Origin of the sequence: Mesorhizobium sp. M0019, assembly GCF_040323975.1 — a bacterium.
In the GTDB taxonomy this organism is placed as follows: Bacteria; Pseudomonadota; Alphaproteobacteria; order Rhizobiales; family Rhizobiaceae; genus Mesorhizobium.
This window is the reverse complement of the sequence record NZ_JAMYVK010000048.1, coordinates 1-55025: the sequence shown is the minus strand read 5'-3', so window position 1 is coordinate 55025 and position 55025 is coordinate 1. Positions and strand designations below refer to the sequence as shown.

General features: G+C 62.7%; 57 protein-coding genes (1 of these 57 running past the window's edge). 16 read left to right on the top strand and 41 right to left on the bottom strand.

The annotated features are described in order from the left end of the window. On the bottom strand, positions 1-118 hold the 5' end (the start) of the coding sequence (locus NKK47_RS27500) for a LysR substrate-binding domain-containing protein (RefSeq protein ID WP_352578955.1). It extends 737 nt beyond the left edge of the window; the window shows 118 of its 855 coding nt (coding positions 1-118); its start codon is at positions 116-118; the stop codon falls past the left edge of the window. Positions 119-232: 114 nt separating this feature from the next. Here NKK47_RS27500 and NKK47_RS27495 point away from each other — a divergent pair, with 114 nt between their 5' ends. Continuing rightward, the gene (locus tag NKK47_RS27495; protein ID WP_023677725.1) at positions 233-640 is read left to right on the top strand and encodes a tautomerase family protein; all 408 of its coding nucleotides are present in this window, start codon (positions 233-235) and stop codon (positions 638-640) included. 131 nt (positions 641-771) lie between these two features. After that, positions 772-2994 (top strand): AMP-binding protein, encoded by a 2223-nt coding sequence (locus tag NKK47_RS27490; protein ID WP_352578954.1) that lies wholly within the window; start codon positions 772-774, stop codon positions 2992-2994. Positions 2995-3115: 121 nt separating this feature from the next. On the opposite strand, the gene NKK47_RS27485 is transcribed toward NKK47_RS27490, so the two are convergent. The 3 genes from NKK47_RS27485 to NKK47_RS27475 all read right to left on the bottom strand — a co-directional run bounded on the left by NKK47_RS27485 (position 3116) and on the right by NKK47_RS27475 (position 5145). Then, positions 3116-3379 carry a hypothetical protein gene (locus NKK47_RS27485; RefSeq protein WP_352578953.1) on the bottom strand — a complete coding sequence of 88 codons (264 nt, stop codon included), beginning with the start codon at positions 3377-3379 and terminating at the stop codon, positions 3116-3118. A 248-nt stretch (positions 3380-3627) separates the two neighbouring features. After that, a complete protein-coding gene (locus tag NKK47_RS27480) occupies positions 3628-4443 on the bottom strand; it encodes a CDP-alcohol phosphatidyltransferase family protein (RefSeq protein ID WP_023677728.1) in 816 nt (271 codons plus the stop codon). A gap of 3 nt (positions 4444-4446) precedes the next feature. Next, positions 4447-5145 carry a phosphatidylserine decarboxylase gene (locus tag NKK47_RS27475; protein WP_023677729.1) on the bottom strand — a complete coding sequence of 233 codons (699 nt, stop codon included), beginning with the start codon at positions 5143-5145 and terminating at the stop codon, positions 4447-4449. A gap of 263 nt (positions 5146-5408) precedes the next feature. Here NKK47_RS27475 and NKK47_RS27470 point away from each other — a divergent pair, with 263 nt between their 5' ends. Beyond that, positions 5409-6275: an SMP-30/gluconolactonase/LRE family protein gene (locus tag NKK47_RS27470; RefSeq protein WP_352454390.1), complete on the top strand. Its 867-nt coding sequence runs from the start codon at positions 5409-5411 to the stop codon at positions 6273-6275. Between the two features lie 5 nt (positions 6276-6280). Here NKK47_RS27470 and NKK47_RS27465 read toward each other — a convergent pair whose 3' ends face one another. The 4 genes from NKK47_RS27465 to NKK47_RS27450 form a co-directional block, all read right to left on the bottom strand. Next, positions 6281-6628, bottom strand: a complete 348-nt coding sequence (locus NKK47_RS27465) for an antibiotic biosynthesis monooxygenase (protein ID WP_352578957.1) — start codon at positions 6626-6628, stop codon at positions 6281-6283. Positions 6629-6717: 89 nt separating this feature from the next. Further along, on the bottom strand, positions 6718-8604 hold the full coding sequence (locus NKK47_RS27460; protein ID WP_352578952.1) for an ABCB family ABC transporter ATP-binding protein/permease: 1887 nt from the start codon (positions 8602-8604) through the stop codon (positions 6718-6720). A gap of 20 nt (positions 8605-8624) precedes the next feature. Next, entirely contained in the window at positions 8625-8999 is a 375-nt protein-coding gene (locus NKK47_RS27455; protein ID WP_023677733.1) for an ArsR/SmtB family transcription factor, read from the bottom strand. Positions 9000-9059: 60 nt separating this feature from the next. After that, positions 9060-10565, bottom strand: coding sequence for a LysM peptidoglycan-binding domain-containing protein (locus tag NKK47_RS27450; protein WP_352578951.1), 1506 nt, complete (start codon positions 10563-10565; stop codon positions 9060-9062). A 114-nt stretch (positions 10566-10679) separates the two neighbouring features. Here NKK47_RS27450 and NKK47_RS27445 point away from each other — a divergent pair, with 114 nt between their 5' ends. Next, positions 10680-11291, top strand: a complete 612-nt coding sequence (locus NKK47_RS27445) for an LOG family protein (protein ID WP_352454388.1) — start codon at positions 10680-10682, stop codon at positions 11289-11291. Between the two features lie 94 nt (positions 11292-11385). Here the strand turns inward: NKK47_RS27445 and NKK47_RS27440 are convergent, their stop codons facing one another. Continuing rightward, positions 11386-12291 (bottom strand): LysR family transcriptional regulator, encoded by a 906-nt coding sequence (locus tag NKK47_RS27440; protein WP_352578950.1) that lies wholly within the window; start codon positions 12289-12291, stop codon positions 11386-11388. A 100-nt stretch (positions 12292-12391) separates the two neighbouring features. On the opposite strand from NKK47_RS27440, the gene NKK47_RS27435 reads away from it, so the two are divergent. Beyond that, the gene (locus NKK47_RS27435; protein ID WP_352578949.1) at positions 12392-12682 is read left to right on the top strand and encodes a muconolactone Delta-isomerase family protein; all 291 of its coding nucleotides are present in this window, start codon (positions 12392-12394) and stop codon (positions 12680-12682) included. 55 nt (positions 12683-12737) lie between these two features. On the opposite strand, the gene rarD is transcribed toward NKK47_RS27435, so the two are convergent. The 7 genes from rarD to cysS form a co-directional block, all read right to left on the bottom strand. Continuing rightward, complete coding sequence (gene rarD / locus NKK47_RS27430; protein WP_352578948.1) at positions 12738-13670, bottom strand: EamA family transporter RarD; 933 nt, start codon at positions 13668-13670, stop codon at positions 12738-12740. An 83-nt stretch (positions 13671-13753) separates the two neighbouring features. Continuing rightward, entirely contained in the window at positions 13754-15376 is a 1623-nt protein-coding gene (gene cimA / locus NKK47_RS27425) for a citramalate synthase (RefSeq protein ID WP_352578947.1), read from the bottom strand. Beyond that, complete coding sequence (pip, locus tag NKK47_RS27420) at positions 15373-16329, bottom strand: prolyl aminopeptidase (RefSeq protein ID WP_352578946.1); 957 nt, start codon at positions 16327-16329, stop codon at positions 15373-15375. Before pip ends, cimA begins: the two co-directional genes overlap by 4 nt. Next, complete coding sequence (locus NKK47_RS27415; protein WP_352448982.1) at positions 16326-16802, bottom strand: GFA family protein; 477 nt, start codon at positions 16800-16802, stop codon at positions 16326-16328. Before NKK47_RS27415 ends, pip begins: the two co-directional genes overlap by 4 nt. Then, entirely contained in the window at positions 16799-17290 is a 492-nt protein-coding gene (locus NKK47_RS27410; RefSeq protein ID WP_352578945.1) for a GFA family protein, read from the bottom strand. The genes NKK47_RS27415 and NKK47_RS27410 overlap by 4 nt, the downstream gene beginning before the upstream one ends. A gap of 6 nt (positions 17291-17296) precedes the next feature. Next, complete coding sequence (locus NKK47_RS27405) at positions 17297-17683, bottom strand: VOC family protein (protein WP_352578944.1); 387 nt, start codon at positions 17681-17683, stop codon at positions 17297-17299. Continuing rightward, positions 17680-19149 (bottom strand): cysteine--tRNA ligase, encoded by a 1470-nt coding sequence (gene cysS, locus NKK47_RS27400; protein WP_352578943.1) that lies wholly within the window; start codon positions 19147-19149, stop codon positions 17680-17682. The genes NKK47_RS27405 and cysS overlap by 4 nt, the downstream gene beginning before the upstream one ends. A 414-nt stretch (positions 19150-19563) precedes the next feature. Here cysS and NKK47_RS27395 point away from each other — a divergent pair, with 414 nt between their 5' ends. Continuing rightward, positions 19564-19713, top strand: a complete 150-nt coding sequence (locus NKK47_RS27395; protein WP_023677745.1) for a hypothetical protein — start codon at positions 19564-19566, stop codon at positions 19711-19713. Between the two features lie 55 nt (positions 19714-19768). Here NKK47_RS27395 and NKK47_RS27390 read toward each other — a convergent pair whose 3' ends face one another. Beyond that, positions 19769-20530 carry an SOS response-associated peptidase gene (locus NKK47_RS27390; protein ID WP_352578942.1) on the bottom strand — a complete coding sequence of 254 codons (762 nt, stop codon included), beginning with the start codon at positions 20528-20530 and terminating at the stop codon, positions 19769-19771. 123 nt (positions 20531-20653) lie between these two features. Between NKK47_RS27390 and NKK47_RS27385 the strand changes: the two genes are divergently transcribed. The 4 genes from NKK47_RS27385 to NKK47_RS27370 all read left to right on the top strand — a co-directional run bounded on the left by NKK47_RS27385 (position 20654) and on the right by NKK47_RS27370 (position 23021). Next, a complete protein-coding gene (locus NKK47_RS27385) occupies positions 20654-21079 on the top strand; it encodes an NUDIX hydrolase (RefSeq protein WP_352448986.1) in 426 nt (141 codons plus the stop codon). A gap of 48 nt (positions 21080-21127) precedes the next feature. After that, complete coding sequence (locus tag NKK47_RS27380; RefSeq protein ID WP_023677748.1) at positions 21128-21505, top strand: TIGR02301 family protein; 378 nt, start codon at positions 21128-21130, stop codon at positions 21503-21505. A gap of 373 nt (positions 21506-21878) precedes the next feature. Continuing rightward, positions 21879-22136, top strand: coding sequence for a hypothetical protein (locus NKK47_RS27375; protein ID WP_023677749.1), 258 nt, complete (start codon positions 21879-21881; stop codon positions 22134-22136). Positions 22137-22217: 81 nt separating this feature from the next. After that, complete coding sequence (locus tag NKK47_RS27370; protein WP_352578941.1) at positions 22218-23021, top strand: hypothetical protein; 804 nt, start codon at positions 22218-22220, stop codon at positions 23019-23021. 34 nt (positions 23022-23055) lie between these two features. Here NKK47_RS27370 and NKK47_RS27365 read toward each other — a convergent pair whose 3' ends face one another. Beyond that, positions 23056-24387, bottom strand: a complete 1332-nt coding sequence (locus tag NKK47_RS27365) for a dihydroorotase (RefSeq protein WP_352578940.1) — start codon at positions 24385-24387, stop codon at positions 23056-23058. A gap of 83 nt (positions 24388-24470) precedes the next feature. Here NKK47_RS27365 and ygfZ point away from each other — a divergent pair, with 83 nt between their 5' ends. From ygfZ to NKK47_RS27350, 3 genes are all read left to right on the top strand, one after another. Then, positions 24471-25334: a CAF17-like 4Fe-4S cluster assembly/insertion protein YgfZ gene (ygfZ, locus tag NKK47_RS27360; RefSeq protein WP_352578939.1), complete on the top strand. Its 864-nt coding sequence runs from the start codon at positions 24471-24473 to the stop codon at positions 25332-25334. Continuing rightward, the gene (locus NKK47_RS27355) at positions 25334-25966 is read left to right on the top strand and encodes a YfbR-like 5'-deoxynucleotidase (RefSeq protein WP_352448990.1); all 633 of its coding nucleotides are present in this window, start codon (positions 25334-25336) and stop codon (positions 25964-25966) included. The genes ygfZ and NKK47_RS27355 overlap by 1 nt, the downstream gene beginning before the upstream one ends. 64 nt (positions 25967-26030) lie before the next feature. Beyond that, positions 26031-28169, top strand: coding sequence for a putative bifunctional diguanylate cyclase/phosphodiesterase (locus NKK47_RS27350; RefSeq protein ID WP_352578938.1), 2139 nt, complete (start codon positions 26031-26033; stop codon positions 28167-28169). Between the two features lie 129 nt (positions 28170-28298). On the opposite strand, the gene NKK47_RS27345 is transcribed toward NKK47_RS27350, so the two are convergent. The 19 genes from NKK47_RS27345 to rpoZ all read right to left on the bottom strand — a co-directional run bounded on the left by NKK47_RS27345 (position 28299) and on the right by rpoZ (position 48144). Then, positions 28299-28571: a DUF3303 domain-containing protein gene (locus tag NKK47_RS27345; protein ID WP_023719871.1), complete on the bottom strand. Its 273-nt coding sequence runs from the start codon at positions 28569-28571 to the stop codon at positions 28299-28301. A gap of 22 nt (positions 28572-28593) precedes the next feature. Continuing rightward, positions 28594-30057 carry a RimK family ATP-grasp domain-containing protein gene (locus tag NKK47_RS27340; protein WP_352448993.1) on the bottom strand — a complete coding sequence of 488 codons (1464 nt, stop codon included), beginning with the start codon at positions 30055-30057 and terminating at the stop codon, positions 28594-28596. Then, positions 30054-31160, bottom strand: a complete 1107-nt coding sequence (locus NKK47_RS27335; protein ID WP_023677756.1) for a peptidase C39 family protein — start codon at positions 31158-31160, stop codon at positions 30054-30056. Before NKK47_RS27335 ends, NKK47_RS27340 begins: the two co-directional genes overlap by 4 nt. A 209-nt stretch (positions 31161-31369) precedes the next feature. After that, positions 31370-32164, bottom strand: a complete 795-nt coding sequence (locus NKK47_RS27330) for an anti-sigma factor family protein (protein ID WP_352578937.1) — start codon at positions 32162-32164, stop codon at positions 31370-31372. Next, positions 32161-32679 (bottom strand): sigma-70 family RNA polymerase sigma factor, encoded by a 519-nt coding sequence (locus NKK47_RS27325; protein ID WP_352578936.1) that lies wholly within the window; start codon positions 32677-32679, stop codon positions 32161-32163. Before NKK47_RS27325 ends, NKK47_RS27330 begins: the two co-directional genes overlap by 4 nt. Before the next feature lie 1418 nt (positions 32680-34097). Next, a complete protein-coding gene (locus tag NKK47_RS27320) occupies positions 34098-36797 on the bottom strand; it encodes a DUF2339 domain-containing protein (protein WP_352578935.1) in 2700 nt (899 codons plus the stop codon). A gap of 84 nt (positions 36798-36881) precedes the next feature. Beyond that, positions 36882-37157, bottom strand: a complete 276-nt coding sequence (locus NKK47_RS27315; RefSeq protein ID WP_023677761.1) for a PaaI family thioesterase — start codon at positions 37155-37157, stop codon at positions 36882-36884. Further along, the gene (gene recO / locus NKK47_RS27310; protein WP_352578934.1) at positions 37154-37942 is read right to left on the bottom strand and encodes a DNA repair protein RecO; all 789 of its coding nucleotides are present in this window, start codon (positions 37940-37942) and stop codon (positions 37154-37156) included. Before recO ends, NKK47_RS27315 begins: the two co-directional genes overlap by 4 nt. A 117-nt stretch (positions 37943-38059) precedes the next feature. Next, positions 38060-39148, bottom strand: coding sequence for a porin (locus NKK47_RS27305; protein WP_352578933.1), 1089 nt, complete (start codon positions 39146-39148; stop codon positions 38060-38062). Between the two features lie 361 nt (positions 39149-39509). After that, entirely contained in the window at positions 39510-40214 is a 705-nt protein-coding gene (locus tag NKK47_RS27300; RefSeq protein WP_352578932.1) for an antitoxin Xre/MbcA/ParS-like domain-containing protein, read from the bottom strand. A gap of 369 nt (positions 40215-40583) precedes the next feature. Beyond that, positions 40584-41510, bottom strand: a complete 927-nt coding sequence (gene era, locus NKK47_RS27295) for a GTPase Era (protein WP_023677765.1) — start codon at positions 41508-41510, stop codon at positions 40584-40586. Continuing rightward, entirely contained in the window at positions 41507-42232 is a 726-nt protein-coding gene (gene rnc, locus NKK47_RS27290; protein WP_023677766.1) for a ribonuclease III, read from the bottom strand. Before rnc ends, era begins: the two co-directional genes overlap by 4 nt. A 4-nt stretch (positions 42233-42236) precedes the next feature. Further along, entirely contained in the window at positions 42237-42986 is a 750-nt protein-coding gene (lepB, locus tag NKK47_RS27285) for a signal peptidase I (RefSeq protein WP_023677767.1), read from the bottom strand. 77 nt (positions 42987-43063) lie between these two features. Next, on the bottom strand, positions 43064-43477 hold the full coding sequence (acpS, locus tag NKK47_RS27280) for a holo-ACP synthase (RefSeq protein ID WP_023677768.1): 414 nt from the start codon (positions 43475-43477) through the stop codon (positions 43064-43066). Continuing rightward, positions 43474-44055 carry a DUF2062 domain-containing protein gene (locus NKK47_RS27275; RefSeq protein WP_023677769.1) on the bottom strand — a complete coding sequence of 194 codons (582 nt, stop codon included), beginning with the start codon at positions 44053-44055 and terminating at the stop codon, positions 43474-43476. Before NKK47_RS27275 ends, acpS begins: the two co-directional genes overlap by 4 nt. A gap of 230 nt (positions 44056-44285) precedes the next feature. After that, a complete protein-coding gene (locus NKK47_RS27270; protein ID WP_023677770.1) occupies positions 44286-44666 on the bottom strand; it encodes a VOC family protein in 381 nt (126 codons plus the stop codon). Between the two features lie 13 nt (positions 44667-44679). Beyond that, a complete protein-coding gene (pyrE, locus tag NKK47_RS27265) occupies positions 44680-45258 on the bottom strand; it encodes an orotate phosphoribosyltransferase (RefSeq protein ID WP_023677771.1) in 579 nt (192 codons plus the stop codon). Positions 45259-45402: 144 nt separating this feature from the next. Continuing rightward, a complete protein-coding gene (locus NKK47_RS27260) occupies positions 45403-47631 on the bottom strand; it encodes a RelA/SpoT family protein (protein ID WP_352578931.1) in 2229 nt (742 codons plus the stop codon). Between the two features lie 111 nt (positions 47632-47742). Further along, positions 47743-48144, bottom strand: coding sequence for a DNA-directed RNA polymerase subunit omega (gene rpoZ / locus NKK47_RS27255; RefSeq protein WP_023677773.1), 402 nt, complete (start codon positions 48142-48144; stop codon positions 47743-47745). Positions 48145-48422: 278 nt separating this feature from the next. On the opposite strand from rpoZ, the gene NKK47_RS27250 reads away from it, so the two are divergent. Both NKK47_RS27250 and NKK47_RS27245 read left to right on the top strand, forming a co-directional pair. Beyond that, the gene (locus NKK47_RS27250; RefSeq protein WP_023677774.1) at positions 48423-49004 is read left to right on the top strand and encodes a LabA-like NYN domain-containing protein; all 582 of its coding nucleotides are present in this window, start codon (positions 48423-48425) and stop codon (positions 49002-49004) included. Next, the gene (locus NKK47_RS27245; protein ID WP_245274739.1) at positions 49001-49678 is read left to right on the top strand and encodes a uracil-DNA glycosylase; all 678 of its coding nucleotides are present in this window, start codon (positions 49001-49003) and stop codon (positions 49676-49678) included. The genes NKK47_RS27250 and NKK47_RS27245 overlap by 4 nt, the downstream gene beginning before the upstream one ends. A 30-nt stretch (positions 49679-49708) precedes the next feature. Here NKK47_RS27245 and NKK47_RS27240 read toward each other — a convergent pair whose 3' ends face one another. The 4 genes from NKK47_RS27240 to dapA all read right to left on the bottom strand — a co-directional run bounded on the left by NKK47_RS27240 (position 49709) and on the right by dapA (position 52558). Beyond that, positions 49709-50230 (bottom strand): hypothetical protein, encoded by a 522-nt coding sequence (locus tag NKK47_RS27240; protein ID WP_352454369.1) that lies wholly within the window; start codon positions 50228-50230, stop codon positions 49709-49711. A 106-nt stretch (positions 50231-50336) separates the two neighbouring features. Then, positions 50337-51065, bottom strand: a complete 729-nt coding sequence (locus tag NKK47_RS27235; RefSeq protein ID WP_352578930.1) for a GH25 family lysozyme — start codon at positions 51063-51065, stop codon at positions 50337-50339. Between the two features lie 106 nt (positions 51066-51171). Next, positions 51172-51651 (bottom strand): SsrA-binding protein SmpB, encoded by a 480-nt coding sequence (gene smpB / locus NKK47_RS27230; RefSeq protein ID WP_023768487.1) that lies wholly within the window; start codon positions 51649-51651, stop codon positions 51172-51174. Positions 51652-51676: 25 nt separating this feature from the next. Next, positions 51677-52558: a 4-hydroxy-tetrahydrodipicolinate synthase gene (gene dapA / locus NKK47_RS27225; protein WP_352490891.1), complete on the bottom strand. Its 882-nt coding sequence runs from the start codon at positions 52556-52558 to the stop codon at positions 51677-51679. 326 nt (positions 52559-52884) lie between these two features. On the opposite strand from dapA, the gene NKK47_RS27220 reads away from it, so the two are divergent. Then, positions 52885-54924: a lytic transglycosylase domain-containing protein gene (locus tag NKK47_RS27220; RefSeq protein WP_352578956.1), complete on the top strand. Its 2040-nt coding sequence runs from the start codon at positions 52885-52887 to the stop codon at positions 54922-54924. Positions 54925-55025: the final 101 nt, after the last annotated feature.

The following is a 55025-nucleotide window of genomic DNA, read 5'->3' as shown; positions in this document are numbered from 1 at the left end:
GCATCTGCGCGGTCACTGCGGACGGCGAGCGACCGACGATCGACGCGGCCCGCGCCAGGGAACCGCCATCGACGAAAGCGAGGAAAGTCTTGAGGAGGTCGGGATCGAACATCTGCATAATTCGATACTATCAAAGTGTTTATCAAAAACAATTCGATTTTTTTGATCAAAGGACGATGGCATGATTTTCTCGACGGCGAAGAGGCGCCGCTTGAAACCGAGGAGAAGAAATATGCCGATCATCAATGTCAGCGTTACCGGCAAGCCCGATGCCGCTTTGTCCGCCGCCATTGCCAAGGAAGTGACCGAACTGACGGCCACGCATCTGCGCAAGGACGCGACGATCACAGCTGTTGCCATTTCCTATCACGACCCCGAGCACTGGTTCGCCGGCGGCAAGTCGCTGGCCGAACATGGCACCAACACGGCCTGGCTCGACATCAAGGTTGTCGACGGCACCAACACCAAGCTCGAACTGGAGGCGTATCTGCAGGCAATTTTCGCGGCATTCGGCCGGCTGCTGGGTAAGGTGCATGAGGAAAGCTACGCCCTCGTGCATGAAGTGCCTGCGGCCGCGTATGGCTTTGGCGGCAAGACGCAGGAATTCCGCTTCATCAGCGGAAGGATGAAAGCGGCGTAGCTGCGATAGGCAGCCGAGCCGAATCAAGAAGGAAAAATGGAGCCGCATTGACGTTGATCCAACTTCGGCTAGGTTCTCACCCGAAGCGGCCATTGAAGAGCCGTGACGTGAGATCGTTGGGAGATGCGGCGATGATCCTGACACTGGCGCTGCTTGCGGGTCTTGTCGCGGCCTGGCTGCTGATCGGCGTGGTGGAGAAGTTCCGCCTCGGCCTGCGTTTGAGCCAGGCGCTGCTCTACGTGCCGTTCAAGCTCGCCTACCGGATCAGCGACGAGCGCATCAAGATTGCGCGCAGGTCGGTGGCCCCGGTCATCTATGTCATCTGGCATCAGTCACGCATCGAGCCGGCGCTGATGCTGTCGCTGCTGCCGGAGGACACGCTGCACATCCTCGACCAGGCTTCGGCCAGATCGCCGTGGCTGGAGCCGTGGCGCGAGCTCGGCCGCACCATCGCCTTCAACGCCGAGCATGTCTTCGTCAGCCGCAGATTGGTGCGGGTGCTGAAGGGCAAGGGCCGGCTCGCCGTTTACCTGCCGGATGCGGTCGAGCCAGACGTCAAGTCGTTTCGGTTGTTTCGCGCCATCACCCGTATCGCCATGCAGGCCGACGCCCGTATCGTGCCGGTCTTCGTTGCCGGCGCACGCAGCCTGCCGGCCTCTCTGACGCCGGCGGACAAGGCGCCGCGCCATTGGTTTCCGCAGCTGTCGATCAGCGCACTGGAGCCGATGACCATCGCCGAGCTGGTGGCGCGGAACCCAGATCAGGCCTCCAACACCAATGCGCTGTTTGATCGCTTCGCCGAGGCCAGGCTTTTCGGCAGTGATCTCGACCGAGGGCTGTTCCTCGCCATGCGCGATGCGGCCGACCGTGTTGGCGCTTCGCACCCAATAATCGAGGACGTCATTGGCGGTGCCCTGAGCTACCGGAAAGTGTTCATCGGCGCCAGGGTTTTGGGCCGACGGTTCGAGGCAATAACAGCGCCGGGCGAAGCGGTTGGGCTGCTCCTGCCCAACGCCAATGGCGTCGTGCTGTCGTTCGTCGGACTTTTGTCGGCTGCGCGGGTGGCAGCAATGATCAACTATACCGCCGGCCCGGCCAGCGTCACCGCCGCCATCCGCACGGCGATGATCCGAACCGTGGTCTCCTCACGCGCCTTTGTCGAAAAGGCCAACCTCGCCGACATCGTCGAGGCGGTGGAAAAGGGCGGGGCGAAACTGCTGTGGCTGGAGGATGTCCGCGCAAGCGTGACCGTGCTGGACAAGGCCGCAGCCGGCTTGCTGTGGCGCTGGCCGTTGCAGCGCCAGGATGCAGCCAAGCCGGCGGTGATCCTGTTCACCTCCGGCTCGGAAGGCACGCCCAAGGCCGTGGTGCTGTCGCACCGGAACCTTCTTGCCAATGCGATGCAGGCGGAAGCTCGCATCACCATCTCGCCGGCCGATATCCTGCTCAACGTGCTGCCGGTGTTCCACTCGTTCGGGCTGACCGGCGGCACCATCCTGCCGCTGGTCACCGGAGTAAAGCTGTTCCTCTACCCGTCACCGCTCCACTACAAACTTATTCCGGAGGTGGCGCGCAAGGTCCGGCCGACGGTGATGTTCGGCACCGACACGTTCCTCGCCAACTATGCCCGCACCGCCAAGGACGGCGATTTTTCCAGCCTGCGCTTCGTCGTGGCCGGTGCCGAGGTGGTGAAGCCGGAGACTCGCCGGGTTTACCGCGAGCGCTTCCAGGCCGAGATCATCGAAGGTTTTGGCTTGACCGAGGCCGCACCAGTGGTTGCCGTCAACACCGCCATCCACGGCCGCGATGGAACGGTCGGGCGGCTGCTGCCGGCCATGCGCATGAAACTCGAACCGGTCGAAGGCATCAGCGACGCCGGCCGGCTGTGGCTCGACGGGCCGAACCTGATGATGGGCTACATGACCGGCGACCGGCCTGGCGAGTTGCAGCCGCTCGAAGGCTGGCACGACACCGGCGATATCGTTTCGGTCGATCGCGAAGGCTTCATCACCATTCGCGGCCGCGCCAAGCGCTTCGCCAAGATAGCCGGCGAGATGGTATCGCTTGGTGCGGTCGAGATGCTGGTGCAGTCGCTGTGGCCGGAAGAGCATCACGCCGTGGTAGCGGTGCCGGACAAGCGGCGCGGCGAGCGCCTCGTTCTGGTCACCACCGCCGACAATGCCGATCCCCACGAATTGCGCGAATTCGGCAAAAAAGCCGGCGCGGCCGAACTGATGGTGCCGAACGACATCGTCAAGGTCGAGGAGATCCCTGTACTGGGCTCCGGCAAGACCGACTATGTCTCGACTAGAAAGCTGGCACTCGAGAGGCTGGGACTGAGCGCAGCCGCCTAAGGTTTGCTGTCGAGAACTCTAAAGCGCGTCGCGTTCGACCGGCCTTGTGCGACGCGCTTTAGATTCTTGCTTTTATGCATGCGGTTATCGCAAAACCGCTGCACACTTTTGCGCGAATGCATTAGAAGACCACCACCGACAACAGCAGAATGGCGCCGACGGCCATCATCAGCAGGCCCGGCCAGTTCTGCGACAGGCCGAGAAAACGGAGCCCGCGCCGCCGCGGCTCCAGGGTCGGACCTGGTGTTGCGAGATTAGGCGTCGGACTGTCCGGCGCGGTGGAGACAGCGGCCGGTTCACTAAGCCGCCCGCGCATGATGGCTGCTACCGCCATATAGACGAGGCCGGCGACAGTCAGTAACACGCCGATGAGGATGACAGCCATTTCTCCTCGTTTCCGTGGTTCTGCGCCCGATGCGGCAGCTTGCGCGACGTAGATGACATACCACGAGCAGCCGCTCAGACGGACCTACCAAACACAAACGGTCTAGCCGCCCAGCAAGTTCCGAAAATGGGGTTTTTGAGGTGCATTCCACAGCGCCGCGCGCTGTGTGAGCCGGTCCTGAGTCTAAACGGACGACCCTTTTCGGAATCATGCACTGCCAGGCGCAACGCGAACTCGCACCAAATCTGTCAACCAATATCCGAGGACGGCACCTTCTCGCCTTCGCGCTTGGCGCGTCTCGAATAGGCGCGCACGCTGAACGGCAAGAAGACCAGATAGCCGGCAACCGAGGCCGTCAGCGTATACCAGGGATAGGTCATCAAAAGCAGGACGTAGAGGACGACTGCGAGGATGATCGGCAGCACCCTGTCGCCCGGTATCCTGACGCTCTTGCCGGAATAGACGGGCAGTCTGCTGACCAGCAGGAACGCCACCAATATTGTAAAGCCGGTGGCAATGAAGGCTGCCAGGCGGCTGGGTTCAAGCCCAAGCCTGAGGAAGAACAGATAGAGCGGCAGCATCACCAGCACCGCACCCGCCGGCGCCGGCACGCCGACGAAATATTCGGTCTGCCACTGCGGACGGTCGAGCTCTTCGTCGAGCACGTTGAAACGGGCAAGCCTCATCCCACAGGCGATGGTGAACAGCAGCGCGGCGATCCAGCCCGGCGAACCTGCCCTGTCGAGCAGAAAGGCATAGAGCACCAGCGCCGGTGCCACGCCGAAATTGACGATATCGGCCAGCGAATCCATCTGGGCGCCGAATTTGGAAGTCGCCTTCAGCATTCGCGCCAGACGGCCGTCGATACCATCGAGGAAGGCGGCGAGCAGCACCATCACCACCGCTGGCTCGAAGCGGCCCTCGAAGCCGAAGCGAATACCGGACAGGCCGGCGCAGATGGCGAGCACCGTGACCAGATTGGGCAGCACCATGCGCATCGGGATTTCGCGAATGCGCGGGCCACCGCCGCCATGCGCCTCGAATTTCTTGAACGGCGGGGCCACCGGTCAGGAGATCCGCACGAGCGGCGTTGCGGCAACGCCGCCGAATTCCGCCAGCACCGTCTCACCGCCAACCGCGGTCTGGCCGACGGCGACACGCGGCGTCGCGGTCGAGGGCAGGAATACATCGACGCGCGAGCCAAAGCGGATCAGCCCGAAGCGCTCGCCGGTGCCGATGGCGCCGCCGGGCTCGGCCCAGCAGACGATGCGCCGCGCCACCAGGCCGGCAATCTGTACCGCGGCCACCGTTCCATTGGGGCTTTCGATGACCAGCCCGTTGCGCTCGTTCTCGGTGCTTGCCTTGTCGAGTTCGGCGTTGAGGAATTTTCCTGGCCGATGCTCGATCCTGGAAATGCGGCCGCGCACCGGGGAGCGGTTCACGTGGCAGGAAAAGACGTTCATGAACACCGAGATGCGGGTCATTTCACCGCCGCCGAGGCCAAGCTCGCGCGGCGGCACGGCCGGGCCAACCGCCGAGACGATGCCGTCGGCCGGGCTGACAACCAGCCGGTCATCGATCGGCGTGACACGCTCGGGATCGCGGAAGAAATAGGCGCACCAGGCCGTCAGGATGAGACCGATCCAGAACAGGGTCGAGGAGAAGTAGCCAAGAAAGAGCGTCGCCGCGCCGAACGCAGCGATAAAGGGATAACCCTCGCGATGGATCGGAACGAACGCATTCTTGATCGTGTCAACGAGGCTCATGGATGAGGGCAACCTTGGTTCCAATTCCGGCCTCAATAGCGGAAACACCCCGCAGTCGCAACGCGACAATGAGAGCGCTTGGGGGGTGGCGGTCGCCGCCGTTTCAGGATGTCGTTAGCAGCATCCGGACTGCCGAAGTGATCAACCGGAAATGTTCATTGCGATTGTCGGAACGCAGCACTCTCGCCCGTCCTTGGCAAGACAGCGCCTCTCATCGGCCTTTCGGCCATGACGATTTGCGCAAACCCGGAGGTTCTCGGCCCATGCAGAAATCAGCAGCTAGGCAAGTGCAAGTGGTGATGAACGGCTTGGCCTTCGGCGAGTCACCGCGCTGGCACGATGGCCGGCTGTGGTTCTGCAACTGGGGCACAGGCCAGATCATCGCCGTTGACGCCCTAGGCAACAGCGAGATCGTGCTCACCGTGCCGGCCACCCTGCCCTATTCCATTGACTGGCTTCCGGACGGGCGCCTGCTTGTCGTGTCCGGCCGCGAAGGGCTGATCCTCAGGCAGGAGGCAGACGGGACATTGGTCACCCATGCCGATCTGAGACAACTATCAAAGGGCCCGTGGAACGAGATCGTCGTCGATGGACGCGGCAACATCTATGTCAATGGCGGTGGGCCCGCTCCGGGTCCCGGCCAGCATTTCGGCCCCGGCGCCATCGTGCTGGTCGCGCCTGACGGCTCGGTTCAGCAGGTGGCTGAGAACCTCGCCTTCGCCAATGGCATGGCGGTGACGCCTGACAACAAGACGCTGGTCGTTGCCGAGTCCCACGCAAACCGGCTGACCGCCTTCGACATCGCTGCCGATGGTGGCCTTTCCAACCGCAGGATCTGGGCCAATCTCGGCAACGGTTTTCCCGACGGCATCTGCCTCGATGCCGAAGGTGCGGCCTGGTACGCCGACGTTCCGAACCGGCATTGCGTGCGGGTGCGCGAGGGCGGCGCGATGCTCGAAAGCGTCGACGTCGATCGCGGCTGTTTTGCCTGCATGCTCGGCGGCAGCGAGGGAAAAACGCTGTTCATCGTGGCCGCCGAATGGCGCGGCTTCGAACATATGATCAGCGATGCCCGTACCGGCCAAGTGCTCAGCGTCGACGCTACTGCGCCGGGCGCCGGCTGGCCGTAGAGAGCTTACATCCCGGGAATCCGCTGATAGTTGGCAATATCGGCCTTGACGCCAAGTCGCGCGATGATCTCCTGAGGATTGAAGCCGCTGCGCTCATGCGCGGCCTTGATGATCGGCACGACCTTGTCGACGGCGGCCTGCCCTTCCCATTCGACAATGGTCACGAGGTTGAACTCGCCCGGCCCCGAGAATTGCTCAAGCAGGAAATCCTGGACGAACCCTTGCTGCTGGCGCAGCAAATCATGCGTCATCCGGACCTTGGCAAGAATCTCCTCGCGGGCGTTGGCCGGAACGACAAACTTGTCCACCCGGAATACACTGCCGCCACTAACTGCCTGATTTATCCCATTCATATCGATTGCCTCCGTTTTTGAACGACGCATCTTGCTGCGATCCAAAACGGCCTACGATCTCAACTTAAGTTGAGGTCAAGCACGAATTTTCAGCTCACCTCCGAGGTGCGGCGGCGGACGACGACGCCGAACTCGTCGCTTTCGCGGGCGATGCGCAGCCGCTCCTCGGCCTCGCTTGCCTCGCGCTGGCGGTCCCACATCGATGCATAAAGGCCGCGCTTGGCTATCAAGGCGACATGGGTGCCGCGCTCGGCGATCTGGCCATCCTGCAGGACGATGATCTCGTCGGCCGAAATCACTGTGGACAGCCGATGGGCGATGACGAGGGTGGTGCGGCCCTGGCTGACCAGGTCGAGTGCCGCCTGGATCTCCTGCTCGGTGTGGCTGTCCAGCGCCGAGGTCGCCTCGTCGAGCATCAGGATCGGCGGTGCCTTCAAAATGGTGCGGGCAATCGCCACCCGCTGCTTCTCGCCACCGGACAGTTTTAATCCGCGCTCGCCGACCTTTGAGCGATAGCCGTCGGGCAGCCGCTCGATGAACGGTCCGATCTGGGCCAGTTCTGCCGCCTTGCGCACATCCTCCTCGCTGGCGCCGACGCGGCCGTAGCGGATGTTGTAGGCGATGGTGTCGTTAAACAGCACCGTGTCCTGCGGCACCATGCCGATGGCAGCGCGCAAGCTCTCCTGCGTCACGTCGCGAATGTCCTGGCCGTCGATCAGAATCTTGCCGCGCTGGATGTCGTAGAAGCGAAACAAAAGCCGCGAAATGGTCGACTTGCCGGCTCCCGAGGGGCCGACGATGGCCACCGTCTTGCCGGCTGGCACCTCGAAGCTGATGCCCTTCAGGATCTTGCGGTTGGGGTCGTAGGAAAAATGTACGTCGCGGAACTCGACCCTGCCGGCATCGACGACCAGCGGCTTGGCGCCCGGCCGATCGACGATCTCACGCTTGACGTCGAGCAGATCGAACATGTTTTCGATGTCGGTCAGGCCCTGGCGAATTTCGCGGTAGATCATGCCGATGAAATTCAGCGGCACCGAAAGCTGCATGAGCATGGCGTTGACGAAGACGAAATCGCCGACGCTCTGTGTGCCCGCCTTCACCTCGAGCGCCGACATCACCATGACGACGGTCATGCCGATACCGAAGATCACACCTTGGCCGAAGTTCAGCCAGCCAAGCGAAGTCCAGGTCCTGGTCGCCGCCAACTCATAGCGCGCCGTGGACCGGTCGAACCGCTCGGCCTCCATGGCTTCGTTATTGAAATATTTGACTGTTTCGTAGTTGAGCAGCGAGTCGATCGCCTTCGTGCTGGCTTCATTGTCGCTTTCGTTCATCTCACGGCGGATCGAAATACGCCAATCGCTCGCCCTGACGGTGAACCAGACATAGAGCCAGACCGTGACCGCGATCACCAAGACGTATAGCCAGCCATAGGTAACGGCGAAGATGCCGGCGGTGAGCGCGAATTCGACGATTGTCGGCGCCGTCGCCAGCATGGTGAAGCGGACGATCGTCTCGATGCCCTTGGTGCCGCGCTCGATGACGCGCGACAGTCCGCCGGTGCGCCGTTCGAGGTGGAAGCGCAGCGACAGTTCGTGCATGTGCACGAAGGTGCGGAAGGCGAGCCGGCGCACCGCATGCTGGCCGACCCGTGCAAACAGGGCGTCGCGTAACTGGTTGAAGCCGAGCTGCACCAGCCGCACGGCATTGTAGGCGACGACCAGCATGACCGGCGCCAGCAGCAGAGCCGGCAGCGGCGGCGGCGATTTGCTATCGCCGGCCAGTGCGTCGGTCGCCCATTTGAAGAAATAGGGTCCGGCCACCAGGGTCAGCTTGGCGACAACCAGCAGTACGGTTGCCCACACCACGCGCGCCCTCAGGTCGGCGCGGTCGGCCGGCCACATATAGGGCCAGAGATTGCGCAACGTTCTGAAGGTCGAGCCGGAATCTGCGGAAACGGTTTTCTCGGCCATTCTTGTTTACCTTTATGATTTTAGCGGCCGGAGCAGCAGGAATCGACCAGCGCGGCCAGCGATGCCGAAACATCGGCGAGCGCGGCGCGGTCGAGCTCATAGCGCGAGCGCTGGCGGTCAGGCTCGAAGCGGATCAGCCCGGCCTCGACCAGGATCTTCAAATGCTGGGAAACGGTGGACTGCGCCAGGTCGAGATGCTCGACGACCTCGCGACAGCAGCAGGAACGGCTTGCGGAAAGGTGTTTGAGAATTTCGATCCGCGCTGGATGCGAAAGGGCCGCGAGCCGGACAGCGACAGCGCGGCTATCCGGCGTGCAGTTGGCCGGCGTGCAGTTGGCTGGCGCGCGTTCATCTGCCGCGCGGCTTCGGTCCGTTACGAGGGGGGATTCGGTCATCGTCCATCGGCGATAAACGATGACTGGCCCTGCCGCAAGCTATCCTGATGGGCAGAACGGCTACTCGGTCTTGACTGGCGCCGTCGTCATCTGGTCGCCCATTGCCTTGAGATCGGCGGGCTCGCCTTCCTTCGATTTCTGCGGCACCTTGAACACCTGCCCCGGCCAGATGCGGTTCGGATTGCTGATCTGGTCCTGGTTGGCGAGATAGATGGTCGAGTAGCGCATGCCCTGGCCATAGACCCGCCGCGAAATCCGCCACAGCGTGTCATGGCGGCGGATGATGACTGCGCCATCGGCATGTTCGAGCTTTGGCGCCACGGTCTCGGGAGTTTCGCCCGGAGGCGTTGCGACAGCCATTTCGGCCGGGGCCTCGGTTGTAGGAGTGGGGGCAGTTGCGGGCGTTTCGGCGGCTGTTGCCGGTGCGGCTTCGGTTGCCGGAGCATTCGGCTCGGCTTGTTTTACCCCGGCAGGCTTCTGCTCGGCCGGCGCCACGGCCGCAACCGCCTCACCAGGCTCGCGCTCGAACGGCACAGCCGCACGGGCCACCACAGTCACGCCGTCGGCGTCGAGCGCATCGACGTGGATGGTGTAGGTGCCGACCGGGATGTCGCGTGTCGCTTCGACCAGGAAGTGGCGGTCGGGCGAGGTCTTCGCGTCACCGAGCAGGATATCGTTGGCATAGGCACGCACCTTGCGGCCGGGATCGGCGAGGCCGGCAACGAAAATCTTGTTGCCGTCGATTTCGACAGCTTCGACGACGATCTTCGGCTCCACCGCGGGAGTAGCGGGCGCTGCCGGTGTGGCGGGTGCTGCCGGAGCCGGCGCGGCTTCAACAGCGGCCGGCGCGGCAGGAGCAGGCGCTGCTGGGACATCAGCCGCCGGGGCGGCTGGCGCCGGCGCTGCGGCAGCCGGCAATTCGGTGCCGGTGGCGGGTGGCTGAACGGCCGCCTGTTCGCCGACAGTCGGCGAGGCGTCAGATTTCGCCTGAGGGGCCGGAACAGTGAGCAGTTCGGACGGCTTGCCCGGCTCCTCGACCATTGCCAGCACTTGGCCGGTGGAATTCTGGGGGATCGAAACGACGGCGGTCTGCGCCGAGGCGGTCACGACATTGCCAGCCGTAGAGCGCAGCGTGATCGTATAGTCGCCGGGCTTCAGCGGATCGTCGAGAATAATGGCAAAGGCGCCGTCAGGGCCGGCGACCGTCGAGCCGAGCACAGCCGAACCGTTAAGAATCTCTACCTTGGCGTTGGGCGCCGCATTGCCGGCGACGACGATCGAGCCGTTGCTTTCGACGCGCACGATGTCGAAGGTCGGCACGATTGCACCTGCTGTGGCCGGCGCGGCGGGCGCTGCGGCATCGGTGGACGCGGCGGGCGCAGGCGGCAGGCGGCCCTCGGTCGCCGGAGCGGCCGGTTTCGAAGCCGGCGGCGTCAGCGCCGCGACCTCCGCAGGCCGGGTAGAATTGAGATACGGGTCGAGCGCGCCCGATACATAGGCGGTTCCCGCCGCGGCGACAGAGCCGCCAGCCGCGAACAAAAACGCCTTCAATGGATTAATTGCCATGTTTCCCTGCCCCTTAGCCACCTAATTTCGGTCTAGCCTGTTTTACCAAAGCCGACAAGAAAAAGCCCGCCCCAGGGCTTGACCATGCCAATAGTCCCTATCACCAATCATAACATGAACACGATTCGATCTGTCTGCGTCTATTGCGGCTCGTCCCCGGGCCGAGATGAAACCTATATCAAGGCCGGACACCTGCTTGGCCGCTCGATCGCCAAGTCCGGCCTGCGTCTGATTTATGGCGGCGGCACTAAAGGTATCATGGGTGCCGTCGCTGAAGGGGCATTAAAGGCCGGTGGCAAGGTAACCGGCATAATTCCGCGTTTTCTGATCAACAGGGAGGCGACCGAAACCGCGCTTAACCGGCTCGACGAGCTCGTCGTCACCGACAACATGCACCAGCGCAAGCACAGGATGTTCGAGAAATCCGACGCCTTTGTGGCGTTGCCCGGCGGCATCGGCACCGTCGAGGAGATCGTCGAGATCATGACTTGGGCACAGCTCGGCCATCACCGCAAGCCGATCGTCTTCGGCAACGTCGGAGGGTTCTGGGATCCGATGCTGGCGTTGCTCGACCACATGGCAACGGAGGGCTTCATCCACACGGCGCAACGGGTCAAGCCGCTGGTGGTCGAGGATCCGGAAGCAATCGTCGCCGCTATCATGGTGGCAGGATCCTCCGTCGATGCACCGACGGAGGGCGTGCAGTCGGTGATTGATAAGATGTAAAGTGAATGGGGAATGGTGAATGGTGAATGGTGAATGGTGAATGGTGAAGTAGAAGACTTTCCAAACCGGCGCCTGTCTATTGACTATTCACTATTCACTCCTTCCCTACTGCCTTCCTCAAGTCTCCGATGACCGCACGCTTGTCCTGACGCCGCCAGGCGAGATGGATCGAGACGGTGCGTTCGAACCACGGCAGATCGCGAAACACGATCTGAGGCGGCGCGGCACTCCGCAGGCTGGCCTGCACCGTCGCCAGCCCAAGCCCGGCGCTGACCAAGCCCAACGACGTCAACGGATCGGTCGTCTCATAGGCTATGTCGGGCAGGAAACCGGCCTTCGCGCAGGCGGCGAGAAATTGGCTGCGGTTGGTGTCGTCAGGCTGGCGCACCACCGTGATCCAGGTACGGCCGTCCAGTTGCTGCGGCAGTATCTCCGCGATTTCTGCCAATGGATCGCCTTCCGGCATCGCCAGAACCAGCGGCTCGCGCATGATGAGCATGGCGACGATGTCGGGATCATCGGCAGAAGGAGGCGTGTAGACAAGGCCCAGATCGAGCGATCGTTCGCGCAGCGCTTCGATCTGGGCGGCGGAACGCTGACCCTTCAGTTGAAGATGAAATTCGGGCCGGTCGCGGCGAAACTGGCGCAGCATCCGAGCGACAAGCCCGGCATGGACCGCACCTTCCACATAACCGATGGCGAGACGGCCGACCGTACCGCTGGCGAGATTGCGGCCGAGCTCCTCGAGCCGTCTTGCATGGGCCAGCAGCGCACGCGCCTCGGCAAGAAAAGCGCGGCCCTCGGCATTGAGATGAACCCGCTGCCTCGCCCTCTCGAACAGTGCGACGCCCAGCTGCTCCTCCAGCTGAATGATCTGACGGCTGAGCGGCGACTGCGAGATGTGCAGCAATTCGGCGGCACGCCCGACGTTGCCGGTTTCGGCCACCGTGATGAAATAGCGGAGCTGGCGCAGGTCGAACATTGTTGCTTCGATGCTCAAGTCCCGTGAGGTCTCAAATTTAGCCTAATCAGTCTTGGACTGTCTGGCCAGCAGAAGCGAATATTTCCGCCATTCCAACGGCCAACATCAGGAGATTCCGATGCAGTTCTTTGCCCTTCTTGCGCGCAACACCGAAAAGTTCACCGACGCCGATTTCGCGCCGCTGCTGCCTGGCGAGGCCGAGCAGCGCCGCACGCTCTATGCCGAAGGCGCCGTGCGTCAGGTGTGGAATCGGGGCGACATTCCCGGCAGCGGCATGATGTTCGAAGCCGGCAGCGATGCCGATGTGCGCCACCATCTTGCATCTTTACCGCTGGTCAAGGCCGGCATGATGGATATTGCCGCCGTCGTGCCGCTGCAGCCATATCCCGGCTTCGGGCCGAAGCGCTGAGCGCTCGTGAAAGACGCGGCTGCCGGCATTAAGACCGGCCAGCCGCCTTTCTTCGTTACGCGGCTCGAGCTGATGCGGAAACGGTCTTGCGCGCCGAAGAAAACATCGACCAGGAGTACATCGCCAGTGCCGCCCAGATCAGCCCGAAGGCTATGGCCTGAACACTGCCGAAGGGTTCGCCGAAAATCAGCACCGCGATCAAAAAGACGATCGTCGGCGCGATATATTGCATGATGCCGATGGTGGAGAGGCGCAGCAGCCTGGCGCCGAACGCAAACAACAGCAGAGGCACGGCGGTGACCGGACCGCAGCCGATCAGCAAGGCGGTGTCGTTCAGCGAGCTGGAGACGAAATGATCCTGTCCTGTGGCGATCAGGAAGATGATGTAGCCGAGTGCCGGCACCGACAGCAGCAGCACTTCAAGCAGGAAGCCCTGGCTCGGGCCGATTGGCAGCGTCTTGCGGAAGAAGCCATAAGCGGCAAAGGAAAAGGCTAGCACCAGCGACACCCAGGGCAGTTTGCCGGCGTCGATGGTCAGCACCGCGACCGCGATTGCCGCCAGCACCACCGCCGCGATCTGCAGGCGGTCGAGCCGCTCGCCGAGCAGCAGCGCGCCGACAACGACGCTGACCAGCGGGTTGATGTAGTAGCCGAGCGCGGTCTCGATGGTGCGGTCGACCGCGATCGCCCAGACATAGATGCCCCAGTTGACCGAGATCAGCGCCGCCGTCAGCACCGCCATCGAAATGATGCGCGGCGAACGAACTGCCGCTTTGAAATCGGCAGTGCGACCGGCCCAGACCAGGACGGCGGCCGCGATCGGCACCGACCAGACGATGCGGTGGGCGATGACTTCGGCCAGCGGCAGATGCGCGACAGCCTTCATGTAGAAGGGCAGCAGCCCCCAAAGCAGGTAGGCGCCTAGCGCCAGCAGGAAGCCGCGACGAGCTTTGGTATCGGCCTCGATGTGAAGTGCTTGGGTAGCCATGGCCCAAGGCTATGCGCCAGCGGCTTGCCCAAAACCATCGCAAATTGCTGATGGATCAATGGAGTCTCGCTGATGGTTCAACGCTATTCCGCCGCCGCCAATCCCGCCATGTCGCGGTTCTTCATCAGCTTGTAGACGATCGAATCCATCAGCGCCTGGAACGAAGCATCGATGATGTTTTCGGAGACACCGACCGTCCACCAGCGCGCACCGGTGCCGTCATGCGATTCGATCAGCACGCGGGTGATCGCCTCGGTGCCGCCATTGAGGATACGCACCTTGAAGTCGGCCAGCTCGAGATCGGCGATTTCGCTCTGGAATTTGCCGAGATCCTTGCGCAGCGCAATGTCGAGCGCGTTGACCGGGCCATGGCCTTCGGCGACCGACATCTTCTCCTCGCCCTCGACCAGCACTTTCACGATCGCCTCCGAGACCGTCTTCAGCTGGCCGTTGGCGTCGAAGCGGCGCTCGACCATGCAGCGGAACGAAGTGACGCGGAAGAATTCCGGCAGGCCATGCAGCATCTTGCGCGCCAGAAGCTCGAAGCTGGCGTCGGCGCCTTCGTAAGCGTAGCCCTCCGCCTCACGTTCCTTGACTACAGCGATCAGCGCGTCGAGGCGATGGTCATCCCGGGGCATGTCGATGCCGCGCCGTTTCAGCTCGGCGAGGAAATTGGCCTTGCCACCCTGGTCCGAAACCATGACGCGGCGGCGGTTGCCGACAGTCTCTGGCGGCACATGCTCGTAGGTCGCCGGCTCCTTGGCCAGCGCCGAGGCATGGATGCCGGCCTTGGTGGCGAAAGCGGAGGCGCCGACATAGGGCGCTTGCGCTTCGGGCGCGCGGTTCAGCAACTCGTCGAAGGCGCGGGACAGGCGCGATATACCGGTCAACGCCTCTGCCGAAATGCCTGTAGCAAAGCGGCCCGAAAAGGCCGGCTTCAACGCCAATGTCGGCACGATCGAGATCAGGTTGGCGTTGCCGCAGCGTTCGCCGATGCCATTCAGCGTGCCCTGGATCTGGCGCACGCCGGCCTCCACGGCGGCAAGCGAATTCGCCACCGCCTGGCCGGTGTCGTCATGGGCGTGGATGCCGAGATGGTCGCCCGGTATGCCGGCCGCGATCACCTTTTCGACGATGGCGCGCACCTCGGAGGGCTGCGTGCCGCCATTGGTGTCGCACAGCACCACCCAGCGCGCGCCGGCATCGTAGGCCGTCCTGGCGCAGGCCAGCGCATAATCTGGATTGGCCTTGAAGCCGTCGAAGAAATGCTCGCAGTCGACCATCGCCTCCTTGCCGGCAGTGAGCGCCGCCTCGACCGAGGCCTTGATCGCCTCGAGGTTCTCCTCATTGGTGCAGCCGAGCGCGACGCGGACATGGTAGTCCCAACTCTTGGCGACGAAGCAGATGGCGTCCGACTTCGACTGGACCAGCGCGGCAAGCCCAGGATCGTTGGAGATCGACACTCCTGCCCGTTTGGTCATGCCAAAGGCAACGAACTTGGCATCGGCCGTGCGGCGCTCGGCAAAGAAGGCGGTGTCGGTTGGATTGGCGCCGGGGTAGCCGCCCTCGACGTAGTCGATGCCGAACTCGTCGAGCAGCTTGGCGATGGCGATCTTGTCCTCGACGGAGAAGTCGATACCCGGCGTCTGCTGACCATCGCGCAGCGTGGTGTCGAACAGATAAAGGCGCTCGCGAGCCATGGTCATTTCCCGGCAAACATGTCCGTTGCGCGGATCAGCCTGTCGAGGATGCCCGGCTCCGAATAAGCGTGGCCGGCGCCTTCGATCAGATGGAAATCCGCTTTCGGCCACGCCTTGTGCAGCGCCCAGGCGTAGCGCGCCGGGCACGGCATGTCGTAGCGGCCGTGAACGATGGTACCCGGGATATCCTTAAGCTTCCATGCATCGCGCAGCAGCTGTCCCTCTTCCAGCCAGCCGGCATGGACGAAATAGTGGTTCTCGATGCGCGCGAAAGCCAGGGCATAATCATCCTGGCCGAAGGGACCGCTGGTTTCCGGTTCCGGCAGCAGCGTGATCGTCTCGCCCTCCCACAGGCTCCAGGCGCGGGCGGCCTCGACCTGCGCCACAGGATCGCTGCCGACCAGCCGTTTGCGGTAGGCGGCCATCATGTCGCCGCGCTCGGCCTCCGGGATCGGCGCCAGAAACCGCTCCCACTTGTCGGGGAACATCTCCGACACGCCGAACTGGTAGTACCATTCGAGTTCGGCGCGGGTCAGCGTGTAGATGCCGCGCACGACCAGTTCGCTGACCCGCTCGGGGTGGGTCTCGGCATAGGCCAGCGCCAGCGTCGAACCCCACGAACCGCCGAACACCAGCCATTTGTCGAAGCCGCACATTTTTCGCAGGCGCTCGATGTCGGCGACCAGGTGCCAGGTGGTGTTGGCTTCAAGCGAGGTATTGGGCGTCGATTTTCCGCAGCCGCGCTGGTCGAACAGGATGACATCGTACAGCTTCGGATCGAACAGCCGCCGGTGCTTTGGCGAAATGGTGCCGCCCGGCCCGCCATGCAGGAAGACAGCCGGCTTGGCCCCTCTGGTGCCGGAGCGCTCCCAATAGACCTGATGGCCATCGCCAACGTCGAGCATGCCGGACTCGAAAGCCTCGATCTCGGGACAGAGGGTACGGAATTCGCTGCTCATAATTTCAGGCCCTGCTGCGGCCAGTTGGCCGTCTCGTGATCGGGATGCTGGAAGGAGATGATGGATTCCTGTCGCGCGTAGAAATCCGGGTCATCATGGATCGGCGCGTCGAAGATCGTCTCGACCCAAGGCAGCCTGGCGGCGTAGTTAACCTGGATCTGCGGCGCCAGATCGGAACGGTCGTCGAAGGCGCCGATGGCGATCTCCAGCGCGCCGGGCTGGCGGTAGGTCAGTGGTGTGCCGCAGCGGGCGCAGAAGCCGCGATCGATGTTGACCGACGACTGAAAGTAACTCGGCTCCTCGCGCACCCATTCGACGCCGTCGCTCGGCACTGTCACCAGCGCGCCGAAAAACGACCCGAACTGTTTCTGGCACATGCGGCAATGACAAATGGACGGGCGGCCGAGCGCCCCGTGGATGCGGAAGCGCACGGCGCCGCACTGGCAGCCGCCGGTACGAACGGTTTCGGTCATGATTTTTCCTCCGGCGGCCATTGTTCGGTGTCGTGGTCGGGATGTTGGTAGGAGACGAGATCGGCGAGATAGGAGGCCGACGAGACGTCGGCTATCGTTTCCTCACCTAGCAATTCGTGGACGTGATCCACGTACGGGAGCTTGGCTTCGACACCCCATTGGATGGTCGGGGCGATCTCCTCGGGGTGGTCGAATGTGGCGATGGCGAGGGCCACCCCGTCGGGCGCTTCGAAGGTCAGCGGCGTGCCGCATTCGGCGCAGAAACCGCGCAAAGCCGCGTTGGACGAGCGGAAGCGTTTGGGCTCACCGCGCGTCCAGTCCAGCCTTGCGCCGCGCACCGAGACCAGCGGCAGGTAGAAATTGCCGCTCGCCTTCTGGCACATGCGGCAATGGCAGACGGAAGCATCGCCGAGCGCTCCTTCGACGCGGAAGCGCACCGCGCCGCACTGGCAGCCGCCTGTATAGACCGGTCTGTTGTCGAGGCTCATCGCGCACTACTCCGGGGCATGGCAAACCGCCTCGACATTGTTGCCGTCGGGATCGAAAACAAAGGCGCCATAATAGTTCGGATGGTAGTGCGGGCGCAGGCCCGGCCCGCCATTGTCCTTGCCGCCGGCGGCAATCGCCGCGGCGTGAAAGGCATCGACCTCGGCGCGGCTGCGAGCGGTGAAGGCGACATGCTGATGATCCTTCGGCTTGTCCTTGCCGGCATGCAGCCAAAACACCGGCCGGTCGCGGCCGTAGCCGCCGACCTTGGCGCCGCCGGTATATCCCTGCGGCACCATGTAAAGCAGCGAGGCGCCGAGCGGCGCCATCGCCCTGTCGTAAAAAGCCTTCGACGCGTCGAAATCCGAAACGGTGATGCCGAGATGATCGATCATCTTTTTACCTCCCAGGTGGTGATGCGTTCGCCGGTGACGGGGTCCTTGCCGTCCTTCAACTGGATGCCTTGCGTCAGCAACTCGTCGCGGATGCGGTCGGCCTCGGCCCAGTTCTTGGCGGCGATCAGCGCGAGCCGTTTGGCGATCGCCTTGGCAATGGCGTCTTCATCCACCTTGGCTGTTGCGATGTCGAAGCCGAGGAACAGAAGCGATGCCTTCAGTGAAGCGGCAGCATCGTTGTCTTCGGCGGCTGCGTTGCCGCTGCCTGCGTTGAAATCAACAGCATCACCAGCCAACTGCGTCAGCAACTGGAATGCGGCGTAGGTGGCAAGGTCATCGGACAGCGCTTCGATCACATCCGCCGGCATCGGCTTTGCCGTCGGCGGCGCCAGATCGGCCGCCCGCTTCCATTTGCGCAGCGTATTCTCCGCCTCTTCCAGCTTGCGCACGGAAAAGTCGATCGGCTCGCGATAGTGCGTCATCAGCATCGCCAGCCTGAGCACCTCGCCCGGCCATTTGCGGCCGCCAAAGGTATCCGTCTCCCGCAATTCGGTGATCGAATAGAAATTGCCCAGGCTCTTGGACATCTTCTGGCCCTCGACCTGCAGGAAACCGTTGTGCATCCAAATCTTGGCCATCGTTTCGGTGCCGTGGGCGCAACGCGATTGCGCGATCTCGTTCTCGTGGTGCGGAAAGATCAGGTCGATGCCACCGCCATGGATGTCGAACACCTCGCCGAGATAGGCGGCCGACATCGCCGAGCACTCGATGTGCCAGCCGGGCCGACCCCTGCCCCACGGGCTGTCCCAGCCCGGTTCCTCGGGCGAAGACAATTTCCACAGCACGAAATCCTGCGGGTTCTTCTTGTGCGAATCGACGGCGACGCGGGCGCCTGCCTGCTGCTCGTCGAGATTGCGCTTCGACAACTGCCCGTAGTCCGGCATGGAAGCGGTGTCGAACAGGACTTCTCCAGCCGCGACATAGGCATGTCCGCGTTCGATCAAGCGTTGTATCAAGAAGATCATGTCGACCTTGCCATCGGGCCTGGGCTCGACGAACTCGGTGGCGCGCGGCTCGACCGTCGGTTCCAGGCAACCGAGCGCCGCAACGTCCTTGTGGAACTGACCGGCGGTCTTTTCGGTGACCCGCCTGATCGCTTCGTTCAGCGACAGCTTGCCAGAGGCAATCTCGCCGCCGAAATCGCGCAGTGCGCGGGCGTTGATCTTGTCGTCGACGTCCGTAATGTTGCGGACGTAAGTGACGTGCGCTTGCCCGTAGAGATGGCGCAGCAAACGGAACAGCACGTCGAAGACGATCACCGGCCGCGCATTGCCGATATGGGCGAAGTCGTAGACCGTCGGGCCGCAGACATACATGCGCACGTTGCGCGGATCGATCGGGAAGAAATCGTCCTTGCTCCGCGTTAGCGTATTGTAGAGGCGCAGGCTCTTCGATGCGTCAGACATACGTGCGTTCCCGGTGCGTTACTTTGGCATGATCTTTTGGGATCGTGCTCTGGATGGAGTCGGTTACGCCGAGGCGCAAATCGGGGTCCAGCCTGCTGGCCGGGGCGTTTGTCCAATCTGGGAGGAGATGAGGCGAAAACGTCCAGGACCAGCGCGAGGCTAGCCGATAATGCAAATGCCACAAATGGCGAAAGACGTTTTCATGGCCGGCTTTATCGCCTTGCCCGGTGTTGCCGTCAAGTCGCTACCTTCGCCAAAAATATCGTTGGCTCACAGGAATTGAGCCACTGAAACATTTTATTAAACAGGTCGGCACTGTGATGAAACATTCGCCGGCTAGATCAGCAAGCGTCACGATTTGGTCGGATTCGGCCAGCAAACGCAGACATGAAGACGTTACCAGGGAAGAGAACAATGCCTAAGCAAGAATCCAACCGCGCCAAGCAACCGGCGCTCGCCAGCCACTACCGGGCGATCGGCCCGGCAGCAATCGTCGCAGCTCTTCTGCACACCGCGAAGAAGAAGAAGCCGGCGCAGAAGATCGTTTCGCCGCGCGCTGCCTGAGAATGCCGTCGGGAAGATTGAGGCGCTCACGGCGCACCAGCAATAGTAGCTTTTGCTAAAATAAATTCATCTGACTGTCGTTCGCGCCGGACTTCTGGCGCCTGACCTTCTCGGGCTCAGGCTCGACGACGCCCTTCTCCTGAATCTCCGGCCCGGTATTGGCGACCTTGTTGACGAGGTCGGAAACCGGGATCGCTTCGAAGAAATCGGGCTGGGCGGGTCTCAGCAGATGGGCCACGTCGCGCGGCTCGAGCGTGCTGCAATCCAGCCAGCGCGCGAAATCTTCGGGATGGATCACCACCGGCATGCGGTCGTGGATATGGGCAGTATCGGCATTGGCGTGGGCGGTCAGAATGGCGCCGGTGTCCATTTCCGAGCCGCCCGGGTCGGCATAGGTCTCAATCAGCCCGGCGAAGGCGACAAGCCCGCTACGCCTTGGCCGCACCCAATAGGGCTGCCCTCTTCTGCCACCGGTTTGGTGCCATTCGTAGAATCCCGAAGCCGGTACCAGGGCGCGGCGATGGCGCATGGCAGCGCGAAACGACGCCTTTTCCGAAGCCCCCTCAGAACGCGCGTTGAACAGCAGCGGGAAGTTACGCGTATCCTTGACCCAGGCCGGGATCAGGCCCCAGCGCACCAGCATCGAGCGGCGGTCGGGCAGGTTCGAGCCCGGCGCCTGCGGCAATCCGGCGAGCGCCATCAGCACCGGCTGCGTCGGCGCGATGTTGTAGCGGGCCGGAAACTCCTCAAGTTCCGCCAGGCTGAGAAAGGCGGCGGTCTGGTCCGGAGTGGCGGTCAAGGCAAAGCGTCCGCACATGAATTCAGCTCTCGAATTGGTGGCATGTGAAAGTGGCCATGGAACCCGCCTTTCGCAACCGCTAAAGCTGTTCGCCGACGGCCGGTCCACAACGGGCTATGCCAATCGAGCGATCCGAAGCCCATGGAAGCACGCAAGATCATTCCGGCAGTCTCGGTCTGCGTCGTGCGCGAGAACACGGTGCTGCTGGTCAAGCGGGCCAGGCCGCCCTCGCAAGGCCTCCATGCCTTTCCCGGCGGCAAGGTCGAAGCCGGCGAGACGCTGGAACAGGCAGCACGGCGCGAATTGCTGGAAGAGACCGGATTGCAGGCGCGCAGCTACCGGCCGCTGCGGGAAATCCACATCGACGGCAGCGGCGACGGGCATCCGGTCGACTACTGGCTGACGGTGTTTGGGGCCGATTATGCTGGCGGCGAGGCGGTGGCCAGCGACGACGCCGAAACCGCGGCTTTCTATACGCTGGCCGAAATGACAGCGATGCCGCTCGCCGATGCGGTGTTTGAAATTGCCGACGATCTACTCGGTCCCAACAAAGACGGCGAGACCTGAGCCAGAGAATCGCCTTGCAGGCGACAAATTGTTTCAGCACAAGGACTCATGAGCCGCACGTCTTCGTTTCTCGCCGCATGCCTCGCCGTCAGCGTGGTTGTCGGTGCGCGCCCGGCGATTGCCGCCGAAGCACCGTTCGAGCCCGGGCTGATGCGGCTGGCGGAAGTGCTCGGCTCGCTGCATTTCCTGCGTAATCTGTGTGGCGAGAAGGGCGATCGGTGGCGAGCCGAGATGGAAAAACTGATCGCATCGGAAAATCCGAACCCGGAGCGGCGCGCCCGCTTCATCGCCAGCTTCAACCGCGGCTACCGGTCGTTCGGCGGTACTTATACGCAATGCACCGCCTCGGCCACGGAAGCCATCAGCCGCTACATGAAGGAAGGCGAGACGCTGTCTCGCGACATCGCTTCGCGCTACGGAAACTGACGACGGCAGCTGCCGTTCCGGCAAACCGGCATCAACCGCGGCGCTGTGGGCGGCGGACGCGTTCGACACTTCTCCGCTTGCCTCGGGTGAGGTCTTGGTGCAAACCTGATGTTGCACTTTTGCAACTATGTTAACGAAACGTTAGCGCGCGAATGTGAAATTAACTCAAACTGAAGGTTTCCGTCCCCTTGGCCGGCCTAATCGGCTAAGTTTGAAACGGATCGGACGCAGGTTTGCTGGACGCGACGGAATTTGTAGAAGACGACCAAAAAAATGTCGTATTTACAAATACTTACTGTGCCTGCGTGTAAAAGGGACAACTCAAGCTTGATCCCTGTCCAACGGATCACCGCTTGAAAGGGTGGAAATCGCAATGGAACATGGCGTCAACGACATCGACGCGCTGGTCAGGGAAGAAAAGCGCCTGACCGCCGTGGAAAGCCACAGCGAAGCCTGGGCAGAAGGATTGTCGGCCGGGATCGAGCCGGAAATCATCGCCGAGGCAGCCCTCGAAACGGCATTCGGCGAAATGCTGCGCACCAATGGCGAGACCTCGGCGCTTGCCCTGCTCGATCGCATGCGTGAAAAGGTGATTGCCGGGGCCTTCGAGCCCGAAAGACTGCGGCACTGACCCCGGTTCTTTGACGACGGCGCGCCGCCGGACATCATGTCCGGGCACATGGACGGGCCTGGAACCAGGGAGTAGCAGGCGGTGAATTTTTCGATATCAGGCAAGCCGCACGGCCTGGTCCTCAGCATTTGGCTCACCGCTTCCTGCGCCATGATTCCTTCTGCACTGTTTCTTGCGAGCAGTCCCGCTCACGCCCTCAGCGAGATCAAGCGCGAAGACCTGCCCTCGCCGGTCACGCCGCCGCCCGACGGCGACGTGTCGCCGCCTGGAAGTACCGTGCCGATGCCCGGCCCGCTCGGCACGACGCCACCTGCAGCCAGCCAGCCGACTCCGTCCGACGAGCCGGAACAAACCGAACCGAAAGGGCCGGCCAATGATGGCGGCGTGGCCAATCCGCATGTCGATCCCGACGCGCCTGTGCCCGAAGTCGTATACGACCTCGCCAAGTTGCCGGAACCGGTCAGGCGCATGCACGATCTGATAGTCGAGGCGTGCAAAAGCGGCGACATCGAAAAGCTTCGGCCGCTGATCGGCACGGGAGACATGATGACCCAATTGTCGCTGGGCGACATGGAGGGCGACCCGATCGCCTTCCTGAAAGGCCTTTCCGGCGACACGGAAGGCCAGGAGATCCTCGCCATCCTGGAAGAGGTGCTCAATGCCGGTTTTGTCCATGTCGATGCCGGCACGCCGCAGGATCTCTATGTCTGGCCCTATTTCTTCGCCCTGCCGCTGGACAAGCTCGATGCCAGGCAGCGGGTCGAGCTGTTCAAGATCGTCACCGCCAGCGACTATGACGATATGAAGCAGTTCGGTGCGTACATCTTCTACCGAGTCGGCATCACGCCGACCGGACAATGGACGTTCTTCGTCGCTGGGGATTGAGTGATTTAGCCTGGCCCCTATGGAGGCAGGGAGCTTAGCCCGCCAACGCCTCGGAAAACTCCACCGCCCTACCCTGGCCCGGCGCGACGATCTCACCTTCCCACATCACGCGCCGGCCGCGAACGATGGTGCCGACCGGCCAGCCGGTCACCTGCCTGCCGTCATAAGGCGTCCAGCCGACCTTGGAGCCTTGCTGGGCGTTGGCGATGGTCTCGCGGCGCTTCAGATCGACGATGGTCAGATCGGCATCGTAGCCGGCGGCAATACGGCCTTTCCTGGCGATGCCGAAAATACGCTGCGGGCCGTGGCTGGTCAGGTCGACAAAGCGCTGCAACGTCAGCCGGCCGGCGTTGACATGATCCAACATGATCGGCACCAAAGTCTGCACCCCGGTCATGCCGGACGGCGACGCCGGATAAGGCTTTGCCTTCTCGGCCAGCGTGTGCGGCGCATGGTCGGAGCCGAGCACATCAACGATGCCTTGCGCAACGCCGTGCCAGACCCCGTCGCGATGGCGCGTGGCGCGCACCGGCGGGTTCATCTGGATCAGGGTGCCCAACTGCGCATAATCATCGGCGCTCAGCGTCAGATGATGCGGCGTCGCCTCGCAGGTCGCGACATCCTTGTGCTGTTCGAGGAAGCCTATCTCCTCGGCGGTCGAGATGTGCAGCACATGGATCCGGGCGCGGACCTGGCGCGCGATTCGCACGAGGCGCTCGGTGCAGCGCAACGCAGCGATTTCGTCGCGCCACACCGGATGTGAGGACGGATCGCCCGCGATGCGCTCGCCAAGCCGCTCGCGCAGCCGGAACTCGTCCTCGGAGTGAAAGGCGGCGCGGCGGCGTGTGTTCCTCAGGATCGAGGCAACGCCTTCGTCGTCCTCGACCAGCAGGTCGCCGGTGGACGAGCCCATGAAAACTTTTATGCCGGCCGCACCTGGCAGCCGCTCGAGATCGCCAGCGTCTTTTGCATTGTCGCGGGTCCCGCCGACCCAGAAGGCAAAGTCGCAATGCATGCGGCCGGTGGCACGCCGCACCTTGTCGGCAAGGGTTGCCTCACTGGTGGTCAGCGGATTGGTGTTCGGCATCTCGAAGACGGCGGTGACGCCGCCGAGCACCGCTGCCCGCGAGCCCGTCTCCAGATCTTCCTTGTGCTCCAGGCCCGGCTCGCGGAAATGCACCTGGCTGTCGACGACGCCCGGCAGGATGTGCAGCCCACGGCAGTCGATCGTCTCACCGGCCGACGCCTCGCGGAGGTCGCTGATGGCAGCGATGCGCCCACCATTGATGCCGACGTCGCGAAAACCCTGGCCGTCGTGATTGACCACGGTGCCGCCTGTCAGGATGAGATCGTAGATGGGAGCCATACGGATCCGGTCTCTTGCGGGGGAAGTGCCAGCGGCTTACGTAATGACCGATAGTTTTGCAAGATCAGGCTCGTTTTCCCACCATGCCCTTTGCCTCGCTCAGAGATCGCGCACTCGTTTCCGTGTCCGGGCCGGATGCCGAGCACTTTTTACAGAACATCCTGACCACCGACCTCGACGTGCTCGGCAGCAGCGAAGCAAAGCCCGGTGCGCTGCTAACGCCGCAAGGCAAGATCCTTTTCGACTTCCTGATCTCGCGCGCCGGCGAAAATGCTTTCCGACTTGAATGCCGTACCGAGACCGCCGATGATTTCATGCGCCGGCTGACGCTCTACAAATTGCGCGCCAAAGTCGAAATTGCCAAGCTGGATCAGCCGGTTGTGGCCGTCGCATGGGGAAGCGATTCAACCACTTCGCAATTTGAATCAGCACCGTTTGCTGATGCGCGGTTTGTCGATACTGCCGTCATCAAGCGCTTCTATGATGACACCGCAGATGGCGGCGACCTTGCCGCATGGCAAGCCTTTCGCATCGCCCATGGCATTGCCGAAAGCGGTGCGGACTACCAACTCGGCGACGCTTTTCCGCATGACGTGCTGCTCGACGAGATCGGCGGTGTCGGCTTCAAGAAAGGCTGCTACGTCGGCCAGGAGGTCGTCTCGCGCATGCAGCATCGCGGCACTGCCAGGCGTCGGGTGTTGATTGTCTCGGCCGAACGCACCCTGCCCACTTCGCGCGCAGAGTTGACCGTGGAGGGGCGACCGGTCGGCACGCTTGGCTCGACCGCGGCCAGGACAGGCCTTGCCATTGCCCGCATCGACCGGGTCAAGGCAGCGCTCGACGCCGGCCTGCCGGTCCTGGCGGAGGACGTCGCCGTGTCGCTCGCTATCCCGTCCTGGGCGAAATTCAGCTTTCCGCAGGAAGCCATCGGCGCGGAGGACGCCTGATGGCTGCCGATCGCGCCGGGGCGCCGCCGCGCGCCTGGCAGCGCATGCTGTCCGGCCGACGGCTCGATCTGCTCGATCCCTCGCCGCTCGACATCGAGATCTCCGATATTGCCCATGGCCTTGCCCGCGTCGCACGCTGGAACGGCCAGACCAGAGGCGAGCACGCCTTTTCTGTCGCCCAGCATTCGCTGCTGGTCGAAACGCTTGTCGGCGAGCTGATGCCGGATGCCGACGCCGACGCGCGGTTGGCGGCGCTGCTGCACGACGCGCCGGAATATGTCATCGGCGACATGATCTCGCCGTTCAAATCCGTGATGGGCGGCAGCTACAGGGATTGCGAGATCAGGCTGCAGCGCGCCATCCATCTGCGCTTTTCACTGCCGGCCGAACTCGACGCGGGACTGCGCAAGGAGATCAAGCGAGCGGATCAGATCGCCGCTTATTTCGAAGCAACGCTGCTTGCGGGTTTTTCGACGGCAGAGGCGACGGAGTTCTTCGGGCGGCCGCGCGGCTTCAACGCCGAGCGCTTCGACGTCACGCCGCGCTCGGTGACTTGGGCGCAGAATGCCTTTCTCAAACGCTTTGCGACGATCGAAAAGTCGCGACGCCAGACTGCCGTTCCAGCCGGCTGAAAACGGTAAATTAACTTGCAGGGACAACAGTGCCGTGGTTAACCATGGTCCATAGGCTTGCCTCATGCCCGTCGCCGGTATCAAGGCTGGTTCGTCCGTCCGCCGACGGAGGGCCAAAGGCGTTGGTCAGCCGCAACCTATTGAAGACGAGCTACGCGAACAGAACGAGCGTTTTTCGGCAGCGGTCGAGAACATGTCGCATGGCCTGTGCATGTTCGATGCCGATGAACGGATGATCATCTGCAACAGGAACTACATCAGCATCTTTCGCCTCGACGCCGAAGTGGTGCGGCCCGGCATCCGGTTTTTCGACATCCTCCAGCACAGCGTGGATATCGGCATCGCCTCGCAAAGCGCTGAGCAACTCTATGCCATCCGCAAGCCCTATATCGACCAGGCAAAACCTTCCACCTATGAGGAAACGCTTGCAGACGGGCGTATCGTCAACATTTCGCACCGGCCGCTGGCGTCAGGCGGTTGGGTATCGATCTACGAGGACATCACCGAGCAACGGCGCGCCGAGCAGGAGTTGAAGGAGCAGCACCGCCGTTTCGACGCGGCACTTGCCAACATGTCGCAAGGCCTTTTGATGTACGATGCGGATGGCAAGCTGATCGTGCGCAACGAACGTTTCCTGGAACTTTATCATGTCAGGCCGGCCGACTTCCCGCTTGGCATGAGTCACCATGATGCGTTCAAGCGGCTGCTGGAACTGGGCATTTATACAAAGCTCGACCCCGACAGCGAAATCTCGCAAATCGAAGCCTGCCTGCGGGCGGGGAAAACACACGTAACGCATCGCCATCTCGCTGACGGCAGAACGCTGCTGGTTGCGCGCCGGCCGATGAGCGGCGGCGGCTGGGTCGCGACGTTCGACGACGTCACCGAGCGCAGGCGTGTGGAAGAGCGCATGACCCATCTTGCGCACCACGACACACTGACCAACCTGCCCAATCGCTCGATGCTTCGCGAACGGCTCGACCAAGCCCTGAGCGACACGAGAGACGGATCGCTGGCGATATTCTCGCTCGACCTCGATCACTTCAAGGCGGTCAACGACACTTGGGGCCATCCTTCCGGCGACTGGCTGCTGAAATGCGTGGCCGAACGGCTGCAACGGTGCCTGCGCAATGAAACGGACGTTGTCTCCCGCTTCGGCGGCGACGAATTCGTCATCATCCAGTTCAATCTCAAAAGCCCGGGCGACGCGGAAAAGCTGGCCAAACGCATCGTCGAGATCATCGGAAAGCCGTTTCGCGACAAAAGACACGACATGCGTGTCGGCATCAGTCTCGGCATCGCGCTGTTTCCGAATGACGGCAAGGACGCCGACACTTTGCTGAAAAATGCCGATATGGCGCTCTATCGGGCAAAGAGCGAAGGGCGCAACCTGTACCGCTTCTTCGAACCAGCCATGGACGCGATGGTGCGGGCACGCCGGGCGCTCGAAATCGATCTCAGGGCAGCGCTGTCGCGCCGGGAATTCGAGCTGGATTTCCAGCCGATCATGAACATCGCCTCCGGCGAAATCGTCGGTGCCGAAGCCTTGATGCGCTGGCGTTCGCCGGTGCGCGGCCTGGTACGGCCGGACGACTTCATTCCGGCCGCCGAGGAGACCGGGCTGATCGTGCCGCTTGGAGAATGGGCGCTGCGAAAAGCCTGCACGACCGCGGCAGGCTGGGCGGCTTGGCGCATCGCAGTCAATGTCTCCGCCGTGCAGATCAAAAGCGGTACCTTTGCCCGCAGCGTTATCTCGGCACTGGCGTTCTCGGGCGTGCCGGCCAACCGGCTTGAACTGGAAATCACCGAAACGGTGCTGATGGACGAGAGCGATCTGGTGCTCAAGACACTCAGGCAGCTACGCGATCTGGGCGTCCGCATCGCGCTGGACGATTTCGGCACCGGCTATTCGTCGCTGGGCTACCTCAGGCGCTTTCCCGTCGACAAGATCAAGATCGATCGCTCTTTCACCCGTGACATCGACAGTCGCGATACCGCGGCGATCGTGCGCACCATCATCGGGCTTGGCGCACAGCTGGGCATCACCGTCACCGCCGAAGGTGTCGAGACCGAAGCGCAGCTTGAATTCCTGCAAAAGGAGGGTTGTGTCGAGGCCCAGGGCTATTTGATCGGGGTGCCGTCAAAGGCGTCGGACATTAATCGGCTGCTGAAGTCGAGCGCGACGATCCGGCAGTCCGGCTAAGTGCGACAGTCTCGCGGAAGCGCGGGCAACCGGCTTAGATCTCCTTGAGATGACGCTCGATCCGCGTGTTAATTCCTTGATAGGAGAAGGCGGCATTCAGGTGTGGCGAACCAGGAGGTTCCCAACGGGTCAGAGATGTCCGCTCAATGCCTCCACCATATCCTTGTTCGTCGCCACGGGAACGATCTCGAATTCGACCAGATCCGCCCATTCGATGACCCACCGCTGCAGGAGCGTGACGTCATCGGCCTCCACCAGCAGGAAGCAGCGGCTCATATCCGCTGCGATCCAGCTGTGGTGCACGAGAAGCGCGTCCGGCTTCAGGCGGCCCTGGTCGCGGAAACGGCGGTAGATCTCCTTGCGGTCGCAGCCGCGAAAATCCTCGGTTACGAAGAACAGCATCTTTTTCCCCTCAGTTCGGATATTATCGCCCCGGCCGGTCCAGCCGCTCCAGGAACCACTGCGTCAGCCGCACCCAGACCTCGTCTTTTTCGCCGGAGTCTTCCCAGCCGTGGTCGAGGTTGGGGTTGTCGTTGACCTCGATGACGAAGACGCCGTCCCTGGTTTCCTTGAGGTCGACGCCGTAGAGGCCGTCGCCAATGCAGCGCGCCGCGCTCACCGCCGTCTCGACGACATGGGCCGGTGCTTCCTTCAGGGTGAAGGTCTTGATGCCGCCCTGGTCGGGCTTGCCGTTGGCCTTATGATTGACGATCTGCCAATGTTTCTTGGCCATCAGATAATGGACGGCGAACAAGGGCTGGCCGCCGAGGACACCGACGCGCCAGTCATATTCCGTCGGAATGAATTTTTGCGCGATCAGGAGGTCGGAATCCTCCAGCCATTCGGTTGCGAGCGTCTTCAACTCTTCAAAGGTGCCGCATTTCTTGACGCCGCGCGAAAACGAGGAGTCCGGGATCTTCAGCACCAGCGGGAAGCCCAGCGTCTGTGCCGCAACTTCCAGGTCCGAGGTGCCGGCAATCATCACCGTCGGCGGCACCGGTACCTTGTTGTAGGTCATCAGCTCGTTGAGATAGACCTTGTTGGTGCAGCGGATCATCGACAGCGGATCGTCGATGACCGGCATGCCTTCCTGCTGGGCGCGGCGGGCAAAGCGGTAGGTGTGGTTGGAGATCGAAGTGGTCTCGCGGATGAACAGGGCGTCGTAGTTGGCGAGCTTGGCCAGATCCCGCTTGGTGATCGGCTCGATTTCGACGCCCATCTTTTCAGCGATCTTGGCCCAGTGGCGCAGCGACGAAATCTCCGACGGCGGCAGTTCCTCATGCGGATCGACCAGCGTTGCGAAAGTGTAGCGCGCCGGAGTGCGGCCCTTGGTGTCGCGCCACTCGCGGTTGGTGTAGGTCTCCAGGCACTGGAGAAAGTGCGTTTCCTCGTCCTCGGTCATCCTGGCCAGGGGATGGAAGCCAATCTTGCGGATCGAGGCCCATTCGGCGCTGTCCCTGATGTGGAGCTCGAGCGCCGGGGCACGGAACCAGTCGAACAGAAGTTTTGCGAAGCGGTCCCAGATCCTGGATGGTCCGATGCCGAAGAAGATGCAGACCTTCTGCGGAAAAGCGCCACCCAGGTCCTTGCGGCACTTGTTGAGTGCGAGTTCGAGTTCCGGCAACGCGTGCTCATAGAGCTTGCGTTCTGACAGGTCGATCATCGTTTCGACCGTCGGGATGACCTTATGGCCGCGCGAACCAGCAAGCAGCGACGCGTAATAGCCGCGGCTCTGGTAGCCATAATTGTTCGACAGGTTGATGACCTTCGGCCGCTGACCGCGAAACAGTGCCGGATGGGCAAGGTAGTCGCGATTGGTGATGATCTTGTGCGGCGTCGCCACCTGGTCGAGATCGTTCTGCCGGCCGGTAAGGATGACCCAGGTCATTGGCTGTCGCGCTTTCCGAGAGTGATGGCGGCGCGCAATCCGTCGCGGCCGAATTGCGCCATGTTCATGAAGATGCCGTAAGGCACGGGAATATTGGCAGCATCGAGGATCGTCTCCTGCCGCTCGTCCTCGACCCAGGGGTCGTGGATCAGGATATGATCGCCGTCGTCACCGATGGCCAATACCCAGTGCGGAACCTTCTTGCCGAACATCAGGAAGCCGCTGATCAGGACCAGCACCAGTTTTCCCTCTGCGATCGCGGTGCGAATGTCGTCAAGCCCGAATGAACGGTAATTCACCGGGATGCCGTAAAGTTCCGCGCGGCGGCGAAAGTCGACCTGCGCCAGCTCCATGACCCGGCGCTTGTCCTCGCTGCGCACCGACTGCAGGAACAGCGCGCCGTAGAAGGAGACATAGATCTCAGCAGCAAGCCCGCTCTCATAACCGGCGACGGCTAGCCCGAACGGTTCGCAGCCGCCCGGCCCCGACATCATGAAAACGGTCGTCGCCTCACGCCACAGCCGGATTTCCATCACCGGATCCGGCACGAATCCGGGGTCGAAGTTAGCCATCGCCATCATCAGGCAGCATGGTCCGCAGGTGAATTCGCAAGTCTGCTGATAAAACGGCACTTCGGTGGCGACCGGAATGTCGCCGCGCAAGGTCTTTTCATAGCGCAGCGCCGTGGCGCCATCCTCGTAGTAGTCCGGTTCACGACCGATCTTACGGTAGCCGCTCTGCTCGTAGATCTGGATGGCGCGCGGGTTGTCCTCGCGGACTTCCAAACGAAGCATCATGCGGCCATGCTCGAAAGCGGCGGCTTCAGCCTCTTCCAGCAGCAGGCGGCCAACGCCACGGCCGCCGAAAAATGGACCGACGGCGATCGAATAGAGTCGTGCGACGCCGCTGCCCTTGCGAAACAGCACGACCGCATAGCCGGCGACGTGGCCATCGTTCTCGCCAACCAGCAGTTCGGCGGTGTCGCGTTCGATCAGTTGGCGAAAGGAGCGGCGAGAAATGCGGTCGCTCGAGAAAACAGCTTTTTCAATGGCGGCGAGGTCATCGACGTCGGACGCGCGGGCCTTGCGAATCTCGGCAGGCATGCGGGCTCAGAAAACCTCGATTGGGTTGTGGAAACGGCCCTAGTCTAAACATCGGTCACACCAGCCGAAGTGCCAGCATTCAGCAAGCGCTATCGCACCTCGATTAGGGCCGAATTGTGACAGTTTTCAAGGCAGGCAGGTCGCGCAAAGGCTTTGAAACGACCTTCGTGTTTCGGCATCGGCGCGGCTCCGGAAAAACGAGATCCTGCTCAGCTTTTCAAGCCCGCCAGAAGCTGGCCATAGGCGCTCTTGGCCACCGCAGCCAGCTGCTCGCGCGGCAGCGATCCGACGACGGCGCAGCCATAACCCTTGTCCAGCCAGTAGACGGCCTCAGGACCATTTTCCTCGGACCCATAGGTGCCCTTGGCCTTGGCCGCCGATTCGGCGATTACGAAGAGCGATATGCGCTCGCCCTTGTCATCCTCGTAAAGCAGCATCGCGGCCTTGCCCTGGCCGGCAGGCAGCAGCCGGCCACCGACTAGTTGGAATCCCTGCGCTGCCAGATCTGGCGCCACCAGCTTCAAACCCACCTGGTTAGACAGCCAGTTCTGCAAATGATCCTTGTCGCTTGCCGGCACTTCCACAGCATGCCGCTTTTCAGCGGCATAGATGACGTGGGCGGCAATCGCCTCTTCGGCAAGCTGGTCCTCGGCCGTATTTTCCAGGCCGAGGCCGCCGATGCCGGCAAGATAGCCGCCAGCACCGCCAATCACCAGCATGGCGGCAGCGGCGGCCGCAAGCCACCAACGCGAGCGCGACGCCGCCGCCCTGACCACCGGCGCCTCGCCGAGCACCACCTTATTCAGCCGCACCGGGACGGGTTCGTCCAGCACGCCGTTAAAGGCCGCGCGCAACGCTGCCCGGTCAGCGGCGTAGCGTGCGCTCTTGGCCTTCATCTCGGCATTGGCCTCGAGCCATGCCTCATAGGCCGTCCGCTCGTCGCCCGGCAACTCGCCATCGAGGGCCATGTGGATGTCGCGTTCGGAGAAATCGCGCCGGCTCATTTCTCGACGATCCTTATCGAGCGGCGGCGCGCGGTGTCGTCCAAAAGCCCGCGCAACTCCTCACGCCCGCGCGCGATGCGCGACATCAAAGTGCCGGCGGGGACTCCAAGGATGTTGGCGGCTTCGGCATAGGAAAACCCTTCGATGGCGACCATCACAAGTGCCGCGCGCCGGTCAGGGCTGATCGCCTGCAGCGCGTCGACGATCTCGCGCGAAGCGATGCTCTCGATCTGCTCGGCGGGTGCTGCCTGCGCCTCGCTTGCCTCGAGCGGCAGCATCGCCGCCTCGCCGCGCCGGTTCACCTTGCGCATCTGGTCGATGAACAAATGGTGCATGATCGTAAACAGCCACCTCCTGGGGCTTTCTCCTGTCTGCCAATTGTCGAGCCGCACAAGCGCCCGCTCGAGACAATCCTGGACGAGATCGTCGGCGGAATCGCGGTCGCGCAACAGCGAGCGTGCATAGCGGCGCAGACGCGGTATTTCGCCAAGGATTGCTGCCTTCTTTTCGTCCATGACCGCTGGTTCTGGAGCCCTGTCCGTGGTGATTGAACGCGCCTTCGCGGCGCGGCGCAAGCGGCCAGCGCGAAGCGGTCCGCCGCCCCGGTCACCCAAGCATCTGAATAACGCTGCCAGCGGCAGGTTTATTCCCGGCAGGATTGAGAGGCAAACAGAATCCCTCCCATCGCGAGCGACGCGACAAAGACCCGATATCCCGCCTTGGCACGTGCCGGAAGGCGCAGCGATCCAGAATCGAGCCGTCGAGTTCCTTCGCACACCCTCTGGCCTGCCGCCGCAAGGGGGGAGATTGGCGGTTTCGGCGACAGCGCCTTTTCTGCATCCCTGGAAAATTGGCGAAGGCAGTAATAACAGCGATCTCCCCGCAAGTGGGGGAGATGTCCGGCAGGACAGAGGGGGCGCTGTCCAGGGCGCTGTCCCGCCGACATTGCCATCGGCAGATACGCAATGTTTGATCGAAAGGAGCCAGAATCGGGATGGGGTGAACCTTGCGGTTCCTCCCCTCCCACACTACCCAGCATACGGGTCCGTACAGGGCGGTTCGGCTGGTTATGCGGCTTTGGCAGGAGCCATGGCCGCCGGGCTTTCGGAAACGGCGTTCGCCGCACCGGCTTCGGTCCCTGCCCCGAGACGGTTGCGGGCTTCACCCGCTCCCACTTCAGGCTTCAGGGAAGGCTAGCTCCAGCTGGATTTTCCGCCGCATGGCCAATGCGAGAACTCCGTCCTACTCGTCCTTCCAAACCGTTCGGGCCTTCGCCTCCGCGGCAAGCCCGGCGACTATTATGCCCTCTGCTGACTTCTGCACCGCGATCGGCGCGCCTCACGGCGGGCCCAGGCCGGAATCCCGGACACGGCACAGCTCTCCCAAGGTAAGATCGACCGCCTTCCCCGCACACCCGCCAGATTTACCACCCCGGCCCTTGATGACCTTGGACTTCGCGGTCATGTGCCCGCTCGTCCGGCCGGGTAGGCCTCATATCCGGTTCTTGTCCATCGGGTCGCGGTTTTGCTCCACACTTCCTTCAGACCCCGCCTCACGACGACGCCCTTGTGCTTCGATAACCCTTCGCCGCCATCAGGCTGGGTAGAGGACTTGCACCTCCGAGCTGTCGATCATGCTCGGCACACACAAAAAACCCGCCTCGGCGGGCGGGTCGTTGGAGCCAATTGGCACCATACCTAAATTAATACCATAGTTGCCGGCACAAAGCAAGAACAAAATACGTTGCGACCGGCAAAAAATGCGAATTCGCTTCGCCCTGTTCGCCTTTGAGGCCGCGTTCCTTCGCGCCCCCCTCTGCCCTGCCGGGCATCTCCCCCACAAGTGGGGAGATTGGCAGCTTCGGCGACAGCGCCTTTTCTGCATCCTTGGAAAATTGAGGAAGGCCGTGACTCCAGCGATCTTCCCTGATCCCTTAGGCCTCCCTCGCGGCCCTTGTCAGCAGCCGCTGATAAAACAAGCCGATGCCGATGAGCACCGCGCCGAGGCCGATGAAGGACAGCGCCCGCAACACACCTTCCAGCTCCGACATGTCGAAGACGAAGACCTTAAGCACGGCGACCGAGATCAGCGCCGCCGACGCAATGCGCAGCACCTGCGACCTCAGCCAGACACCGGCGGTGAGCAGCACCACGCCGATGACCAGCCAGAGCGCCGAATAGGTATAGGTCTCGAGTTGGCCGAGACCGCTCCACAGCCCGATGAACTCGCCCTTGAACAAGCGCCTGACCGACAGCGTGGCATAGGCGAAGGCGAGCACCGCCGCCATAACCGCCAGCATGGCCGCATACCATTTCGGCCGCTTGTCGCGGGTATAGAGCGCCAGTGCGCCTGTCGCGACCGCCGGCAAGAGGTAGGCGAGCAACAGAAGGTTGAACACCGGAATGCTGCCGGTCGATTCGTCCGTCAGCAAGGGGTTCAGCGCCAGAAAATGCTGGAGGACGATGAAGGCGACCGAGACCACGCCCGCTGCAATCGAGCCGTAGCGCAGCACCGAGCTTGGCGAGCGCATGTCAATGGCGACCAGGATGGCACCGGCACCGATGGCGATCAGCGTGTAGATCGCCTGTTCGGCAAGTGTCGCAGCAGCCGTATCGATGACGCCGCCATGCATGGCATGGCGCACCAGCATGGCAACGGCGAGCAGAGCAAACAGCGCGGCGCCGGCCTCCATGGCGAGGCGCGGCCGGCCATTGGTGGTGCGGGCGAGTTGCCAGGCGGCAAAGCCGAAGGCGAGCGCCGGCACGCCATATCCAAGCAGCAGCCAGTTGAACACCGGCGTCTTCGACAGGAACTCGGCACCGACGATGGTCGGGTCGAAGGCAGCGCGGCCGAGCACTGCAATCACCGCACCAACGGAAATCCAGCCAAGCACCGGATAGCTGCGCCAGCGCGTCGCCAGCGCCGGCACGACGGCGGCTGCTCCGAGCAGGATGGTTGTCCAGCCGGAACCAAAGGCCATGTGCAGCATCAGCAGGCCGGCAATCGCCGCCCCGCCGAGCGCGAAGGAGACAGCAGTGCCGCCGGTTAGCGGCGGCGCTTCGCCGCGCGCTATCCACTCGCCGCCGGCGACGAAGACGCCGACCAAAACGGCTGCGACCGCCGCATAAGCAAGGTCTCGGTCGAGATTGCCGAAGGTAGACCAGAGCGCCAGCAGGATGACCAGTGGCGCGACAGCGCTCCAGGCCGCCCATGCGGCGGCGCGCAGCCAGCCAGCGGCCGCAAAACGGCGCGCCGCCCAAAAGCCGGCGCCGATGAAGACCAGGCCGAGCGCGATGCCGACCCTGAGCATCAAGGCATCGGACGCCACGACCGGCATGCCGTCGACGCCGAGAGCGCCACCCGAAAAATCGGAAGCGATCGTGGTCGGCGGAATGATGCCGAGATAGACCAGTACCGTCGCCAGCCCGGCGGCGTGCAGCAGTGCAAGCGCCCGCGGCCGGTAGAGCGCCACCGCCACCAGGGCTGCGACAAGGGCGGCCCCCGGCAATGCACCGCGGATGGCGGCGAAGGCCGGATCGACAAACAGGGCCAGCGCCGAAAGGCCGACGAAGAAGCCCGGCGCGATCGACGGCCAGTCGAAGCCGCTGCCGGCGACCGCTTCGTCGCGGCGGCCAAGCCAGACGAAGGCGAGCACGGCCAGTGTCACCCCGTCGATAAAGAGGATGACGGCAAGGTTCGCCCCCGGCGCGTCGGTCATGTAGAAGATGGTCCAGATGCCCGTGGCGACGAAGGCTGCGGCCATCAAAAGCCTCCAGTCGCGGATGCGGGCAATGACGCCGGTGGCGGCGAGCACAATCGCCAGATAGCCAAACAGCGCCCACGGATTGGGCGCCTGCGAGGCGACCAGCAGCGGCGTCACCATGGCACCGAGCAGGCCGACGCCGGCCAGCGCCTGACCGTGGACCAGGCTTGCCGCGATCGTCGCCACCCCGATGGCGCCGAGCAGCGTGAAAGCGAGCGTCGGGCCGATGAAGCCGTAAATGCTGTACGCGGCGTAGACGGTACCGAACAGGATGAAAGCGCCGGCCGCCGTCAGGATCGCCGGGATATAGGCACCGGCGGCACCTTGCACCGGCACCCTGAAGCCGGTGCGCCGGATGAACTCGCCGCCGGCGACCAGCACCAGCCCGAGTGCCGCCGCCATGACAAGCCGCACGCGTGGCCCGAAAATGCCGGCCTCGATGGTGTAGCGGATCAGAAACAAGCCACCCAGCGCCAGCGCGATGCCGCCGACCCAGACCGCCCAGCGGGTACCGAGCGCCGTTTCGACGTCGGACTGGCGAGCTGCCTTCGCCGCTGCCGCCGGTTGCGCCGACTCCGGCGCGGACGGCGCCGTTGTATCGGCATCGGCCTCTGTAGCTGACACGACCGCTGCGGTCCGTGGCGATACGGCCATGTCGGCTGCGGCCGCAAGCGGGATTGCGGCATCCGCCGGTTTGCTGTCGTTTGCAGCCGGTTCCTTGGCTTGCGGCGGCAGCGCAGGCGTGCCCGAAAGCACAAGGCTGCGCAAGGCGCCAAGCTCGCGCTCGATCAGGCCGATGCGGCTCTGCTGGCGTGAAATGATGACGAACAGCACGATGATGGCGACGAGGCCAATCAGGCTTTCAAACATGGCGGTTCCCCCAAACCAGGCCAGTTGTCACTGACATTCAATGTTCAGTGACATTCAAATGCGGCGGCCAAACGGCCGGTCCATTCAACGTGCCGCCAGATTGGCCGGAAAGATCGAGCATGTTTCGGTGCCGAAAGCCAGCAGCTTGCCGTTGGCGTCCTTCAGCGCCGCTTCCGAAACCGTTAGCGTGCGGCCCTTGTGCACCACTTTGCCCTCGCACACCACCTCGCCCGTCCTTGGCGTGATCGGCCGCGTCAAATTCACTTTGAACTCGGCCGTCGCATAGGCCTCGCCCACCTGCGAAATGGTGCCAAGGCCGAGCGGCGAAACGTTTTCGGGATCAGGTTCAACTTCGCTCATCTGGTGGTTTCCCCGGTGGCGGTTTCCCCGGCGCTTGCCTTGCCGGATTCATGGCCGGGTGAATGATGCCTGCGCAAGGCGGCGAGAAACCCGGCGCGGGCGCCGGGAGGCTCGATGCCGCGCGGTTCGTAGACATGGCGGGTCAAAAAGAAGCCGGTCAGCCGGAAGGCGTCCTCGATCGCCGCCGGATCGGCGCGCAGCCCGGAGCCGCGCTGCAGGAAGGCAGGCAGCGCCAGCATCTTGTCGCGCCACGGCGCGCCCGCCGCCCGCGACACGGCGCGGCCGGATTTCGGCGAGACATAGGCAAGGTCCTGCCTGGTGCCGGTCGCCGCACACTGGCTGAGATCGAGGCCGAAACCGAGTTCGTCGAGTACCAGCAGCTCGAAGCGGGCCACCAGCTCGCCGGCGGCATCGGCATCGTCGAGATGAGCGATCATCACCGCAAGCGTCTCGTAAAGGCCGCCATGGGCGTCACGCTCAGGCAGAAGACGCAAATGCGCGGCCATCGTCTGCAGGCCGTAGACGGCAACGGCGCTGTCCATCAGCCGGGCGGCGTTCATCTCGATAGCCTCGACCTGGAAGGTGCCGAGATGCTCGTCGAGCCGCGCCCGCCACAACAGGTCGACGCGATTGCCGGGCTGCAAGACAGGCTGCTGTTTGCGCGAACGGCCGCCGCGCACGAGACCGAGATGGCGGCCATGCGCGCACGTCATCACCTCGAGAATGGCGCTGGTTTCGCCATGCTTGCGGGTGCCGAGAATGATTCCCTCGTCGCGCCATTCCATGACGAGAGCTTGTCACCGGTTGGATGGCGAAATCAAGATGTGCGACGTATCCGCCGCCAAACCAAAACGGCCCGTAGCGTATCGCTACGGGCCGTTTTTTGCGAGATCGTCGTTTGATCAGAACGAGCGCTGGAAGCGGAAGATGCCGCCGATTGTGTCGGCATCGTCGGCATCGAAATTGTCGTAATAATCGACTTCGGCGGTGATCGTGTAACCAGGAACGATGGTGTAGGCGACATTCGCCGCAACGGCGAAGTCTTGGTCGTCGGTATAGGAGACCTGGGCGTTCAAAGACGTCTTCTTGTTGACGGCATAGCTGCCGCCGCCCCAGACGGCAAAGTTGCCAGTCCACGGCTTGTAGAAGTTCTTCGCGACGTTGTCGTCGCTGCCGTAGCCCGCCATCACGAACAGGGTCAGGTCAGTAATCGGCTTGACGTCGAGGCGAGCTTTGCCGGCCCATTCTTCCGACGTGCTGTTATAGGCGCCGACCGCAGTGATCGCACCCCAGTCGCCCTTGTATTTCACGCCGCCGACGACAAACGGAACGTAGCTGTCGATCGACTGGTCAGCGCCGGAGCCCGTTTCGACCGAGGCGACTGCCGTAAAGCCATTACCGCCGTCGAAATAGTAACTGATCAGGTTGGTGTCCTTGGTGCCGTAAGGAATGATAGTGTCCTGGACGACGCTGCCGGCGTAACCGATGAACGAATCATAGACAGTTTCATCCTTACCGACGCGGAAACCTCCAAGCTGGATCCAGGCGAAGTTCAGGGTAACCGCCTTGTTGTCCTGCACGCTGAAATCAACACCGCTCACGGTGTGTTTGGTATTGCCGAAGTTGAAACGGGTCTCGGTATAGGTCTTCAACGTGCCGAGCTCGGTTTCCTGGCCGGTCCACGTCTTCAGATTGAAGCGGGCATTCTTGTTCCAGGTCTGCTGCTCGTCACCGTCCAAAAGGTCGTGTGTCGTCGCGCCATCGAAAACGCGGCCGGCGTCGCCGAAGCTGGCGTCATAGCGGACATAGCCGCCGATGCGCAGGCAGGTCTCGGTGCCGGGAATGTAGAAGTAGCCGGCGCCGTAGACGTCGCAAATCTTGACGTATTCGGCGGGTTCCGGCTCGGCGACCACAACAGCGTCGGCGGCGCGCGCACCGGAGACCGCGACGAATGCCGCGGCTGAGCCGAGAAGAAGGCTCTTGATATTCATTTTCTGACCTCTCCAGTCAAAGTTAAAAATGGCTTTGGATTCATGGGTTGAACGGCTGAACGCCTCACCCACGTCGAAAAAGGCGCGCACCGCACCCCCTCTTCAGGCGGCGAACATACTCATCCGCATTCCAGTCTCAATTACGATTCCAAAAATAATCAATGTTTGCATAACAGAATAAATCCATGTTGCACAAATATCACTTCATATTTGTTTCACATTTGCCATCGGCACAAACGAGACACTGTCACAATTGTACAAAAATATACTTATGCCATTAGCCGGCAAACCGATCGGCACCCGACATACATTCCTTCTACGTGTTCTTTTTTGGAATAGACTTCTAACGTTGGCAGCGAGATCAAGCCGACCTCGCCATCCCTGCGTTCTGTGCGGCAAGAAAGACTTCCGCCACCAGATCCCGTTTGAGCATTTCAATGGGAATACGTCCGGCGAGGCCGGGCGCGGGGCCGATCAGCCACGACCAGGCATGCCGTGGATCGGGCATCGCGGATAACACTTCCTTGATACCCGGCGCCGGCCTGCCGTCGATGAACTGGGCCAGGGGAAACACATGTTTGCGGCCACCGGTGCGCAACGCAACGACCGTGCCGCTCCGCTGCCAGCGATGCAGGGTCGAGCGCGATATGCCGAGATTTTGCTGCAGGAACGTCGACCCGGCGACCCGACCGGCCCAGTCCTCGACCCGCATCGAGTCGAGGTCGCCCGTTCCGGCCAGGCGTTGGATGTCTGCCCCTTGGCCTTCGTGCGCCGTCGACAGATGCGTCCGGGCACGGCGTTCCGCCGCTTCGGCTGCCAATATCCGCACGAAACGCGACGCCATGCCGGGTAATCTTTCCTGCATGGTGTCGATCGCACTGATGTCGGTCGGCGCAAGCAAAGCGACGGCGGCGGCAACGGCGCCGGCGACCCTGCCCGCTGCAACGACTGCATCGCTGTTCGTCACCTTGCCTTGCCGCGCCAGCACGCGCTCGATCTCAACAGCGACGGCGTTTGCAAACTCGATCTGACGGATGGGGTCGATGCGATTCCAAGTCCTGGTCATGTCCTGATCTGGCTGCTTGCCCGCCTGTTCCGGTTTGCTCGGAAGCGGGTCTTTCGCACAGCCTATAGGCAGGGTGTATGACGGAGAGACGACAAACGGTAACCATGCTCGATCGCAGTATCGGCAGGAGTTCCAGCCGGTCAGCTGGCCTGTTTTGCATGAAGTATCGGAAATTTCTCAGAAACCGCTCAGGATTTCCCGTCGCGCCGGTACCCCCAAGGAACGGGTCGGCCCGAGATGGCCGGCGCATGGCCTCCCGGAATGATTCGGCCGGCTGTTCAATATGCAAGTCGACCAATCGGGCAGCCCGGCGACCGCTCAGAATCCTGAGGCGGCCAACAGGCCGCTCTGCGGATCGCCCAAACAGGCTCAGTGCGGAAATTCGAGCCCCATTTCACGGTAGCGCTCGGGATCGTCGCCCCAGTTCTCGCGCACCTTGACGAACAGGAAGAGGTGCACCTTCTGCTCGAGTATGCCTGCGATTTCCATGCGCGCGGCCTGGCCGATGGCGCGGATCGTCTCGCCCTTATGGCCGAGCACGATCTTCTTCTGGCTGTCACGCTCGACATAGATTGTCTGGTCGATGCGCACCGAGCCGTCCTTCTTCTCTTCCCATTTCTCGGTCTCGATGTGGGAGGAATAAGGCAGTTCCTGATGCAGCCTGAGATAGAGCTTTTCGCGGGTGATCTCGGCCGCGAGCTGGCGCATCGGCAGGTCGGAGATCTGGTCCTCCGGATAGTACCAGGGGCCGGCCGGCAAGGTCTCGGCGAGATAGTCGAGCAGGTCCTTGCAGCCGGACCCGGTCAGCGCCGAAACCATGAAGGTGCGCTTGAACGGCACCCTTTCGTTGGCTGCCGCCGACAATGCCAGCAACGTCTCGTGCTTGACCCGATCGACCTTGTTGAGGATCAACACCATCGGCTGCCGGACATCCTTCAGCCGCTCGAGGATGGCGTCGGCATCGCCCCGGATGCCGCGCTCGGCATCGATCAAGAGCAGCACGATATCGGCGTCCTTGGCACCGCCCCACGCTGTGGTCACCATCGCGGTGTCCAGCCGGCGCTTCGGCTTGAATATGCCCGGCGTGTCGACGAAGACGATCTGCGCGTTGTTGTGGGTGGCAATGCCGCGCACGATAGCGCGCGTGGTCTGCACCTTGTGCGTCACGATCGACACCTTGGCGCCGACCAATTGGTTGACCAGCGTCGATTTCCCCGCATTGGGCGCGCCGATCAGCGCGACGAAGCCGGAGCGGGTAGCGGGAGCTTCTGTTGCCGGAGCTTCGGTGGCGGTCATGCGGCACTCCCTTGATCGAGCCAGACGCCTTCCCGCTGCAGAAGTGCCGCGGCTGCAGCCTGCTCCGCCTCGCGCTTGGAGCGCCCGCTGCCGGTCGCCGGCGGATAGGCGCCGACCTTGACACTGACGGTGAACAGCGGATCGTGGTCCGGTCCCTCGCGGCTGTCGATTATGTAAACCGGCACTGCGCCTGCCGCCTGATGCGCCCATTCCTGGAGTTCGGTTTTCGCATCGCGACGGGCGGCGTCAATGGCTTGCGAGCGCGGCTGCCAGTATCTGTGGATGAAGGCACGGGCCGCTTCCAACCCTCCGTCGAGATAGAGCACGGCGATCAGCGATTCCAATGCATCGGCGCGCAGATTGACGCGCTTGCGCCCGTCGAGGCCGCGTACGTCCGAACCGGCGCGAATAAGTTCCGGCAGGCCGATCTCCTCGGCAATTTCCGCCAGGGCTTCAGCGTTGACCAGAGCGTTCAATCTCAGCGACAGCTCACCCTCGGCGGCGTCGGGAAATGCCGCCAGCAGCATATCGGCAACGACAAGGCCGAGAACGCGGTCGCCCAGGAATTCGAAACGTTCGTAGTCGATGCCGGCGTGACTGCCGCGAGCGCTGGCATGGGTCAGCGCCCGCTGCAGGCGCTGATGGTCGCCAAAACTGTGGCCGGTGCGCTCCCTGAGCGCCTCGGCGAGCGCATCGGCGGTCAGCCGTTTCGTCGCCGCCATGGCCCTAATTGACGAAATCGAACAGGCGCGAGGCGCGCATCAGTGACGGCCATTTCCAGATTTCGAGCGGGCTGGCGCTGCCGCCGATCGAGAAGAAAATGAGGTTGGCGCGGCCGACCAAATTCTCGTCCGGCACGAAGCCGACGGTGAAGCGGCTGTCCGACGAGTTGTCGCGATTGTCGCCCATCATGAAATAGTGACCGGGCGGCACCTTGAACTCTTTGGTATTGTCGCCGATCGAAGCCTGCGTCAGGTCGAGCGTGTCGTAGCTGACGCCGTTCGGCAGCGTCTCGCGATAGACATCGACCGGCCCGTTCTCCTCGGTGATGTCGCGGTTGTCGATCTGCCCGACCTTGACGCGCGGCACGCCCACGTCGTTGATGAAGAGCTGGCCATCCTTGACCTGGATCTTGTCGCCCGGCAGGCCGACGACGCGCTTGATATAATCGACAGAAGGATCCGGCGGAAACTTGAACACCACCACGTCGCCGCGCTTCGGCTCTGAGCCCCAGATGCGGCCCGAAAAGATGTTCGGCCCGAACGGCAGTGAATAGCGGGAGAAGCCGTAGGACCACTTGGTGACGAAGAGATAGTCGCCTTCGAGCAAAGTCGGCCGCATCGACCCGGACGGGATCGAGAACGGCTGGAACAGGAGCGTGCGGATGACCAGCGCAAGCAGCAGGGCCTGGACTATGACGCTGACGGTTTCGCCAAGTCCGCCGGATTTCTTCTGGGTTTTTTCAGCCACGCTCATGTCGTCCTCGATTGTGCGTTGGATGGTATAGAGTCTCGGCGCGCGCTGGGCAACGTCATGCCGGTGGTCAGATGCAATCAATGTGGCGCTTCTTCGACCGGCAACGCTTCAATGATCACAAAGGCTTGAGCGAGCGGAAAATCATCGGTGATGGTGAGGTGGAGCACCGCGCGGTGCCCTTCAGGCAGAATTTCGTCCAGCCGCGCTGCCGCCCCATTGGTCAGCGCCATGGTCGGCTTGCCGCTGGCCAGGTTGACGACCCCCATGTCGCGCCAGAACACACCCTGCGCCAGACCGGTACCCAATGCCTTGGCGCAGGCTTCCTTGGCAGCGAAACGCTTGGCGTAGGAGGCCGCACGCGCCGCGCGGTTTTCGGAGCGCGCCTGTTCGATCTCGGTGTAGATGCGCTGGATGAAGCGTTGGCCATGGCGTTCCAGCGACTTCTCGATGCGTCTGATGTCGATGAGGTCGCTGCCGATACCGATAATCATTCGGCAGGAACTTCCGGCCCGGTTTTTCCAGCCTTTGCCGCTCTTTCGGCCAGCCGCTTGCGGCGCTGCTCGTGGAAAGTGACCATGCCCCAGCGGGTGATACCGTAAAACAGCAGGCCGAAAACCAGGCCGAGCGGTATTGCGCCGATCGTCATCGGCTTCAGCACCGGTCCCCACAATTGCGCAAAGGAAAGATTATGCAGCATGTCGCCGAGATGCGCGGGCGGGCCATGCGCCGGCAGGTGTTCATGCAGGATCAGCTTGCCGACCTCCCAGGAGGCGGCCCATAGCAGCGGAAAGGTCAGGGGGTTGCCGAAGACCGTGCCGAGTGCTGCCGCGACCAGATTGCCGGCGATCAGCCAGCACAGGATGGCAGCAATGATGAAGTGAAAGCCAAGCGGGAAAAACGACGCGAATACGCCCGCCGCAACACCGGCGGCCACGGCATGCGGCGTGGCCCTAAGCCGCAGGATGCGTTTGGAAAAATACCGCAGCGAGCGCGAGAACGAGCGGCGCGGCCACAAATAAGTACGCACCCGCTCGAAAAAACCATCAGGCTTGCGCCGTCGAAAAAGCACTCTGTTCCTGTTCCTAGTTCCATCGATGGCTTCACGCCGGCCTTTCCAGCCAGGCGCGACAGCCTATGCTGCGCTCTGCGGTCGCCGAAAAGCAACTACGACTTTGATATAGCGATGCGCTGGCCGAAGAACAACGAGGCCGAGGGCATCCGCTCGGTGGCCGGTCGCGCCAGCCTTGGGTATCGCCGTTCTGAACAGGGCATGATCGCGGCGAATTTAAGGAGCGTCACTTAGGATCGATATTCGCTGACCTCGACGAGGTTGCCGTCCGGATCGCGGAAATAGACCGACATCATCGCGCCCCGGGCGCCGACACGCTCGACCGGGCCGACCTCTATCACCACACCATTGGCGGCGAGGTTGGCACATATCTCGGCGAGCGGCCGGGCAGCAATCAAGCAGAAATCTCCGGAGCCCGGCGTCGGCGCCTTGGCCTTCGGCTCGAAGGTACGCCCGACCTCATGCACATTGATCTTCTGCGTTCCAAACAGCAGCGCCGTTGGTCGGTCCGGCTCGTCGAGGCGCTTGAAGCCAAGCACCCGCTGATAGAAGGCGCAGGTATCGTCCACCGAACGAACTGTCAGCACGAAATGATCGATGCCGGCAATCACGGAAGCGCCTCAGTCATATATTGCGGCTGCCCGGCTTGATCGCCGGTATGGCGGCGAGCTCGGGCGGCAGCCTGTCGGCCGGATAGGCCGGAACTTCATATTCGGCGAGCGCGATCAGCGGCACGCCGACATCGGTCTTGCCGGCCGAGCGGTCGATGATGCATGCGGCGGCAACGACTTCGGCGCCAAGGCCGCGCAGGCAGTCGATGGTCTCGCGGATCGACAGGCCGGTGGTGACGATGTCCTCGACAATGACAACGCGCGATCCCTTGGCGATCTCGAAACGGCGCAGCCTGAACTCGCCCCCTTCCCGCTCGACCCAGATCGCCGGCGCACCAAGATGGCGCGAGGTCTCATAGGCCGGGATCAGCCCGCCGATCGCCGGGCCGACGACGTAGTCGATTCTGCCGGGCACGCCAGTGCGGATCTTTTCGGCGAGCGCCTTGCACAAGCGCTCGGTCTTGTCGGCATGCATGAAAACGCGCGCCTTCTGCAGGAAGACCGGGCTGCGCAGGCCCGACGTCAGGATGAAATGCCCTTCGAGAACGGCGCCGGCCTCGCGGAAAATGCCCAGCACTTCATCGGTGTTCATCGTTCACTCCATGTCCATGGTGAATGGTGAATGGTAGTAGGGTAGTGAGAGCACCCTCTTTCACTATTCACTATTCACTATTCACTATTCACTATTCACTATTCACTATTCACTATTCACTGTTCACTGTTCACTGTTCACTATTCACCCATTCACGCGCCTTGCATCGCTGACGCTCGAATTGTCCTTTAGCTGCGACAGCAGCCGGTTCAAGTGCTTGAGGTCCCACACTTCAAGATCGATCAGCATTTCGGTGAAATCGGGCGCGGTGCGCACCATCGACAGAGTGTGGATATTGGCGTCGTTGGATGCGACGACCTGTGCAATGTCGGCCAGCGAACCCGGCGCGTTGATGGCGGTGACCGAGACGCGCGCCGGGAACCGCTCCTTGGTGCGCTCGTCAATATCCCAGCGCACGTCGATCCAGCGCTCGGGCTGGTCGTCAAAGGCCTGCAGCGCCGGCGACTGGATCGGATAGATGGTGATACCGGTTCCCGGCTGCACGATGCCGACGATGCGATCGCCTGGCACTGCCCCCTCCGGTGCGAAGCGCACCGGCAGATCGCCGCGCACACCGCGGATCGGCACCGCGTCGTCGCGCGGCTGGTTCTTGTCCTTGCGTGCGGCGCGGCCCGGAATCTGGAACAGCATGCCGGCGGCGTTGCGGATCTTCGACCAGCCCTCCTCGCGCTGCTTGGGCGCGACCAACGTGACACGCTCGTCCTTGTAGTCGGGAAACACCGCCTTCATGACATCGGTGGAGGCAAGTTCGCCTCGGCCGACCGCGGCCAGTACATCCTCGATGTCCTTGCGCGCCAGCCGGTGCAGCACCGGCTTCAGGCTTTCCTTGGTGAAGGTCTTGCCAGAGCGTTCGAAGGCGCGCTCCAGAATGCGGATACCGAGACCCGAATATTGCTTGCGAATGGCGTTCTTGGTGGCGCGGCGGATGGCCGAGCGTGCCTTGCCGGTAACGACCACCGATTCCCACGCCGCCGGCGGGACCTGCGCCTTCGAGCGGATGATCTCGACCTCGTCGCCGTTCTTCAGCTCCGTCATCAGCGGCATGATGCGGCCATTGACCTTGGCGCCGACGCAAGTGTCGCCGACGTCGGTGTGGACGGCATAGGCAAAGTCGATCGGCGTGGCGCCGCGCGGCAGCGCGATCAGCATGCCCTTCGGCGTGAAGCAGAATACCTGGTCCTGAAACAGTTCCAGCTTGGTGTTTTCGAGGAAGTCCTCGGGATTGTCGCCTTCGGCAAGCTGCTCGATGGTGCGCCGCAGCCAGGCATAGGCATTGGTTTCCTTCGAGATCGCATGGGCGGCACCATTCATCTTGCCACCGGTATCCTTATAGATCGAATGAGCCGCGACGCCGTATTCGGCGATCTTGTTCATTTGATAGGTGCGGATCTGCAATTCGACGCGCTGGCGCGACGGGCCGACGATGGTGGTGTGGATCGAGCGGTAGTCGTTCTGCTTCGGCGTCGAGATGTAATCTTTGAAGCGGCCGGGCACCATCGACCAGCTGGTGTGGATGGCGCCGAGCGCGCGGTAACAGTCCTCGACCGTCTCGACAACGACGCGGAAGCCGAAAATGTCGGACAGCTGCTCGAACGACAGCGCCTTGGCCTCCATCTTGCGGAATACCGACCACGGCTTCTTCTGCCGGCTCTTGACCTCGGCCTTGATCGAATATTTGTCGAACAGCGTGGAGAGCGCCTTCTCGATCTCCGACAGCACGCCCTTGTTGCGCTCGAAGATTTCGGCCAGCCGTGCGGTGACGGCGCGGTAGGCTTCCGGATTGATGAAGCGGAAGGCAATCTCCTCCAGCTCCTCGCGCATGCCTTGCATGCCCATGCGGCCGGCCAGCGGCGCGTAGATGTCCATCGTCTCTTCGGCGATGCGCAGGCGCTTGGCTTCCGGCACATGGTCGAGCGTGCGCATATTGTGCAGGCGGTCGGCGAGCTTGACCAGAAGCACGCGCACGTCTTCCGAGATCGCCAGCAACAGCTTGCGCAGGTTCTCCGCCTGCTCGGCCTTCTTCGAGACGAGGTCGAGCTTCTTCAGCTTGGTCAGGCCCTCGACCAGCTTGCCCATTTCCGGGCCGAACAATTCGTCGATCTCGGCCCTGGTCGCCGTGGTGTCCTCGATCGTGTCGTGCAGCAAGGCAACGGCGATCGTCGCCTCGTCCATGTGCATTTCGGTGAGGATGGCGGCGACTTCGAGCGGATGCGAGAAATACGGGTCGCCGGAGGCGCGTTTCTGGTGGCCATGCTTCTGCATGGCGTAAACATAGGCCTTGTTGAGCAGCGCCTCGTTGACGTCAGGCTTGTAGCGCTGCACGCGCTCGACAAGCTCATACTGACGCATCATGGCCGGGATCTCGCAATGCTGAAATGAATCATGCGCCGCACTGGCGTACGGCGCATGTCATAGATAGCCACGAAACTGCCGACGCGAAAGTGTCGGCAGTTGTCGCTAAGATCAATAATCGTCGCTTTTTTCCGGCGGCACCAGGCCTTCGATGCCGGCCAACAGGTCTTCTTCGGTCATGCGATCGAAGGTGACGTTGTCCTCGGCGTCGTCGGCATCGGTGGCTGCAACGGCGCTGCCGGTCTGGTCGGCAATCGCCTCGCCATCGGCTTCCGGCTCATCGACCTCGACATGCTTCTGCAGCGAATGGATGAGATCTTCCTTGAGGTCGTCCGGCGACAGCGTCTCTTCGGCGATTTCGCGGAGCGCAACGACCGGGTTCTTGTCGTTGTCGCGCGGTACGGTGATCTGCGCGCCCTGGCTGATCTGACGGGCGCGGTGGCCGGCCAAGAGCACCAGCTCGAAGCGGTTGTCGACCTTGTCGATGCAATCTTCAACGGTTACGCGGGCCATGAGTTGCCCCTTTCATGCCTGGATTTGATGGAAAACAGGCGCGGTCCATAACCCGAACGCCGCCAAAATACAAGCTTTTATGGCGGTGCGCAGCTCTGACGCGGGCCGCCTGCGACGACACAGCGCCGATCACAATTGCTTGCGGTGCGGCATGGTGCCTTGGATTGCCGTAAAACTGGCGTTATCTCGAACGATGAAGGCCAACAGGTCTATTATCAGACCGGCCGATAGTCGCCACGCATTTAGACGACCGCTTATTTCGAAAAAGGACATTTTCCATGTTCGATCCTCGTGAAAAAATCGCTCTCTTTATCGACGGTGCCAATCTCTACGCCACCTCGCGCGCGCTGGGCTTTGACATCGATTACCGCAAACTTCTGGCGAGCTTCCAGAAACGCGGCTATCTGCTGCGCGCTTATTACTACACCGCGCTGGTCGAGGATCAGGAATACTCCTCGATACGGCCGCTGATCGACTGGCTCGACTATAACGGCTTCAAGGTGGTGACCAAACCGGCCAAGGAATTCACCGACTCGACCGGCCGGCGCAAGATTAAGGGCAATATGGATATCGAGCTGACCGTCGATGCGCTCGAGCTTGCCGATGTCGTCGACCATTATGTCATCTTTTCGGGCGACGGCGATTTCCGCACGCTGGTCGAGGCGCTGCAGCGGCGCGGGCGCAAGGTGTCGATCGTCTCGACCATGGCTTCGCAGCCGCCGATGATCTCCGACGATCTGCGCCGCCAGGCCGACCATTTCATCGACTTGATGACGCTCAAGAATGAAGTCGGCCGCGATCCGTCGGAGCGGCCGGTGCGCCGGCCCGAACCGGCCGAAGTCGACGAGGAAGACTATTGACGGTCGTTGCCTTGACCGCGCCCCTGGTCGTCTCCCCCGAACCCGATCGCGATTGCCCGCTCTGCCCGCGGTTGCACGACTTCATCGCCGAGTGGCGGCGGCGCGAGCCGTCCTGGTTCAACGCGCCGGTGCCGACCTTTTTGCCGCCGGAAGGCGAGGATGCAGTGCGTCTGCTGATCGTCGGGCTGGCGCCGGGCCTGCGCGGGGCAAACCGGACGGGGCGTCCCTTCACCGGCGATTTTGCCGGCGACCTGCTCTACAACACGCTAATCGCGCACGGCTTTGCGCGCGGCGAATTCAAAGCGCGACCGGATGACGGGCTGGAGCTTGTCGGTACGGCGATTACCAATGCGGTGCGCTGCGTGCCGCCGGACAACAAGCCGGTTGGCGCCGAGATAGCGACCTGCCGGACGTTCCTGGTGCCGACGATCGCGCGATTTCCAAATCTGCGCGCTGTGCTGGCGCTTGGCTCGATCGCGCACCAGTCGACCGTGCGGGCGCTCGGCCAACGCGTTGCCGCCTATCCGTTCCGGCATGGTGGGCAGCAGCAGGCCAATGGCATCACGCTGTTTTCCAGCTATCATTGCTCGCGCTACAACACCAATACCGGCGTGTTGACGGAAGCGATGTTCGTCAACGTCTTCAGTCAGATAGAAGCTTTTCTGAAGACATAGAGTCGGACGACGCCCGCCAGGGCACGAGCCCTAGATTCGGGCGATCGCGAACAACCAGGCCAGGAGATCCAGCAACCACAGAAACAGTGCAAGCTGCAGCGCGACGCGCAGGCGTTGGATGATCCGCCAATTGCTGGCCATGTCGGATTTGATGCGCAGCGCAAGCGCTCGGTGCATCCCGTCCAGGGTTGCGGGAGGGTGCTGATCAACGAAGTCCTGGAGCAGCTTCTCTGGATCGAAACGGAACGTATAGTTATAATACGGCCACACCATAATCGCGACCAGCAGCCCGATAAGAAAAAGCAATGTCAGCGCCAGCCAGTCCCAAGGCCCCACGCCATCCAGGAGCGCCCTGCCTCCGAGGAGAGAACTCGCGAACGCGGTTGCGAAGATCAGATTGCCGGCGCGCGTATTGAGACTTTCAACCACGCCCTGCTGATGCTGGAGGCCACGCACCGCCTCCGCATAGACAAATGCCAGGCGGGGGTCGCCGCCGTCCGTCGCAGCAGGCGGGGCGTTGCTGTCATTGGTTGATGAAGGGCGCTCCGGCATCAAATGTACTTAGCACGGCGCCGCCTGCGATCTGAATAGCCACAAGGGAACGCTTCGTCGCTCTGTCTTCGTGCCATCGAGGGTGTTTTGGTGGACAGGAATAGCATCAATCCGACGCTGTCGCTTCAGGCGCTGCGGCAAACAATGCGGCCAGCGTCGCAGGTCCGCCCTGGAGAACATTCAGGTCGACGTCGCCGCTGATGCCGTCGACGCGGCCCCGGTTGTGATACTGCCAGTAGATCCAGTTGTCATGGCCCGGCCGCAGCGCCAGCGAACGCAGCCAGCGCGGGCGGCTGGCTAGCTGCCCGGCATAGGCTTGCGCCGCCTCGTCGGTCACATAGAGGATCGCCGTCTTGCCGAACGCCGCCTCGACCGGGCCGAGGAAGGCGGAAAGCTCGGCGTTCAGCTGTTCGGGGGTTGGCCGCTGCGGGCAATTGCCGCCGAACTCGATGTCTACCACCGGCGGCAGCAAAGGCTGATCGCGCGGCACCACCGAGATGAAGTTGCGTGCCTGATCGGCACCCGGCCTGCAGAAGGTGAAGAAATGATAGGCACCGACGGCAAGGCCGGCGGCGCGGGCCGCGCGCAAATTGGCGGCGAAGGCATCGTCGACATGGTCGCCGCCTTCCGTCGCCTTGATCACGGCGAAGGCGACATCGTCGGCGGCAACACGCCGCCAGTCGATCTGCCGCTGATGATGGGAGACGTCGATGCCCCTGACCGGATATTTGCGGCGGTCCGGAGAAAACGTCTGGAAGTAGGTATAGCCGCCGGCCAGAACGAGGCCCGCCATGAGCAGACCGGCCGCGCCCCATAAGACGATCCGGTTTTTCAAACGAGACCTATCCCTTTTGGTCCGCCCTGCCCGCCGCTATGGCTCCGGGCGTTCGTCGCTCGAAAAGCCAAATCGCTGGCTTTTCCTCCGCTTCGCGGACCGCTCCTCACCCTCGCTCCTTCAGCAGCCGGCCCTTCTCGCGCGACCAGTCGCGCTGCTTTTCGGTCTCGCGCTTGTCGTGCAGCTTCTTGCCGCGGCCAACGGCGAGCAGCAGCTTGGCACGGCCTTGGTCGTTGAAGTAGATCTTCAGCGGCACCAGCGTCATGCCTTCGCGGTCGACGCTTTGCGCCAGCTTGGCCATCTCGCGCTTGTTGAGCAGCAGTTTGCGGCGGCGGCGCGGCTCATGGTTGAAGCGGTTGGCCTGCAGATACTCCGGCAAATAGGAGTTGATCAGCCAGATCTCGCCGCCCTCGACCGAGGCGTAGCTGTCCTGGATATTGGCCTGGCCCTGGCGCAGCGATTTCACTTCCGTACCGGTCAGCACCAGGCCGGCCTCGATCGTGTCGAGCACCTCATAGGAAAACCGCGCCTTGCGGTTTTCCGCAACCGTCTTGTTGTTGGGATCGGCTTTTCTGACTTGATTCATGATGCGGAGAGGTGGCGCCTCATCCTTAGTTTATCAAGCCGGCGTGCTTCATCGCCGCGTCGATCTTTTCGGCGGTCGACGGCTCGACCGTCATTAGCGGCGAGCGCAGCACGTTCTCGACCTTACCCAGTTTCGACAGCGCATATTTCGCGCCGGAAACGCCGGGCTCCATGAAAATCGCCTTGTGCAGCGGCAACAGACGGTCCTGCAGGTCGAGCGCCTTGGCGCTGTCGCCGGAAAGCGTTGCCTCCTGGAATTCAGCGCAAAGCCTGGGTGCGACATTTGCCGTCACCGAAATACAGCCGACGCCGCCATGCGCGTTGAAGCCGAGCGCCGAGGCGTCTTCGCCGGAGAGCTGGATGAAATCCTTGCCACAGGTGGCGCGCTGCTCCGAAACCCGCTCGACCTTGCCGGTGGCATCCTTGACGCCGACGATGTTCTTGAAGTCGTGCACCAATTGCCCCATCGTCTCCGGGCTCATGTCGACCACCGAGCGCGGTGGAATGTTGTAGATGATGATCGGCAGGCTGGTCGCCTTGGCGACGGCGGCGAAATGCGCATAGAGGCCGCGCTGCGTCGGTCTGTTGTAATAGGGCGTGACGACAAGGGCCGCGTCGGCGCCCGCCTTCTCGGCATACTGGACCAGGCCGACCGCCTCGTCGGTGTTGTTGGAGCCGGCGCCGGCGACGACCGGAACCCGGCCCTTGGCGACCTCGATGCAAACCTTGACGACTTGGCGGTGCTCGTCATGCGACAGCGTCGGCGACTCGCCGGTGGTGCCGACCGGGACCACGCCCGTCGTGCCTTCGGCGATCTGCCAGGCGATGAACGCGCGAAAGGCTTTCTCGTCGAAACGGCCGCTCTTTTCGAACGGTGTGACGAGCGCGGTCAGCGAGCCTCTTAGCATGTCGTCCAACTCCTTGGGACTAGCGCATGACCCCGAAAATCGCAGTCGATTTCGGAAAGGATCATGCGCCAATTTAAATTGCTACAGCGTCCTTTGCGCGTCTGAGAAGACGCGCGGCGCTGTAGGTGTTTGTCGTGCGCGCCTTCTAGCCGAAAGCGAAGCGGCGCACCATAGTCTCGACATTGTTGCGCGGCAAGCATTGCGCGAGCAATTGCAATTCGAACGACCTCGATAAGGTTTTCTTTACGGGCCCTTCATCACAGACGAATAGGCTGCAGTTCATCTGTGCCAGTGGTAGCATCGAAGAATAGGAAATGACCAAATCCATGCCGACCAGGCGGCCTCATCTTTTCGCGCTTCTCGGCGCGATCGTTGTGCTGATCCCCGGCGCGGCGATCGGCGGCAGCGTCGATGGGCAGGTCACGTCGGCGATCCCGATGACGGAGCCGCAGAACGATGCACTGCAGCAGTCCCCTTCGCCATCCGCCAGCGTCGCGGCGCTGAAGAGCGGTCTCGATGCGCTGGCGGCAAACGACATTCAGCGCGCGCGCCAGACGCGCGAAGCGCTGCCGGCCAAATCGCTCGATCGGCACATCCTTGCCTGGGCGATTGCGCTCTATGGCGGCGACCAGGTGCCGAGCGGCGACATCGCCGATGCCGCGAAGATGCTGCCGAACTGGCCGGGCACGATCGCCTTGCGCAAGAACAGCGAGCGCGCGCTCTATCGCGAGAACCCCGCGCCACAGGTCGTGGTGCGGGCGTTCGACGGCAGCCAGCCGCTGACCTTCGAGGGCGTGGTGATCCTTGCCCGCTCCTATGTAGCGCTGGGCGATACGAAGGCGGCGCGCTCGGTGCTGTCGCCATTCTGGCGCACCGAAAAGCTCGAAGCCACGGACGAGGCGGCGGTCATCCGCGAGTTCGGCGCGCTGATCCCGGCCGCCGACCATCGCTTCCGCATGGAGCGCATGTTCTATGCCGATCGGGTCGCTTCGGCGCTGCGCGTCGCCGGTCTCGCCGGCGCCCAGCAATTGGCCGATGCCTGGGCGGCAGTCACCAAAGGCGACAAGAACGCGGCCAAGCTGCTGAAGGGGGTGCCGGCAGCGCAGCGGGCGGCCGGCTATCTGTTTGCCGAAGCCGAATATCTGCGCAAGCAACAGAAATTTTCCGACGCCGCCGCGCTGGTGCTGAAGGCGCCGGGCGACCGCGACGCTCTGGTCGATCCGGACGCCTGGTGGGTCGAACGCCGGGTGCTGTCGCGCGAGCTGGTCGACCAGGGCGACATGAAGACCGCCTACAGAATAGTCGCCGCGCATGCCGCCGAAAGTCCCGCCAATGCTGCCGAGGCGGAATTCCATGCAGGCTGGTACGCGCTGCGCGGCCTCAACGACCCGAGCACCGCCGCCAAGCATTTTGCGCAAATCGCGGAGCTCGCCCAAGGGCCGATGTCGCTGTCGCGCGCCTATTACTGGCTCGGCCGTGCCGCCGAACTCGGCGGTCCCGGCAGTGCCAAGGATTATTTCAGCCGTGCCGCCAGCTACGGCACGACCTTTTACGGCCAGCTCGCCGGCGAGCGTGTCGGCCGGCAGACCCTCAACATCGTCTACCCGCAGCCAAGTGCCGCCGATCGCCAGAATTTTGCCACCCGCGAGGCGGTCAGCGCCATCGAGCGGCTGCAGCAGGCAGGCTATGATCGCTATGCCGAAACCCTCTACCGCGACCTTGCCGGGCAGTTGAGCAGCCCCGGCGAACTGGCGCTGCTTGCGATGCTGGCGGAAAGACAAGGCAACCATTTCATGGCGCTGAAGGTCGGCAAGATCGCCGGCGCACGTGGCATCGACGTTGGCGCGCTGTCGCATCCGCTCGGCGTCATTCCCGACACCGCTAACATTTCCGGCTCGGGCAAGGCGCTGGCCTATGCGATTGCCCGCCAGGAAAGCGAGTTCAACATCGGCGCCGTCTCCAGCGCCGGCGCGCGCGGGCTGCTGCAACTGATGCCGGGCACGGCCAAGCAATTGGCGAAGAAGGCCGGCATGACTTTCTCGCAGGCGCGGCTGACCACTGATGCCGGCTACAATGCGACGCTGGGCGCCGCCTTTCTCGGCGAGCAGCTCGGCCGCTTCGACGGCTCCTACGTGCTGACCTTCGCCGGCTATAATGCCGGCCCCACCCGCGCCGCCCAGTGGGTGGCGAAATACGGCGACCCGCGCGGCAAGGACGTCGATGCAGTCGTCGACTGGATCGAGCGGATTCCCTATACGGAAACAAGAAGTTACGTTCAGCGCGTGATGGAGAATTACGAGGTCTACAAGATGCGTATCTCCGGCAAGTACGATATTGTCGGAGATCTGGTGAACGGCCGGGGTTAGCCTTTCCTTCTCCCCTTTGTTTGGACTGGGGACATCGCGAACAGATGTGCGAGGACATCGCGAACAGTTTTGCATGCTATCGCGCCAGGACATTGAGGTCG

What these genes read in the sequence shown, in the direction of transcription:
- NKK47_RS27495 (WP_023677725.1), top strand. Translation starts at nt 233, where the DNA reads ATGCCGATCATCAATGTCAGCGTTACCGGCAAGCCCGATGCCGCTTTG.
- NKK47_RS27490 (WP_352578954.1), top strand. Translation starts at nt 772, where the DNA reads ATGATCCTGACACTGGCGCTGCTTGCGGGTCTTGTCGCGGCCTGGCTG.
- NKK47_RS27485 (WP_352578953.1), bottom strand. Translation starts at nt 3,379, where the DNA reads ATGGCTGTCATCCTCATCGGCGTGTTACTGACTGTCGCCGGCCTCGTC.
- NKK47_RS27475 (WP_023677729.1), bottom strand. Translation starts at nt 5,145, where the DNA reads ATGAGCCTCGTTGACACGATCAAGAATGCGTTCGTTCCGATCCATCGC.
- NKK47_RS27470 (WP_352454390.1), top strand. Translation starts at nt 5,409, where the DNA reads ATGCAGAAATCAGCAGCTAGGCAAGTGCAAGTGGTGATGAACGGCTTG.
- NKK47_RS27465 (WP_352578957.1), bottom strand. Translation starts at nt 6,628, where the DNA reads ATGAATGGGATAAATCAGGCAGTTAGTGGCGGCAGTGTATTCCGGGTG.
- NKK47_RS27460 (WP_352578952.1), bottom strand. Translation starts at nt 8,604, where the DNA reads ATGGCCGAGAAAACCGTTTCCGCAGATTCCGGCTCGACCTTCAGAACG.
- NKK47_RS27455 (WP_023677733.1), bottom strand. Translation starts at nt 8,999, where the DNA reads ATGACCGAATCCCCCCTCGTAACGGACCGAAGCCGCGCGGCAGATGAA.
- NKK47_RS27450 (WP_352578951.1), bottom strand. Translation starts at nt 10,565, where the DNA reads ATGGCAATTAATCCATTGAAGGCGTTTTTGTTCGCGGCTGGCGGCTCT.
- NKK47_RS27445 (WP_352454388.1), top strand. Translation starts at nt 10,680, where the DNA reads ATGAACACGATTCGATCTGTCTGCGTCTATTGCGGCTCGTCCCCGGGC.
- NKK47_RS27435 (WP_352578949.1), top strand. Translation starts at nt 12,392, where the DNA reads ATGCAGTTCTTTGCCCTTCTTGCGCGCAACACCGAAAAGTTCACCGAC.
- rarD (WP_352578948.1), bottom strand. Translation starts at nt 13,670, where the DNA reads ATGGCTACCCAAGCACTTCACATCGAGGCCGATACCAAAGCTCGTCGC.
- cimA (WP_352578947.1), bottom strand. Translation starts at nt 15,376, where the DNA reads ATGACCATGGCTCGCGAGCGCCTTTATCTGTTCGACACCACGCTGCGC.
- pip (WP_352578946.1), bottom strand. Translation starts at nt 16,329, where the DNA reads ATGAGCAGCGAATTCCGTACCCTCTGTCCCGAGATCGAGGCTTTCGAG.
- NKK47_RS27415 (WP_352448982.1), bottom strand. Translation starts at nt 16,802, where the DNA reads ATGACCGAAACCGTTCGTACCGGCGGCTGCCAGTGCGGCGCCGTGCGC.
- NKK47_RS27410 (WP_352578945.1), bottom strand. Translation starts at nt 17,290, where the DNA reads ATGAGCCTCGACAACAGACCGGTCTATACAGGCGGCTGCCAGTGCGGC.
- NKK47_RS27405 (WP_352578944.1), bottom strand. Translation starts at nt 17,683, where the DNA reads ATGATCGATCATCTCGGCATCACCGTTTCGGATTTCGACGCGTCGAAG.
- cysS (WP_352578943.1), bottom strand. Translation starts at nt 19,149, where the DNA reads ATGTCTGACGCATCGAAGAGCCTGCGCCTCTACAATACGCTAACGCGG.
- NKK47_RS27395 (WP_023677745.1), top strand. Translation starts at nt 19,564, where the DNA reads ATGCCTAAGCAAGAATCCAACCGCGCCAAGCAACCGGCGCTCGCCAGC.
- NKK47_RS27390 (WP_352578942.1), bottom strand. Translation starts at nt 20,530, where the DNA reads ATGTGCGGACGCTTTGCCTTGACCGCCACTCCGGACCAGACCGCCGCC.
- NKK47_RS27385 (WP_352448986.1), top strand. Translation starts at nt 20,654, where the DNA reads ATGGAAGCACGCAAGATCATTCCGGCAGTCTCGGTCTGCGTCGTGCGC.
- NKK47_RS27380 (WP_023677748.1), top strand. Translation starts at nt 21,128, where the DNA reads ATGAGCCGCACGTCTTCGTTTCTCGCCGCATGCCTCGCCGTCAGCGTG.
- NKK47_RS27375 (WP_023677749.1), top strand. Translation starts at nt 21,879, where the DNA reads ATGGAACATGGCGTCAACGACATCGACGCGCTGGTCAGGGAAGAAAAG.
- NKK47_RS27365 (WP_352578940.1), bottom strand. Translation starts at nt 24,387, where the DNA reads ATGGCTCCCATCTACGATCTCATCCTGACAGGCGGCACCGTGGTCAAT.
- ygfZ (WP_352578939.1), top strand. Translation starts at nt 24,471, where the DNA reads ATGCCCTTTGCCTCGCTCAGAGATCGCGCACTCGTTTCCGTGTCCGGG.
- NKK47_RS27355 (WP_352448990.1), top strand. Translation starts at nt 25,334, where the DNA reads ATGGCTGCCGATCGCGCCGGGGCGCCGCCGCGCGCCTGGCAGCGCATG.
- NKK47_RS27350 (WP_352578938.1), top strand. Translation starts at nt 26,031, where the DNA reads ATGCCCGTCGCCGGTATCAAGGCTGGTTCGTCCGTCCGCCGACGGAGG.
- NKK47_RS27345 (WP_023719871.1), bottom strand. Translation starts at nt 28,571, where the DNA reads ATGCTGTTCTTCGTAACCGAGGATTTTCGCGGCTGCGACCGCAAGGAG.
- NKK47_RS27340 (WP_352448993.1), bottom strand. Translation starts at nt 30,057, where the DNA reads ATGACCTGGGTCATCCTTACCGGCCGGCAGAACGATCTCGACCAGGTG.
- NKK47_RS27335 (WP_023677756.1), bottom strand. Translation starts at nt 31,160, where the DNA reads ATGCCTGCCGAGATTCGCAAGGCCCGCGCGTCCGACGTCGATGACCTC.
- NKK47_RS27330 (WP_352578937.1), bottom strand. Translation starts at nt 32,164, where the DNA reads ATGAGCCGGCGCGATTTCTCCGAACGCGACATCCACATGGCCCTCGAT.
- NKK47_RS27325 (WP_352578936.1), bottom strand. Translation starts at nt 32,679, where the DNA reads ATGGACGAAAAGAAGGCAGCAATCCTTGGCGAAATACCGCGTCTGCGC.
- NKK47_RS27320 (WP_352578935.1), bottom strand. Translation starts at nt 36,797, where the DNA reads ATGTTTGAAAGCCTGATTGGCCTCGTCGCCATCATCGTGCTGTTCGTC.
- NKK47_RS27315 (WP_023677761.1), bottom strand. Translation starts at nt 37,157, where the DNA reads ATGAGCGAAGTTGAACCTGATCCCGAAAACGTTTCGCCGCTCGGCCTT.
- recO (WP_352578934.1), bottom strand. Translation starts at nt 37,942, where the DNA reads ATGGAATGGCGCGACGAGGGAATCATTCTCGGCACCCGCAAGCATGGC.
- NKK47_RS27305 (WP_352578933.1), bottom strand. Translation starts at nt 39,148, where the DNA reads ATGAATATCAAGAGCCTTCTTCTCGGCTCAGCCGCGGCATTCGTCGCG.
- NKK47_RS27300 (WP_352578932.1), bottom strand. Translation starts at nt 40,214, where the DNA reads ATGACCAGGACTTGGAATCGCATCGACCCCATCCGTCAGATCGAGTTT.
- era (WP_023677765.1), bottom strand. Translation starts at nt 41,510, where the DNA reads ATGACCGCCACCGAAGCTCCGGCAACAGAAGCTCCCGCTACCCGCTCC.
- rnc (WP_023677766.1), bottom strand. Translation starts at nt 42,232, where the DNA reads ATGGCGGCGACGAAACGGCTGACCGCCGATGCGCTCGCCGAGGCGCTC.
- lepB (WP_023677767.1), bottom strand. Translation starts at nt 42,986, where the DNA reads ATGAGCGTGGCTGAAAAAACCCAGAAGAAATCCGGCGGACTTGGCGAA.
- acpS (WP_023677768.1), bottom strand. Translation starts at nt 43,477, where the DNA reads ATGATTATCGGTATCGGCAGCGACCTCATCGACATCAGACGCATCGAG.
- pyrE (WP_023677771.1), bottom strand. Translation starts at nt 45,258, where the DNA reads ATGAACACCGATGAAGTGCTGGGCATTTTCCGCGAGGCCGGCGCCGTT.
- NKK47_RS27260 (WP_352578931.1), bottom strand. Translation starts at nt 47,631, where the DNA reads ATGATGCGTCAGTATGAGCTTGTCGAGCGCGTGCAGCGCTACAAGCCT.
- rpoZ (WP_023677773.1), bottom strand. Translation starts at nt 48,144, where the DNA reads ATGGCCCGCGTAACCGTTGAAGATTGCATCGACAAGGTCGACAACCGC.
- NKK47_RS27250 (WP_023677774.1), top strand. Translation starts at nt 48,423, where the DNA reads ATGTTCGATCCTCGTGAAAAAATCGCTCTCTTTATCGACGGTGCCAAT.
- NKK47_RS27240 (WP_352454369.1), bottom strand. Translation starts at nt 50,230, where the DNA reads ATGCCGGAGCGCCCTTCATCAACCAATGACAGCAACGCCCCGCCTGCT.
- smpB (WP_023768487.1), bottom strand. Translation starts at nt 51,651, where the DNA reads ATGAATCAAGTCAGAAAAGCCGATCCCAACAACAAGACGGTTGCGGAA.
- dapA (WP_352490891.1), bottom strand. Translation starts at nt 52,558, where the DNA reads ATGCTAAGAGGCTCGCTGACCGCGCTCGTCACACCGTTCGAAAAGAGC.
- NKK47_RS27220 (WP_352578956.1), top strand. Translation starts at nt 52,885, where the DNA reads ATGCCGACCAGGCGGCCTCATCTTTTCGCGCTTCTCGGCGCGATCGTT.